Origin of the sequence: Pseudomonas taetrolens (assembly GCF_900475285.1) — a bacterium.
GTDB lineage: Bacteria > Pseudomonadota > Gammaproteobacteria > Pseudomonadales > Pseudomonadaceae > Aquipseudomonas > Aquipseudomonas taetrolens.
In genome coordinates this window covers 4,293,349-4,351,019 of the sequence record NZ_LS483370.1, presented here as the reverse complement: position 1 = coordinate 4,351,019, position 57,671 = coordinate 4,293,349, and the positions used below count along the sequence as shown (strand labels likewise).

General features: G+C 59.1%; 45 protein-coding genes and 2 pseudogenes (2 of these 47 only partly in view). 19 read left to right on the top strand and 28 right to left on the bottom strand.

Annotation, left to right across the window (positions count from 1 at the left end; translation table 11 throughout):
- Positions 1-3,898 carry the 5' portion of a dermonecrotic toxin domain-containing protein gene (locus DQN55_RS20050; protein ID WP_048382743.1) on the bottom strand. Its footprint begins 119 nt before the window's first position, so the window shows 3,898 of its 4,017 coding nt (coding positions 1-3,898); the start codon lies at positions 3,896-3,898; the stop codon falls past the left edge of the window.
- A 349-nt stretch (positions 3,899-4,247) separates the two neighbouring features.
- On the opposite strand from DQN55_RS20050, the gene DQN55_RS20045 reads away from it, so the two are divergent.
- Positions 4,248-6,554, top strand: coding sequence for a YgiQ family radical SAM protein (locus DQN55_RS20045; RefSeq protein ID WP_048382742.1), 2,307 nt, complete (start codon positions 4,248-4,250; stop codon positions 6,552-6,554).
- A 256-nt stretch (positions 6,555-6,810) separates the two neighbouring features.
- On the opposite strand, the gene DQN55_RS20040 is transcribed toward DQN55_RS20045, so the two are convergent.
- Positions 6,811-7,017 carry a hypothetical protein gene (locus DQN55_RS20040; RefSeq protein WP_048382741.1) on the bottom strand — a complete coding sequence of 69 codons (207 nt, stop codon included), beginning with the start codon at positions 7,015-7,017 and terminating at the stop codon, positions 6,811-6,813.
- 408 nt (positions 7,018-7,425) lie between these two features.
- On the opposite strand from DQN55_RS20040, the gene azu reads away from it, so the two are divergent.
- On the top strand, positions 7,426-7,872 hold the full coding sequence (gene azu / locus DQN55_RS20035; RefSeq protein ID WP_048382740.1) for an azurin: 447 nt from the start codon (positions 7,426-7,428) through the stop codon (positions 7,870-7,872).
- A 66-nt stretch (positions 7,873-7,938) separates the two neighbouring features.
- Here the strand turns inward: azu and DQN55_RS20030 are convergent, their stop codons facing one another.
- The 4 genes from DQN55_RS20030 to DQN55_RS20015 form a co-directional block, all read right to left on the bottom strand.
- Entirely contained in the window at positions 7,939-8,961 is a 1,023-nt protein-coding gene (locus DQN55_RS20030; RefSeq protein ID WP_048382739.1) for a DUF1338 domain-containing protein, read from the bottom strand.
- Between the two features lie 217 nt (positions 8,962-9,178).
- Positions 9,179-10,006, bottom strand: coding sequence for an ammonia-dependent NAD(+) synthetase (gene nadE / locus DQN55_RS20025; protein ID WP_048382738.1), 828 nt, complete (start codon positions 10,004-10,006; stop codon positions 9,179-9,181).
- A gap of 3 nt (positions 10,007-10,009) precedes the next feature.
- Positions 10,010-11,224 carry a nicotinate phosphoribosyltransferase gene (pncB, locus tag DQN55_RS20020; protein WP_048382737.1) on the bottom strand — a complete coding sequence of 405 codons (1,215 nt, stop codon included), beginning with the start codon at positions 11,222-11,224 and terminating at the stop codon, positions 10,010-10,012.
- Between the two features lie 129 nt (positions 11,225-11,353).
- Positions 11,354-12,259 (bottom strand): LysR family transcriptional regulator, encoded by a 906-nt coding sequence (locus DQN55_RS20015; protein WP_048382736.1) that lies wholly within the window; start codon positions 12,257-12,259, stop codon positions 11,354-11,356.
- 166 nt (positions 12,260-12,425) lie between these two features.
- Here DQN55_RS20015 and amaB point away from each other — a divergent pair, with 166 nt between their 5' ends.
- The 9 genes and pseudogenes from amaB to DQN55_RS19965 all read left to right on the top strand — a co-directional run bounded on the left by amaB (position 12,426) and on the right by DQN55_RS19965 (position 23,235).
- On the top strand, positions 12,426-13,916 hold the full coding sequence (gene amaB, locus DQN55_RS20010) for an L-piperidine-6-carboxylate dehydrogenase (RefSeq protein WP_048382735.1): 1,491 nt from the start codon (positions 12,426-12,428) through the stop codon (positions 13,914-13,916).
- A gap of 77 nt (positions 13,917-13,993) precedes the next feature.
- Positions 13,994-15,277, top strand: a pseudogene (gene amaA / locus DQN55_RS20005) (L-pipecolate oxidase).
- 363 nt (positions 15,278-15,640) lie between these two features.
- Positions 15,641-16,777: an ABC transporter substrate-binding protein gene (locus tag DQN55_RS20000; protein WP_048382733.1), complete on the top strand. Its 1,137-nt coding sequence runs from the start codon at positions 15,641-15,643 to the stop codon at positions 16,775-16,777.
- 167 nt (positions 16,778-16,944) lie between these two features.
- Entirely contained in the window at positions 16,945-17,859 is a 915-nt protein-coding gene (locus DQN55_RS19995; protein ID WP_048382731.1) for an ABC transporter permease subunit, read from the top strand.
- Positions 17,860-17,861: 2 nt separating this feature from the next.
- Complete coding sequence (gene livM, locus DQN55_RS19990; protein WP_048382730.1) at positions 17,862-19,145, top strand: high-affinity branched-chain amino acid ABC transporter permease LivM; 1,284 nt, start codon at positions 17,862-17,864, stop codon at positions 19,143-19,145.
- Complete coding sequence (locus DQN55_RS19985) at positions 19,142-20,032, top strand: ABC transporter ATP-binding protein (RefSeq protein WP_048382728.1); 891 nt, start codon at positions 19,142-19,144, stop codon at positions 20,030-20,032. The genes livM and DQN55_RS19985 overlap by 4 nt, the downstream gene beginning before the upstream one ends.
- On the top strand, positions 20,029-20,745 hold the full coding sequence (locus DQN55_RS19980) for an ABC transporter ATP-binding protein (protein WP_048382727.1): 717 nt from the start codon (positions 20,029-20,031) through the stop codon (positions 20,743-20,745). Before DQN55_RS19985 ends, DQN55_RS19980 begins: the two co-directional genes overlap by 4 nt.
- 746 nt (positions 20,746-21,491) lie before the next feature.
- The gene (locus tag DQN55_RS19970) at positions 21,492-22,259 is read left to right on the top strand and encodes an SDR family oxidoreductase (protein WP_074703050.1); all 768 of its coding nucleotides are present in this window, start codon (positions 21,492-21,494) and stop codon (positions 22,257-22,259) included.
- A gap of 70 nt (positions 22,260-22,329) precedes the next feature.
- Positions 22,330-23,235, top strand: a complete 906-nt coding sequence (locus tag DQN55_RS19965; protein ID WP_048382725.1) for a cation diffusion facilitator family transporter — start codon at positions 22,330-22,332, stop codon at positions 23,233-23,235.
- A gap of 42 nt (positions 23,236-23,277) precedes the next feature.
- Here DQN55_RS19965 and DQN55_RS19960 read toward each other — a convergent pair whose 3' ends face one another.
- From DQN55_RS19960 to DQN55_RS19935, 6 genes are all read right to left on the bottom strand, one after another.
- Positions 23,278-24,411, bottom strand: coding sequence for an AGE family epimerase/isomerase (locus DQN55_RS19960; protein ID WP_048382724.1), 1,134 nt, complete (start codon positions 24,409-24,411; stop codon positions 23,278-23,280).
- A gap of 309 nt (positions 24,412-24,720) precedes the next feature.
- Complete coding sequence (ureG, locus tag DQN55_RS19955; RefSeq protein ID WP_048382723.1) at positions 24,721-25,329, bottom strand: urease accessory protein UreG; 609 nt, start codon at positions 25,327-25,329, stop codon at positions 24,721-24,723.
- A 9-nt stretch (positions 25,330-25,338) separates the two neighbouring features.
- Complete coding sequence (locus DQN55_RS19950; RefSeq protein ID WP_048382722.1) at positions 25,339-26,013, bottom strand: urease accessory protein UreF; 675 nt, start codon at positions 26,011-26,013, stop codon at positions 25,339-25,341.
- Positions 26,010-26,510: an urease accessory protein UreE gene (gene ureE, locus DQN55_RS19945; RefSeq protein WP_048382721.1), complete on the bottom strand. Its 501-nt coding sequence runs from the start codon at positions 26,508-26,510 to the stop codon at positions 26,010-26,012. Before ureE ends, DQN55_RS19950 begins: the two co-directional genes overlap by 4 nt.
- 162 nt (positions 26,511-26,672) lie before the next feature.
- Positions 26,673-27,305 (bottom strand): TetR family transcriptional regulator, encoded by a 633-nt coding sequence (locus DQN55_RS19940; protein WP_048382720.1) that lies wholly within the window; start codon positions 27,303-27,305, stop codon positions 26,673-26,675.
- A 187-nt stretch (positions 27,306-27,492) separates the two neighbouring features.
- Positions 27,493-27,948: a hypothetical protein gene (locus tag DQN55_RS19935; protein ID WP_048382719.1), complete on the bottom strand. Its 456-nt coding sequence runs from the start codon at positions 27,946-27,948 to the stop codon at positions 27,493-27,495.
- Positions 27,949-28,272: 324 nt separating this feature from the next.
- Here DQN55_RS19935 and DQN55_RS19930 point away from each other — a divergent pair, with 324 nt between their 5' ends.
- On the top strand, positions 28,273-30,339 hold the full coding sequence (locus DQN55_RS19930; protein ID WP_048382718.1) for an AsmA family protein: 2,067 nt from the start codon (positions 28,273-28,275) through the stop codon (positions 30,337-30,339).
- 94 nt (positions 30,340-30,433) lie between these two features.
- Here the strand turns inward: DQN55_RS19930 and DQN55_RS19925 are convergent, their stop codons facing one another.
- Both DQN55_RS19925 and DQN55_RS19920 read right to left on the bottom strand, forming a co-directional pair.
- Positions 30,434-30,964, bottom strand: a complete 531-nt coding sequence (locus tag DQN55_RS19925) for a ferritin-like domain-containing protein (RefSeq protein ID WP_048382904.1) — start codon at positions 30,962-30,964, stop codon at positions 30,434-30,436.
- A gap of 120 nt (positions 30,965-31,084) precedes the next feature.
- Positions 31,085-31,969: a DMT family transporter gene (locus tag DQN55_RS19920; protein WP_048382716.1), complete on the bottom strand. Its 885-nt coding sequence runs from the start codon at positions 31,967-31,969 to the stop codon at positions 31,085-31,087.
- 97 nt (positions 31,970-32,066) lie between these two features.
- Between DQN55_RS19920 and DQN55_RS19915 the strand changes: the two are divergent.
- The 3 genes and pseudogenes from DQN55_RS19915 to DQN55_RS19905 all read left to right on the top strand — a co-directional run bounded on the left by DQN55_RS19915 (position 32,067) and on the right by DQN55_RS19905 (position 34,361).
- A pseudogene (locus DQN55_RS19915) lies at positions 32,067-32,851 on the top strand (AraC family transcriptional regulator).
- 90 nt (positions 32,852-32,941) lie between these two features.
- Positions 32,942-33,223: a PsiF family protein gene (locus DQN55_RS19910; protein WP_048382714.1), complete on the top strand. Its 282-nt coding sequence runs from the start codon at positions 32,942-32,944 to the stop codon at positions 33,221-33,223.
- A 127-nt stretch (positions 33,224-33,350) separates the two neighbouring features.
- On the top strand, positions 33,351-34,361 hold the full coding sequence (locus DQN55_RS19905; protein WP_048382713.1) for an AI-2E family transporter: 1,011 nt from the start codon (positions 33,351-33,353) through the stop codon (positions 34,359-34,361).
- A gap of 111 nt (positions 34,362-34,472) precedes the next feature.
- Here the strand turns inward: DQN55_RS19905 and DQN55_RS19900 are convergent, their stop codons facing one another.
- Entirely contained in the window at positions 34,473-35,738 is a 1,266-nt protein-coding gene (locus DQN55_RS19900; protein WP_048382712.1) for an Hsp70 family protein, read from the bottom strand.
- Positions 35,739-36,034: 296 nt separating this feature from the next.
- Between DQN55_RS19900 and cbpA the strand changes: the two genes are divergently transcribed.
- The 3 genes from cbpA to DQN55_RS19885 all read left to right on the top strand — a co-directional run bounded on the left by cbpA (position 36,035) and on the right by DQN55_RS19885 (position 42,648).
- Positions 36,035-36,946: a curved DNA-binding protein gene (gene cbpA / locus DQN55_RS19895; protein ID WP_048382711.1), complete on the top strand. Its 912-nt coding sequence runs from the start codon at positions 36,035-36,037 to the stop codon at positions 36,944-36,946.
- Between the two features lie 2 nt (positions 36,947-36,948).
- On the top strand, positions 36,949-37,251 hold the full coding sequence (locus DQN55_RS19890; RefSeq protein ID WP_048382710.1) for a chaperone modulator CbpM: 303 nt from the start codon (positions 36,949-36,951) through the stop codon (positions 37,249-37,251).
- A 189-nt stretch (positions 37,252-37,440) separates the two neighbouring features.
- Positions 37,441-42,648 carry an NEL-type E3 ubiquitin ligase domain-containing protein gene (locus tag DQN55_RS19885; protein ID WP_053070939.1) on the top strand — a complete coding sequence of 1,736 codons (5,208 nt, stop codon included), beginning with the start codon at positions 37,441-37,443 and terminating at the stop codon, positions 42,646-42,648.
- Here the strand turns inward: DQN55_RS19885 and ureC are convergent.
- The 11 genes from ureC to urtA all read right to left on the bottom strand — a co-directional run bounded on the left by ureC (position 42,633) and on the right by urtA (position 52,688).
- Positions 42,633-44,333 carry an urease subunit alpha gene (ureC, locus tag DQN55_RS19880; RefSeq protein WP_048382709.1) on the bottom strand — a complete coding sequence of 567 codons (1,701 nt, stop codon included), beginning with the start codon at positions 44,331-44,333 and terminating at the stop codon, positions 42,633-42,635. The genes DQN55_RS19885 and ureC overlap by 16 nt on opposite strands.
- Positions 44,334-44,408: 75 nt before the next feature.
- Positions 44,409-44,717 carry an urease subunit beta gene (locus tag DQN55_RS19875; RefSeq protein WP_048382708.1) on the bottom strand — a complete coding sequence of 103 codons (309 nt, stop codon included), beginning with the start codon at positions 44,715-44,717 and terminating at the stop codon, positions 44,409-44,411.
- A complete protein-coding gene (locus DQN55_RS19870; RefSeq protein ID WP_048382707.1) occupies positions 44,714-45,247 on the bottom strand; it encodes a GNAT family N-acetyltransferase in 534 nt (177 codons plus the stop codon). The genes DQN55_RS19875 and DQN55_RS19870 overlap by 4 nt, the downstream gene beginning before the upstream one ends.
- Positions 45,244-45,786 carry a GNAT family N-acetyltransferase gene (locus DQN55_RS19865; RefSeq protein ID WP_048382706.1) on the bottom strand — a complete coding sequence of 181 codons (543 nt, stop codon included), beginning with the start codon at positions 45,784-45,786 and terminating at the stop codon, positions 45,244-45,246. Before DQN55_RS19865 ends, DQN55_RS19870 begins: the two co-directional genes overlap by 4 nt.
- A 9-nt stretch (positions 45,787-45,795) precedes the next feature.
- Positions 45,796-46,098, bottom strand: a complete 303-nt coding sequence (ureA, locus tag DQN55_RS19860) for an urease subunit gamma (protein WP_048382705.1) — start codon at positions 46,096-46,098, stop codon at positions 45,796-45,798.
- 68 nt (positions 46,099-46,166) lie between these two features.
- A complete protein-coding gene (locus tag DQN55_RS19855) occupies positions 46,167-47,006 on the bottom strand; it encodes an urease accessory protein UreD (RefSeq protein WP_048382704.1) in 840 nt (279 codons plus the stop codon).
- Positions 47,007-47,038: 32 nt separating this feature from the next.
- The gene (gene urtE, locus DQN55_RS19850) at positions 47,039-47,737 is read right to left on the bottom strand and encodes an urea ABC transporter ATP-binding subunit UrtE (RefSeq protein WP_048382703.1); all 699 of its coding nucleotides are present in this window, start codon (positions 47,735-47,737) and stop codon (positions 47,039-47,041) included.
- Between the two features lie 141 nt (positions 47,738-47,878).
- A complete protein-coding gene (gene urtD, locus DQN55_RS19845) occupies positions 47,879-48,727 on the bottom strand; it encodes an urea ABC transporter ATP-binding protein UrtD (RefSeq protein ID WP_048382702.1) in 849 nt (282 codons plus the stop codon).
- On the bottom strand, positions 48,724-49,803 hold the full coding sequence (urtC, locus tag DQN55_RS19840) for an urea ABC transporter permease subunit UrtC (RefSeq protein WP_048382701.1): 1,080 nt from the start codon (positions 49,801-49,803) through the stop codon (positions 48,724-48,726). The genes urtD and urtC overlap by 4 nt, the downstream gene beginning before the upstream one ends.
- Complete coding sequence (gene urtB, locus DQN55_RS19835) at positions 49,803-51,305, bottom strand: urea ABC transporter permease subunit UrtB (RefSeq protein WP_048382700.1); 1,503 nt, start codon at positions 51,303-51,305, stop codon at positions 49,803-49,805. The genes urtC and urtB overlap by 1 nt, the downstream gene beginning before the upstream one ends.
- 117 nt (positions 51,306-51,422) lie before the next feature.
- A complete protein-coding gene (gene urtA / locus DQN55_RS19830) occupies positions 51,423-52,688 on the bottom strand; it encodes an urea ABC transporter substrate-binding protein (RefSeq protein WP_048382699.1) in 1,266 nt (421 codons plus the stop codon).
- A 291-nt stretch (positions 52,689-52,979) separates the two neighbouring features.
- Between urtA and DQN55_RS19825 the strand changes: the two genes are divergently transcribed.
- A complete protein-coding gene (locus tag DQN55_RS19825) occupies positions 52,980-56,417 on the top strand; it encodes a DUF4329 domain-containing protein (protein WP_053070938.1) in 3,438 nt (1,145 codons plus the stop codon).
- On the opposite strand, the gene DQN55_RS19820 is transcribed toward DQN55_RS19825, so the two are convergent.
- Positions 56,414-57,424: a FecCD family ABC transporter permease gene (locus tag DQN55_RS19820; RefSeq protein WP_048382698.1), complete on the bottom strand. Its 1,011-nt coding sequence runs from the start codon at positions 57,422-57,424 to the stop codon at positions 56,414-56,416. The genes DQN55_RS19825 and DQN55_RS19820 overlap by 4 nt on opposite strands.
- On the bottom strand, positions 57,421-57,671 hold the final stretch of the coding sequence (locus DQN55_RS19815; protein ID WP_048382697.1) for an ABC transporter substrate-binding protein. The gene runs 700 nt beyond the window's last position; only the last 251 of its 951 coding nucleotides appear in the window; its start codon lies off the right edge, out of view; its stop codon occupies positions 57,421-57,423. Before DQN55_RS19815 ends, DQN55_RS19820 begins: the two co-directional genes overlap by 4 nt.

Below are 57,671 nucleotides of genomic sequence, written 5' to 3'. Positions count from 1 at the left end.
CCTCGGTGTTAAGGGTTTCGACCACGAAAGGCGCGATCTCAACGTTATAGCCACTGGCAGCCTGCCTGACCGGCCTGCCATTGGCGTATTCAAACGTTGTGTTGATTCGCGACAGAATGTTGGTGCCGGACAAAACCACTGGCATGACCCTGGGGTGGGTTGTCGACGATTTCTTTAGCATCACATCGATGATGTACGGATCTCTGCGGCGATGGGCAATGTGATAAGGGATCAGTTCCCCTGAATAAACCCCCAGCACTTCCCCTTTGTTGAGCCGGATCTTGGCTGTGACCATCGATTGACCGACCAGCAGTTGTTCGCCCTCCACTTGAATGTCGGAGTGGGTAAATGTGCGCAGATGGAGTTTTTCTTCATAAAGACTGCCCACCGCTTCATAACCTTCCCACTGGATATAAGGCCTGATTAATTCGCTGTTATAGCGGGTACTGGATGTCGTTGAGCGGGCTCGGGTCTGGATGGAGCGAATACGCAAGGGGTTGCCCAGCAAGTCACGAAGTGGATAGCGTCCGTTCTCCGCGCGCTCATAGGTCCCGGGCTGATTGCGAGCGTGCTGGTAGTTGTCGGTGTTGCGCATGATCGAGCTTTCACGAGGAGTGTATTCGGTCCATGGCCGTTCACTTGCCGTAACGAATGGGTCTGTGGAGCTTTCCTCGACGTTTACCCGTGAGCTTCCAATGCCAGGAGACCCGCCTTTAAGCCCGCTGTCCCGATCCAGCTCCCAGCTGTCATCCGCTGTGCGGCGGATCAATGGCTTGTAACTGCGGAATGGGTTGCGGGCATCTATCAGGCGCCAGCCAAGGCGTGTGAGTTCCACTTGAAAGGTCCAGGCATGCACCTTGATGAAGTTGCGAACAAAACCACCGTCTTCTGGGATTTTTTGATAAATGCCCCGATAAATGCCATCCATCCGTGGCGGAATGCCTTCCAGGGGTTCCTGAATGGCGAAGTTAGGATCCAGTTGTTGGAATGAAGGAAAGAATAGCTCGGAAGTTTCAAGCCGTTCATTGGGTAAATGCCGTCGCGCGAGTGACTGCCCATCAACTTGCAGGCGGGTCTGTGCCATGCGCTGTTTAAGTTCATGGACCGGCGCGAATGTGGACAGGCCCAAAGACTGGTGCTCGGATTCCGACAGGCAGTTGTACAGTGCGTAATAAATGCTGCCAGGTGAGGCGAGGGGCTCTCCTTCCGGGCTGAGAGCTTGATACCTGTTTTCATTGGCAATCAGGATTCTTTTGGTTGAGGTGCTCTGTGTGTGAGTACTTGCCAGTAACGGACCGTCGGGGGCGTTTCGGTGAAGCTCGATATTCAGCGCCGCGGGCCAGTCCACCAGGTGTTCGAAGATCGAGAAGGCCAGAAGGTCGCTTTGTTCGCTGCTGACCGAGTCCAGGAATAAGCCTTCGTATACCCGGTTGACACTCAACCTGGCCATCAACGCATCGGCCTCGGTTTTGAACACCAGCGGCAGTGGCCTGGGGCCCAGCAACTGGAGTTGCTCTGACGGGTTGGTTGTCACGATCAGTTCGTCGGCCACGCTGGTTGGCATCGTCGGGTAGCTGCGCCTGATGGCCCGGGTCAATTCATCGTCGCTGACTTCACTGTACTGGTAGAGGATTTCGAACACCCTATGGCGGAAAATCTGCGCATAAGCACTCATGGCTTCGCCCAGTGCTGCCGTGTTGGTTTGTGACGAAACGCTGGGCGGATGCCCCAGCAGGGTTGTGAGTTCTTGATGGTCCAGGTAGGCCAGCAGGGTGTCGAGTGCAATCCCGGCTTGCAGTTGAGCGTCTGTCACCGGTAGGCGTGTGTGGTTGGGCGCAGTGTCGCCAAAGTCGCGAATGACCTGGCCCAGATCGTCAATCCAGCGCACGGATTTATTACCAGGCCATCCTGGCAGGGATGTCAGCAGTTGCAGCCAAAGCTCGGCGTTACTGGCGTCAGGGGTCTGGTTGAGCTGGATATCTTCGATGAATGACTTGATTTTACGGTCGATCGCCAGGCGCTTGAGCGCATCGATCAGCAGTCCGGGTGGCACCAGGCTGTCAGCGTGTACGCGTTGCAGCATCTCGGTGCTGACGTCGGTGGCAGACATGATGAAATCAACATCATCCGGCTCCAGAGCCTCGCCGTAACGTCCCAGTCGTTTGATGAGCTTGGCATTGTTCCAGGTGAGTGGCTGTTCTTGTTCAAGGCGCCAGGCCCCGTACTTGTTCGTGCTCAATGTGGGGGAGAAGGCGGTTTGGTCGGTTGGATGCTTCACTCGCCAAGGGGCTTGAGAGGATTCACGGGTGACCTCAAACACTTGCTGCTCCAGTTTTAAGTAGTCTTTGCTGTTGAGTTCATAAAGGCCCTGTTTGTTGGGAAGAGCAGTGGCCGGCAGCTCCAGGTCTTGCTGATAAGGGGCCAGGTCAACATTCCACAGCCTCTGGGAACCATCGGGCAGCCTGATGGGGGCCAGGCGGGTCACGAATTCGGGCATGTCGATGCTGCGCAAGCGCGAGGTGACCATGTGTGCGCCGGCTCCGATGACGGCCATTTCGGCCAGGCTGTCTGTGACGTCCAGCAGATATTCGGTTGCCAGACTCAGGTCATTGTCAGACCAGGCCTTGATGCCGTGATAAACCTGATCGAGCATATGTGCTGAGGTCAATGCGAGCATGGCTTCACCTATGCCGGGGATCAGCGAGAGGGCCAGGGTAGCGAGTGTCCACCCTGCGCTTTCAAGTGTCTGGATTCTTCGGTTGCGAACTTCCATGTTGACGTCTTCTACAGGCACGGCAATTTGCCGGGCATCGTCAAGCATGCGTTCGAGTCGCTGTTGGTGGAGGTGTTCAAACAGAGGCTCATTACAGGGTATTAACTCAAGGGATGTATCGTTGGGGTAATAAGAGGCCAATGACTCCTTGAATGTTTGTTGTTGGCGAAGCGGGACAAAGTGCAACAGGAATGCCGTTCTGTCGACGCGTAATAGTTCACTCAGGTGCGCTTCAAAGTGAGCGATGGAAACATACTCTTTAAGCGACGCTTCTCCAGGAACCGGAATATAACCAATGCAGGGTTGGCGCCGTGCTTTATCAGTAATATGGGCACATATCAGGACCGGTCCTGTTAATACCGTGCCCAGAAAATTGATGCTGGATAAAAATACCGATTCACCTTGAAGGAGCAGTGTTGATTCGCCTGCGACAAGCTTTGTCAGCAGCGTATGAGCCGACTGGCTGATATCACCTTTCAGGGCTGCGATACACGCCATGACTTCGAGCGTGCTTTTCCCGTGGGCGATAAAGTCAATTGGTGTCTGGCTCTCGTGGCGCCAGTCATCCTCAAGGGCCGGGGCGCTGAAGACTGACCGGATGTGCTGTTGGTACTGCGAGCCCAGATCCAGCGTACGGCACACTTGGGCAAACTGTTCCGGCCTGGGTCTTAGCGAGTGCCAGCCATCCTGGCCGAGCCGGGCGTAGAGCATCGAGCCTTCGATGAATCCGTCAGGTTCTGTTTCGGAGGCTTCGAAGTTCTGCAGGGCCGCCTGCAGCAGGGTTTGGTGAGTGGCGGCGGCGGTTGTCGTAAACAGCCCGAACAGGTGCGAATGAACATGGGTAATCTTGATGAAGTTATGGGTGACATCGAGCGGGGAATCGAAGCGGGCCAAGAGTGCCAGTTCAAGAATGGGCTGGGCAAATGCCGTGGGCGTCTTTAATAGCGCGAGCCGGTTTGCCACCGCATGTTGATGCTCGAGGTGGCGAATATACAGGCGTCGGAAGTTGGCTCGGGCAGAGGCGTCGGCATTGAGCAGCCAGTCGGGAATATGTTGTTTTATAAAGTCGATACGTGAATCTTTTAATGACGGTGCTGCGGGAGAGGCGGGCGGAGTTGTGGGCATGAGCATTTCCTTTGCTTGATGAATGGCTCAAGTTTAGGGCGTTCGTAGTGTTTAAAAAGAGTAAAAAACTGATGCGTAAAAGCGCCGTTTAATCTTATAAGTGCGGACAAGTCATAGTTATGTAGTGCCGGATTAATGCGTGGTTGTGCCGGGGTGTTTGGTTGTCCACCGAGCACATTCATTTGCCAGCGTGTGTTTGCTTCTGCGGGCTTTGAGTTCGCTGTGGGGTCAGTGGTCGGCAAAACCCACCGTCACGGTCGGATTTGATCAAATTTTGTGCTATATTCCGCGACCGCGAATTTCCTCGTAAATGACGCGTCCTTTTTCGCACTCAACACCGGTCATCGACATGCAAGCAGCCAAGCCTTTATTTGACTATCCGAAGTACTGGGCCGAATGTTTCGGCCCAGCACCATTCCTGCCCATGAGCAGGGAGGAGATGGATCAGCTTGGCTGGGATTCCTGCGACATCATCATCGTGACCGGTGATGCCTATGTCGATCACCCTTCGTTCGGCATGGCAATTATTGGTCGCTTGCTGGAGTCCCAGGGTTTTCGCGTGGGCATCATTGCCCAGCCTGACTGGCAGTCCAAAGACGACTTCATGAAGCTGGGGGAGCCGAACCTGTTCTTCGGCGTTGCCGCCGGCAACATGGACTCGATGATCAACCGTTACACCGCCGACAAAAAAATCCGCTCCGATGACGCCTACACCCCAGGCGGCATGGCGGGCAAACGTCCGGATCGCGCGAGCCTGGTCTACAGCCAGCGTTGCAAGGAAGCCTACAAGCATGTGCCGATCGTACTCGGCGGCATCGAGGCTTCGCTGCGCCGTATCGCGCATTACGATTACTGGCAGGACCGCGTACGCAACTCGATCCTGATCGATGCCTGCGCTGATATCCTGCTGTACGGCAACGCCGAACGCGCCATTGTCGAAGTGGCCCAGCGTCTGTCGTACGGCCACAAGGTCGAAGAAATCACCGATGTCCGCGGTACGGCGTTCATTCGTCGCGATACGCCAAAAGACTGGTATGAAGTCGACTCCACGCGTATCGACCGTCCGGGCAAGATCGACAAGATCATCAACCCGTACGTGAACACCCAGGACACCCAGGCCTGCGCCATCGAGCAGGAAAAGGGCCCGGCTGAAGACCCGAACGAAGCCAAGGTTGTACAGATCCTGGCCAGCCCGCGCATGACCCGTGACAAGACGGTTATCCGTCTGCCATCGGTCGAGAAGGTACGTGCTGACGCGGTTCTGTACGCTCACGCCAACCGCGTGCTTCACCTCGAAACCAACCCGGGTAATGCCCGTGCCCTGGTTCAGAAGCATGGTGAAGTGGATGTGTGGTTCAACCCGCCACCGATTCCGATGACCACCGAAGAAATGGATTACGTGTTCGGCATGCCTTACGCACGTGTCCCGCACCCTGCGTACGGCAAGGAGAAGATCCCGGCCTACGACATGATCCGTTTCTCGGTGAACATCATGCGTGGCTGTTTTGGCGGCTGCACTTTCTGCTCGATCACTGAGCACGAAGGCCGGATCATCCAGAACCGCTCCGAAGAGTCGATCATTCGCGAAATCGAAGAGATCCGCGACAAGGTCCCGGGCTTTACCGGTGTGATTTCCGACCTCGGCGGGCCGACCGCGAACATGTATCGCATTGCCTGCAAAACCCCGGAAATCGAATCGGCGTGCCGCAAGCCATCGTGCGTGTTCCCCGGCATTTGTCCGAACCTGAACACTGACCACTCGTCGCTGATCCAGCTGTATCGCAGCGCCCGTGCCTTGCCGGGTGTGAAGAAGATCCTGATCGCTTCCGGTCTGCGTTACGACCTGGCGGTCGAGTCGCCGGAATACGTGAAAGAGCTGGTGACCCACCACGTGGGTGGTTACCTGAAGATCGCCCCGGAACATACCGAGGAAGGTCCGCTCAACCAGATGATGAAGCCGGGCATCGGCAGCTATGACAAGTTCAAGCGCATGTTCGAGAAGTACACCAAGGAAGCGGGCAAGGAGCAGTACCTGATTCCGTACTTCATCGCGGCTCACCCGGGCACCAAAGACGAAGACATGATGAACCTTGCGCTGTGGCTCAAGAGCAATGGTTTCCGTGCTGACCAGGTGCAGGCGTTCTACCCGTCGCCAATGGCTACCGCCACGGCGATGTACCACTCGGGCAAGAACCCGCTGCGCAAGGTGACGTACAAGAGCGACTCGGTCACCATCGTCAAGAGCGAAGAGCAGCGTCGCCTGCACAAGGCGTTCTTGCGCTATCACGATCCGAAAGGCTGGCCGATGCTGCGTGAAGCCTTGACCCGCATGGGCCGTGCCGATCTGATCGGCTCGGGCAAGGATCAACTGATTCCGTTGCACCAGCCGGCGGTTGATGGCTACCAAAGCGCGCGTCGCAAAAACTCGACACCTGCCGGTAGCCATAAAGTGGCCAAGGACAAGACCACCAAGATCCTCACCCAGCACACGGGGCTGCCTCCACGTGCCAGTGATGGCGGTAACCCGTGGGACAAGCGTGAACAGGCCAAGGCCGCAGCGTTTGCCCGCAACAAGCAAGCTGCGAAGGAGCGTCAAGAGGCAGCCAAGGGCGGCAAGAGTCAGAAGCCGACCCGCAAGCCTGTTGTACCGCGCTAACGCCGGTACAGCAGCGGCTACCGATTGCGACACCCCGCAACGCCAGCTTTCGAGCTGGCGTTGTGCATTCTGCCGCCTGAGAAGCCTTTCAGGCATGCGCAGGCAGTCCGGTGTCTCTCGCTGTGTGTTTGCGTGACTTGAAGCGTCTGATGGCGTTACAGGAGCTGTCAGGGTAACTGCGAGGATCAACAGGCGGGGCTGCTGATCCTGATCACAGATCCTGTGGGCCAGGTTGTGGATAACCGGGCCGAGGGGGTTACGCGTCGGGAGCTTTTTCTGCTGGTGTCTCGGTGTTTTCAGCGACAACCTCACCCTCTGCATCGACGGCGGTGTCAGCATCGGGATTCAGCTCTACTGTGCCTTCTTCAGCGGCTGCTTTCTTGCGCTGAAGCTTTTCCTCTTTCTTCTGCTCTTTAGCCAAGTCTCTTTGACGCTTAGCGAAGTTGTAATTTGGTTTGGCCATGGGCGATCCTCTGGGCTCGAAGTTGAGGTTGAGCGGCGCGTATTCTGCCCTGTATTAGTGCTTAGCCGTTAGCTGGGTTTTTGCAAGGGTGAATTCCACGTTGCTGCCCCGACTCTACACCTGGTCAGAATAGTGCGTGTATTCAAGCGTAGCGCCTGAGGGTTCAGGGTGCCCGCTGGCACCGCAGGCATAGGCGGCGAGCAGGTGGGACAGCAATGCGGGAAATCTCATCAGGGGTGCTCCAGACCGGAATTGATGGCCTAAGGTTAAGGGCCTGATGTTCGTCTGGCTGGTTGATTGTTTCGATTAATGCGATAGAGCATGACGCAGGTCATTGGAACTTTCATCGCTTTCGTGCAATCTGTATACAAGTTTTGTATTTTTTGTACCCTGCCTCGGAGATAAACCATGTTTGCCAAAGTTGTTGCGGTATCCCTGTTGACTCTGGCCAGCGGCCAATTGCTGGCGGCTGAATGCAAAGTGACAGTCGATTCCACTGATCAGATGAGCTTTGACACCAAAGCCATTGAAATCGACAAGTCATGCAAAACGTTCACGGTTGAGCTGAAACATTCCGGCAAATTGCCGAAAAATGTCATGGGCCATAACTGGGTATTGAGCAAAACAGCAGACATGGCGGGTATCGCCACAGACGGAATCAGCGCCGGGCTGGATAAAAACTACCTGAAGGAAGGTGACACACGTGTCATTGCCCACACCAAGGTCATTGGCGCTGGCGAGACCGATTCGGTGACCTTCGACGTGTCGAAGCTGAATCCGGCTGAGTCGTATGAGTTCTTCTGCTCCTTCCCGGGCCACAACTCGATGATGAAAGGCACCGTGGTCCTCAAATAAGCCCCGGCACCTGCCTTTGAACAGCCCTGACGCGCCTCGTGCCGTCAGGGCTGTTTGCGTTCAGGTTCAAGCTTTGGAGTCGGTCATTTTGAAAATGCCCTGGGCGTTGCTGCTGTCGAAGTTCAGGTCGATTCGTCCGGTGTCGGGATCAACCTTGCGCTGAATGAACTCGACGAATGATCCCGGCACTGCGTGCTCGCGATAATGCCCGGCGGCATCGATCAGGCCTCGGCTGACCGTGCAGGCGCGGTACGCGGTCTGCAGGACCCGACCCGAGGCCGAGACTTCGATGCTGTCTTTCATGGGGCGCTGCAGGTCGTGCTGATGCGCGACGCAGGCGGTCAGGTCTTGTACGCGGTCGGTCAGGTGGTTGAAGCTGTTGCCTTCGGTGGCAATCCAGGCCATTTCGGCGCTTTCCTTGAGCAGACACTGGTAATCCGTTTCAAGCACCACCCCGTGCTGGCGCCCGAAGGCCCGGTACAGCGCCGGCAACACGGTTTGAGCTTCGTCGAGGCTGCAGTGGCGGGTGAGCTGCAGGCGTTTGAGGATGTTCAGGTGTTGCGCCTCCAGCGGGTCGAGGCTGGAGCTCACCACGCGGCTGACGGCCTGCTGGAAGGATTCGCTGAACCGGCCCGGGTGCAGTTCCGAGACAAAAAACTGGGCAATGTCTTCGGGCAAGTCCATCTGCCGATAACCCCAGCCCGTCATGTTGAGCCGTGTCAGCGGGTAGGTGCGTACATCGGTAAAGCCCAGTGGCTCCAGCAGACGAGCGAAGGCCTGGCGACCACGGGGTAGCTCGCCATTGTCGGGCCAATCCACCGTGCGCAGGGCGCCGTGATCGAATACCACCTTGCGTCCGTGACGTGCCTGTTCTTCAACATAGCGTCGGCCATCCGGCACGGCATCCACCAGCTTGTGCAGCAGGCACAGGTTCAGTGCTTCAGCGAGCCATACCCGGTGCAGTGCTTGTTCGCTCCAGCTGAAATCAAGCAATCCTTCAGGGACATCAACATGCTCGCGCAGCCAATGGGCGGCCGGCTGACCGAGTAGCGACTGGACTAGAGAGAACAGACCATCGAAAGAAGACATGGGGCAGGGCTCTGGCGACGAAATAGACGCTTATCAAAGCCTGATGGTGTGGACGCGACAAGCGAAAAAAAACGTGGGGTTCATTCCGTTTTTTCGTACGTCGATATTCTGTAGCCGCTGCCGATCAAGTCTGCAGGCCCTTCACGCTTTTTTAAACGCGCAGGGCCTGTGGCTCTTATCGCAGCCTGCGGCAGCGGCTACAGGGGGGCGTTACGGATCAAGGGGCGAGCGGCATCTCGCGTTTGTGCTGGGTTTTCTCGTAGGTCCTGCAGATGATGTCGAACGCGGCCTGACTGACTGGCTGGCCTTGCAGGAACGCATCGATTTCGGCGTAGGTGACGCCATGGGATGCTTCGTCCGGCTTGCCGGGTGCCAGGTCTTCCAGGTCGGCAGTCGGAATTTTCTCGACCAGCGACTCGGGCGCGCCGAAATACCGGGCAATGTCCCGCACCTGGTTTTTTACCAGGCCGCTCAACGGTGCCAGATCGCACGAGCCGTCGCCAAACTTGGTGAAGAAACCCATCACCGCTTCGGCCGCGTGGTCGGTGCCGATGACAAGGCCGCCGGTAGCCCCCGCGATGGTGTATTGCGCCACCATGCGCATCCGCGCCTTGGTGTTGCCCAATACAAAGTCGACGGTGGCGTGGGGCTTGCCTTCGAACGCCGTGACTTCGGCGGCCAGGGCTTTGACTGCCGGGCCGATGTTGACGGTTTGGCGCTCGTCGGGGCTAATGAAATCGACCGCAGCGGTCGCATCGACTTCATCGTGTTGCGCCATGTAGGGCAGGCGCACGGCGATAAAGCGATATGCAGGATCGCCGGTCTGCTCGCGCATTTGCTTGACTGCGCGCTGGGCCATCAAGCCCGCAACCAGCGAGTCGACGCCTCCACTGATGCCCAGTACCAGGGTTTTGAGCCTGGCATTGTGCAGGCAGCACTGAATGAAGGTGATGCGTCGGGCGACCTCGGCCTCCAGGGCGGCGGTGTCTTTAAACGGCGGCTGGACCTTGAGGTCTTCAGCAATCTGCTGCTGTACGGCCTGCATGATTCACTCCTTTGGAGACTGTTCAGGAACATGGAAAACGTGGCGCAAGTAGGCGGCGAAATTTGGATCGGAGCAATGGGTCTTGCCCGGTTCGTCTGAAATCTTCGCGACTGGCGAGCCATTGCAGGCGGTCATTTTAAGCACGATGCTCATCGGCTCGACACCCGGAATGTCGCACGTCAGGTTGGTGCCGATACCAAAGCTGACATTGATTCTGCCGCGCAGCGCCCGGAAAATTTCCAGTGCGCGAGGCAGCGTGAGGCTGTCCGAGAACACCAGAGTCTTGCTCATCGGGTCAATACCGAGACGGTGGTAATGGGCTATGCATTTTTCGGCCCACAGCACCGGATCCCCCGAGTCGTGGCGCAAACCGTCGAACAGCTTGGCAAAGTACAGATCGAAGTCGGTGAGGAAAGCGTCCGTGGTGATGCAGTCCGTCAGCGCAATCCCCAGCAGACCACGGTATTCGCGGACCCAGCAGTCGAGCGCGGCGCTTTGGCTGTCAATCAGGCGTGGCCCCAGCTGCTGGTGCGCCATGATCCATTCGTGGGCCATGGTGCCCAGCGGTTTCATGTCCAGTTCGCGGGACAGGTTGACGTTGCTGGTGCCGACAAAGCGCCCGGGGAAATCATGCTTGAGCACGTTGACCACTTCTTCTTGTACGCGGTACGAGAAGCGTCGACGCGTACCGAAATCGGCGACTTGCAGTTCGGCCAGTTCGTCTGCGCTGGCGTTGGCCTGCAGCCAGTCAAACTTGCGATACAACTGCTCGCGGGCCTGGGACAGCACCGTGCCTGCGTAGCGAGAACGGTTGCGCACTTCGCTGACAATCGCCAGCAAGGGCACTTCAAACAGAATGACATGCAGCCACGGGCCACGCAGACGGATAAACAGTTCGCCGTTTTCGATCCCGGTGTGTACGTAGCGCATATTGAAGCGGAACAGGCCCAGGAAACGGATGAAGTCAGGCTTCATGAACGTGATGCGCTCCAGAAACCCCAGTTGGTCCTGGCTCATGCTCAACTCGCCCAAGCGCTCGATCTGGTGGCGAATTTCGTTCAGGTACGGGCGCAAGTCTTCGCTGTTACGGCAGCGGAACTCCCATTCGACTTCCACGTTGGGATAGTTGTGCAGCACCGCCTGCATCATGGTCAATTTGTAGAAATCGGTGTCGAGCAGGTTCTGCACGATGTGATCGGCAAACACACTCTCGCTCATAGCGGCTATCTCCATGCTGGCCGTGCCTGATGACCACGACATTCAGCTCTTTCAATGAATGGTGCTAGTGGCGCATATCCGCAGGCGGTATTGCCAGTGGTTTTTGTCCGGCGAGGCATTTCCTCGCGGCTACAGGGTGTGCGGGTCTTCCAGTTGCTCGAGCATCCACGCGACAAAATCCCGGACTTTGGGTACGCCCGCTGAATGCTCGGGATAGGCGAGGTAGTAGGCGTCTCGGCTGGGCATCGGGTGCTGCCAGGCGATCACGAGCTTGCCGTCAGCCAATTCCTCTTCCACCAGAAACCGTGGGAGCAGCGCGACACCACAGCCCACCTGAGCTGCACGGATGCACATATAGAAAGTGTCAAAGCGGGGGCCGTGATAGCTGTGATCGGTGCGATACCCCTGACTTTCGAACCATTCATGCCAGGCCTGTGGGCGTGAGGCGTTCTGCAGCAGTACCAGATCGGTCAACTGTGTCGGGTCTGTGAACGGGGTGGCCGGCAAGCTGGCGGGTGCACACACGGCCACCAGCTCTTCACCAAACAGCTTCAGGCATTCGGTGCCGGGTCGTGAACCCTGGCCAAAATAGAACGCCAGATCGCTGCGACCCTGCAGCAAGTCATCAGCTTCCTGCTCGTTGCACAGGTCCAGATGAATCTGCGGATGGCGCAGCCGCCAGCCCTTGAGCCGGGGCACCAGCCAACGAGCACCGAAGGTCGAGGGGGTTGATACCCGTAACACCTCTGTTTCGCCGCCATAGGAGCGTAGGGTATGGGTCGACATCTCGACTTGGGTGAGGATCTTTCGGACTTCGACCAGGTACAAATCACCGGCAGGTGTCAGTTGTAAGCGACGGCGTACGCGGCGAAACAGCAAGTGCTGTAGCAACTCTTCCAGTTGCGCCACCTGTTTGCTGACGGCGCTCTGGGTCAGATTCAGTTCTTCTGCGGCGCGCGTGAAGCTCAAGTGACGGGTGACCGCCTCAAAACACTGCAAGGCAGTGATTGATGGCAGGTGGCGTTTATTGAGCATAAAAGGGCCCTCGTACGTGGTGTGCGGTGACGTTACCAGCGCAGCATGAATTTTTGGAATGATATCTGGCTTAAAGGTCGTTTGTTGCCGTCCGTCGACCCGGCTACAACTAATGGCCTGAGCCGTTATGCGCGGCGAACCCTTTTTCAGTTCAAGGAGTGCTCCCATGATTGCTGCATTACTGGATCGTCTTGGTGTGAACCCCGCCCTGTACCAGCAGGGCAACCAACCAGTTCATACGCCGATTGATGGCAGCCGGATCGGCGCCGTGCACTGGGAAGGTGCCGCCGAGGCCGAGCAACACGTCACCCGTGCCGAGCATGCATTCGAGGTCTGGCGCCAAGTGCCTGCGCCACGCCGTGGCGAACTGGTGCGCCAGTTCGGCGATTTGCTGCGCGAGTACAAGACGGACCTGGGGGAGCTGGTGTCCTGGGAGGCGGGCAAGATCACCCAGGAAGGCCTGGGTGAGGTCCAGGAAATGATCGACATCTGCGATTTCGCAGTGGGCCTGTCGCGCCAGCTTTATGGTTTGACCATTGCCTCCGAACGTCCGGGTCACCACATGCGCGAATCCTGGCACCCGCTGGGTGTGGTCGGGGTGATCAGCGCCTTCAACTTCCCGGTGGCGGTCTGGGCCTGGAACACTACGCTGGCACTGGTGTGTGGCAACGCGGTGATCTGGAAACCGTCCGAGAAAACACCGCTTACCGCGCTGGCCTGCCAGGCCTTGTTTGATCGGGTCCTGAGCGGATTCGACGATGCCCCCCCGTACCTCAGCCAAGTGATTATTGGCGGGCGTGACGCCGGCGAAGCCCTGGTCGATGACCCGCGTGTAGCGCTGATCAGCGCCACAGGCAGCACCCGTATGGGGCGTGAAGTGGCTCCGAAGATCGCCGCACGGTTCGCTCGCAGCATTCTGGAACTGGGTGGCAATAACGCCATGATCCTCGCCCCGAGCGCGGATCTGGACATGGCCGTCCGGGCGATTCTGTTCAGTGCCGTGGGCACCGCAGGCCAGCGTTGCACCAGCCTGCGCCGGCTGATCGCCCATGAGTCGGTCAAGGAAGAAATCGTCACCCGGCTCAAGGCGGCCTATTCCAGGGTGCGCATTGGCCACCCGCTGGAAGGCAACCTGGTTGGGCCGCTGATCGACAAACACAGCTTTGAAAACATGCAGGATGCACTGGAGCAGGCGTTGAGCGAAGGCGGGCGAGTGTTTGGCGGAGAGCGCCAATTGACCGGCCAATACCCGGATGCTTACTACGTGTCCCCGGCGATCGTCGAAATGCCGGAGCAGAGCGATGTGGTTTGCAATGAAACCTTCGCACCGATCCTGTACGTCGTGGGCTACACCGACTTTGCCGAAGCTGTACGCCTGAACAATGCGGTGCCACAAGGGCTGTCATCGTGCATCTTCACCACAGACGTGCGAGAGGCCGAACAATTCATGTCTGCCACCGGCAGTGACTGCGGCATTGCCAACGTCAATATCGGCCCGAGCGGCGCCGAGATCGGCGGTGCCTTCGGTGGCGAAAAAGAAACCGGTGGCGGTCGTGAATCCGGTTCTGATGCTTGGCGCGGCTACATGCGCCGCCAGACCAACACCATCAACTATTCGTTGGAGCTGCCGCTGGCGCAGGGGATTACGTTCGATTGAGGTGATGCAAACCCTCTCTTTCGGGAGAGGGTCAGGGGCTTTTGATTCTGGTTAGGTTTCATTTTTGGAGCTTGGCAATGCCTTTACGCGAACAATGTCTGTGGGAAAACCTCACACCTCAACGTCCTCAATCACCCACTTTCAAAGGGGAGTTAAGCGTTGATGTGTGTGTGATAGGCGCCGGTATCACGGGGCTGTCAGCTGCAATCCATCTGCTGGAACAGGGCAAAACTGTCTGCGTACTTGAAGCTCACCGTACCGGACACGGTGGTTCAGGGCGCAATGTGGGGCTGGTCAATGCCGGGATGTGGATCCCGCCCGATGAGATCGAGGCCGGTTTTGGCCCCGCGGTCGGCAGTCAGCTCAATCGCATGCTCGGGGCGGCACCGTCTCTGGTATTCAGCCTGATCGATAAATACCGCATTGACTGCCAACTGCGTCGCGAAGGCACGCTGCACATGGCCCATAACGCCAAGGGCTAGGCTGATTTGCGCAGCCGCGAACAGCAATGGAAGCGCCGGGGGGCCCCTGTTGAATTGTTAACGGGCGCAGCCTGCGAAGCGGCCACCGGCACCCCCAAAATCGCCGCGGCCTTGCTCGATCGGCGGGCCGGAACCTTGAACCCCATGGCTTATACCTCGGGCCTGGCCAAGACCGCCAGCGAGTTGGGCGGGCGCCTGTTCGACCAATCGCCCGTCACCCGGCTTGAGCGTCAGGGCCAGCGCTGGTCCGTGCAAACCGCCGAGGGTGCAGTCAGCGCCGAACAGGTGGTGCTGGCCTCCAACGCCTATACCGAGGGTGAATGGACCGACTTGCGCCGTAATTTTTTTCCGGGTTATTACTATCAGGTCGCCTCCAAACCTCTGACGGATGACACCGGCAAACGCATCTTGCCGGGTGGTCAGGGCTCGTGGGACACCCGCCAGGTACTGAGCAGCATTCGTCGGGACGCTGAGGGCCGCCTGCTATTGGGCAGCCTGGGAAATGGCAATCAAAAACCCGCGTGGTTTCTCAAAGCGTGGGCTGACCGTGTGCAACAGCATTACTTTCCGTATTTGAAGGGTGTGGAGTGGGAGTGCACCTGGACCGGCTGTATTGCCTTCACCCCCGATCACCTGATGCGGTTGTTCGAGCCGGCACCCGGTCTGGTGGCCGTGACCGGTTACAACGGGCGAGGCGTAACGACCGGTACGGTGGTGGGCAAGGCTTTTGCCGATTACTTGTGTAGCGGTGATGCCAGTGCGCTGCCCATTCCGTTTGCGCCCATGCAGCCGCTGGCTGGCGCGGCTCTGCGCAGTTGTTTGTATGAGGCCGGTTTTTCGCTTTATCACGCCGGGCAATGCTTGCGAATTGTGATCTGAGCAGAATTATCTGACTCCCCGCCCAACGTTTAGCCCGCCAGCGACTAGCCTTAAAAGGTGCCGCCTGTAGCAGTCGCGCACCGAGAGTGTGCAGATCGGTGACGCATCGGGTTACAGGGCGGTTGCGCAGTGCAGGACTACCCGGTTGCAACGCCTCATGTGGGCGGTGTAACCGATGAGTGATTGATGGTTTCACCTTCCTTGGTTTAGACGGTTGCACGCCCAATGAAAATGGGCTCGAAACAGTCGATATAACAACAATACAGCGGCTTTTTTAAGAATAAAAAACCACTGGCACGCGGCTTGCTCAGCAGTTTGTGTGAAGTCGCAGTGCCAACTAAAAAAACTCAGGAGCACCACCTCATGTCGCAGACGTTCTACAAGAAAGGTTTTCTGGCTCTCGCAGTGGCTACTGCGTTGGGTGTTTCTTCGTTTGTTCAGGCGGATGTGAAAATCGGTGTGGCGGGCCCGATGACCGGCGCCAACGCAGCATTTGGCGAGCAGTACATGAAGGGTGCACAGGCCGCGGCGGACGCAATCAATGCCAAGGGCGGCGTCAACGGCGAAAAGATCGTACTGATCAAGGCTGACGATGCCTGTGAGCCCAAACAGGCCGTTGCGGTGGCCAACCGCTTGGTGGATCAAGATGAGGTGATTGGGGTCGTAGGGCATTTCTGCTCGTCATCCACCATTCCTGCGTCTGAGGTGTACGACGAAGCGGGTGTGATTGCGATCACGCCGGGCTCGACCAACCCCGCCGTTACTGAGCGGGGGCTGGGCGCCATGTTCCGCATGTGCGGGCGTGACGACCAGCAAGGGATCGTCGCGGCGGACTACATTGTCGACGTCCTGAAAGGCAAAAAAGTCGTGGTGCTGCACGACAAGGACACTTACGGCCAGGGCCTGGCGGATGCGACCAAGGCTCAACTGGAAAAACGCGGCGTAAAACCTGTTCTGTATGAAGGCCTGACCCGTGGCGAGAAAGATTTCAGCGCCGTGGTGACCAAGATCCGTGCAGCCGGGGCTGATGTCGTGTACTTCGGCGGCCTGCACCCGGAAGCCGGCCCCCTGGTACGCCAGTTGCGTGAACAAGGCCTTAAAGACGTGAAGTTCATGTCCGATGACGGCGTGGTAACCGATGAACTGGTGACGACTGCAGGTGGCCCGCAATACGTAGAGGGTGTGTACATGACCTTCGGTGCTGACCCGCGCCTGCTGCCGGACAGCAAGGCCGTAGTGGACCAGTTCCGTAAAGCCGGAACCGAGCCGGAAGGCTACACCTTGTACGCCTATGCTTCGGTTCAGGCCCTGGCTGATGCCTTCAATGGCGCCAAGTCCAACAAAGGTGAGGATGCCGCCAAGTGGCTCAAGGCCAACCCGGTCAAAACCGTAATGGGCGAGAAAGCCTGGGACAGCAAGGGCGACCTCAAGGTCTCTGACTACGTGATGTACCAGTGGGACAAAGACGGCAAATATCACCAGCTGGAAAAACAGAAGTGAGATGAGTCCCTTGCCTGAACCGCGCTTCGGCTGCGGTTCGGGCAGGAACGAAAGTGCATCACCGGTCTTTTTTTCCAGGAGCTGCGTCAGCAGCGCCACCTGGGTCGTCGGCTGACGGCAAGGGTGGCGCGTGGCTGCGCCAATGCTCAAATGCGTGAGATTGCGTTATGGACGGTATCTTCCTACAGCAACTGCTGAACGGCCTGACCTTAGGGTCTGTTTACGGCCTGATTGCCATCGGCTACACAATGGTCTACGGCATCATCGGCATGATTAACTTCGCCCACGGCGAGGTGTACATGATCTCTGCTTACCTCGCGGCGATCAGTCTGGCTCTGTTGGCATACTTCGGCATTGAGTCTTTCCCGCTGCTGATGTTGGGTACCTTGATTTTCACCGTGGTGGTCACTGGCGTGTATGGCTGGGTGATCGAGCGCGTGGCTTACAAACCCCTGCGAAACTCCACACGGCTGGCGCCTTTGATCAGCGCCATCGGTATTTCCCTGATCCTGCAGAACTATGTGCAAATCGCCCAAGGCTCTCGCCAACAGGGCGTTCCAACGTTGCTCAGTGGTGCCTGGCGTGTCGATATAGGCACGGGCTTTGTGCAACTCACCTACACCAAGGTCTTCATCCTGATTGCCGCCTTTGTAGGGATGGGCGTGCTGACCTACATCATCAAGTACACCAAGCTTGGCCGTATGTGCCGTGCGACACAGCAAGACCGCAAGATGGCGTCGATCCTGGGGATCAATACCGATCGCGTGATCTCTTATGTGTTTGTCATCGGTGCCGCCATGGCTGCTCTGGCCGGTGTCTTGATCACCATGAACTACGGCACCTTCGACTTCTATGCCGGGTTCATCATCGGGATCAAGGCGTTTACCGCTGCGGTACTCGGCGGAATCGGATCACTGCCCGGGGCAATGTTGGGGGGGATCATCCTGGGGATTTCCGAGTCGCTTTTTGCCGGGTTGATTAACTCGGATTACAAGGACGTGTTCAGTTTCTCACTGCTGGTGCTGATCCTGATTTTCCGTCCTCAAGGCCTGCTGGGTCGTCCACTCGTGGCGAAGGTGTAAGTATGTCTGCAGCCATTAACAAGCCGCTTGATCTTAAAAGAAGCCTTGTCGATTCGATCCTCGCCGGGTTGATTTCATTGATTGTATTCGGGCCTATCGTGGGGGTAGTGCTCGACGGTTACAGCTTTAATTTGCAACCGGCACGCGTCGGTTGGCTGGTGGCCATCGTGATGGTCGGGCGTTTTGCCCTCAGCCTGTTTTTGCAAACGGCCAAAGGTTTGAAAATCCTTCAGGGGTTTGAATCCAGCGGCTCCGGTGTGCATGTATTGCCGCCTGACTATAAAACGCGTCTGCGCTGGATTGTCCCGCTGCTGATCGTGATTGCCATAGTGTTTCCGTTCTTTGCCAACAAATACCTGCTGACGGTGGTGATTCTCGGTCTGATCTATGTGCTGCTCGGCCTGGGGCTGAACATCGTGGTCGGGCTGGCAGGGCTGCTCGACCTGGGTTATGTCGCGTTCTACGCCATCGGCGCTTATGGTCTGGCGCTGGGTTACCAGTATTTGGGGTTGGGCTTTTGGACGGTGCTGCCGCTGGCGGCGATTGCGGCAGCGATGGCGGGGTGCATCCTGGGATTTCCGGTATTACGAATGCATGGGGATTACCTGGCAATCGTGACCCTGGGCTTCGGTGAAATCATCCGGCTGGTGCTCAATAACTGGCTGTCGTTTACCGGCGGCCCGAACGGGATGCCGGTGCCTTCGCCCACGTTTTTCGGGCTGGAGTTCGGGCGTCGAGCCAAAGATGGCGGGGTACCGTTCCATGAGTTCTTTGGTCTGGCCTACAACCCCAACATCAAGTTCCTGTTTATCTACATTGTGCTGTTCCTGGTGGTGCTGTTGGTGCTCTACATCAAGCAGCGCTTGACCCGCATGCCTGTCGGTCGCGCCTGGGAGGCGTTGCGCGAAGATGAGATCGCCTGCCGTGCCATGGGCCTGAATCACGTGCTGGTCAAACTCTCGGCATTCACCCTCGGCGCTTCCACTGCGGGTCTGGCCGGTGTGTTCTTTGCCAGCTACCAAGGGTTTGTAAACCCGTCGTCGTTTACCTTCTTTGAGTCGGCACTGATCCTCGCGATTGTGGTACTGGGCGGCATGGGCTCGACGGTCGGCGTGGTCATCGCTGCATTCGTACTGACCGTGGCCCCTGAGTTGCTGCGCAGTTTTGCCGAATACCGGGTGCTGTTGTTTGGCGTGCTCATGGTGTTGATGATGATTTGGCGTCCGCGTGGCTTGATCCGGATCAGCCGCGTCGGTGTGACGCCACGTAAGGGGGTCGCGCCATGAACGAACACCCGAACAATGACGAGATCGTGCTTTCGGTCGACAAGCTGATGATGCATTTCGGTGGCATCAAAGCTTTGAGCGATGTCAGCCTCCAGGTCAAACGCAACTCGATTTTTGCCCTGATCGGCCCGAATGGCGCGGGCAAAACCACGGTGTTCAACTGCCTGACCGGCTTTTACAAAGCATCTGGCGGCAAGATCGAACTCAATGCCCGTGGCACTCGTACCAATGTGATCAAACTGCTGGGTGAGCCGTTCCGCCTGACCGACTTTGTATCGCCCAAGGTGTTTGCCAGCCGGCTCTATTACAAGATGTTCGGTGGCACTCACCTGGTGAACCGCGCCGGCCTGGCTCGAACCTTCCAGAACATTCGGCTGTTCAAGGAAATGTCCGTGCTGGAAAACCTGCTGGTGGCGCAGCACATGTGGGTCAACCGCAACATGCTGGCCGGCATCCTCAACACCAAGGGCTATCGCAAGGCTGAAAGCGATGCACTGGACCACGCGTTTTACTGGCTGGAGGTGGTGGACCTGGTGGACTGCGCTAACCGTCTGGCGGGCGAGTTGTCCTACGGCCAGCAGCGACGCCTGGAAATCGCCCGGGCCATGTGCACGCGGCCGCAAATCATCTGTCTGGATGAACCGGCGGCGGGTCTCAACCCTCAGGAAACCGAAGCGTTGAGCGCGATGATTCGCCTGTTGCGTGACGAACACGACCTGACGGTGGTGCTGATCGAACACGACATGGGCATGGTCATGAGTATTTCCGACCACATTGTGGTACTCGACCACGGCAACGTGATTGCCCAAGGGGGGCCTGAAGCCATTCGCAACGACCCGAAAGTGATTGCTGCCTACCTTGGCGCAGACGAAGAGGAGCTGATATGACGAGCACGATCCTCGAACTCAAGGAGCTGGACGTGCATTACGGGCCGATCCAGGCGCTGAAAAAAGTGTCGATGCACATTGAGGAGGGCGAGACCGTCAGCCTGATTGGCTCCAACGGCGCGGGCAAATCGACGCTGTTGATGTCGATTTTTGGCCAGCCGCGGGCCAGTGGCGGGCAGATCCTGTACCAGGGCGTGGACATCACCCAGAAGTCCTCGCATTACATTGCCTCCAATGGCATTGCTCAGTCGCCGGAAGGGCGTCGCGTGTTCCCGGACATGACGGTTGAAGAAAACCTGTTGATGGGGACCATCCCGATTGGTGACAAATACGCTGACGAAGACATGCAGCGCATGTTCGAACTGTTCCCGCGGCTCAAGGAACGGCGTAATCAGCGGGCGATGACGATGTCTGGCGGGGAGCAGCAAATGCTCGCCATCGCCCGGGCGTTGATGAGTCGTCCCAAGTTGCTGTTGCTGGATGAGCCCAGCCTGGGGTTGGCACCTATCGTGGTGAAGCAGATTTTCTCCACGTTGCGGGAGTTGGCAAAGACCGGCATGACCATCTTTCTGGTCGAGCAAAACGCCAACCATGCCCTGAGGTTATCCGACCGCGCCTACGTGATGGTCAACGGTGAGATTCGTCTGACCGGCAGCGGCAAGGAGTTGCTGAGCAATGAGGAGGTTCGCAACGCTTATTTGGGCGGGCATTAACGGCCGTTACCAGCATACGCGAGCATTCCATCCATTCAGCCCCTTAAGTGGGGCTTTTTTATTGTTCTACAAAGCGCACTTGAAATTGTGGAAAACAATATTGCAACCCTACTAAAGCGCGACATAAAGACGCTGTAAATCGCTGTTTTGTCATCGTTTTGACTTGTCCCCGTTTGCTGTGGAGGTGGCTGTGGGTAACGTGGGAGTAGTTGGCTGCAGGCCTTTATTTCTATGGCCTCCATGGCTGTGATCGTTTTTTGATCAGTGGTTTTTGCTCGAGTGGTCGGGGGATTTGTCAACAGATTTGTTCAGTTATAAAGTCGAATCAAAAAAGCTGTCCGGCCTGTGGATAAGTCTGTGGTTAAACTCTGGAAAGAATGCCCTGAGCAGCGTAATGACTGGCTTCTGGCTATCTGTCCGGAGTCACCGGGTTGCACCTTTTCAGGGCGCCTGCATGTCAGCCATGTTCAGGTCAAGTTAAAAACACTTCAGTCCGGGCTCTACCCCTTGTGTACAAAGGCTTTGAGCATGTTCGACTTGCCCCCAAAGACTGTGGACGGGCCTGTGGATAAGGTGAGTGCACAGTGCTCTAGCCCTTATTCCGCGTGGCTTGGTGAATGTTGGTTGTTTTTTGTACAGTTCGTGGCGGAAAGTTCAGCCCCGGGTTGCCGCTCAATCGCAGGCCGGGCATTCTGCTTAGGGTCTTATTCAACGGCGGCCGATGCCCGCCAGCCAAGGAGAACATGATGACTTCCACCCTGTTTATTACGGGCGCGACATCCGGATTCGGTGAAGCGTGTGCACGCAAGTTTGCTCAAGCCGGCTGGAAACTGGTGCTGACGGGCCGCCGCGAAGAGCGCTTGAAAGCGCTGTGTGAGGAGTTGTCCAAGCAGACCGAGGTACACGGGCTGGTGCTGGACGTTCGCGATCGTGCGGGGATGGAAGCAGCGATTGCCAATCTTCCGCCTTCGTTCAGTAAATTACGCGGGTTGATCAACAACGCAGGGCTGGCGGTGGGCACCGATCCGGCCGGGCAGTGCAATCTTGACGATTGGGACACCATGGTCGATACCAATATCAAGGGCCTGCTCTACAGCACCCGCCTGCTGTTGCCACGACTGATCGCCTATGGTCGCGGCGCCGGCATCATCAACCTGGGATCTATCGCTGGCAGCTACCCGTACCCGGGTAGCCATGTGTATGGTGGCACCAAGGCGTTCGTTAAGCAGTTCTCGCTCAACCTGCGTTGCGACTTGCAAGGCACGGGTGTGCGGGTCAGTAACATTGAGCCGGGCCTGTGCGAGAGCGAGTTCTCGCTGGTGCGCTTCGGCGGCGACCAGGCGCGGTACGACGCGACCTATCAAGGGGCTGAACCGATCCAGCCAGAAGACATCGCCGAAACTGTTTTCTGGGTGCTCAATACCCCGGCCCACATCAATATCAACCGCCTTGAGCTGATGCCTGTCACGCAGTCCTGGAGCGGTTTTGCCATCGAACGCCACGCCAAAGAGTAAACTCACGCCTGGCAGCCCACCTGCGACCCCTGAGAGGGGTCGTATTCAACCGGGCTGAAAAGGAGTTTTTGTGAGTAACCGTGGTGAGCAGAAATTGCTCAAACAATCGACCGTCCTGATGTTCGCAGTGGCAATTGCGGGGATCGTGACGGGTTTTATATCGGGTTCCCAATCCATCATGTTCGATGGATTTTTCTCTTTGATCGCGACCTTCATCAAAGTATTGATGCTGATTACCGCGACGTTGATCGCCAAGGAAAGCAACCAGCGTTTCCAGTTCGGCTTCTGGCACCTTGAGCCCATGGTGCTGCTGATCGAAGGCAGCTTTCTGTTCCTGATTGCAATCTACGCCTTTCTCAATGGTGTGTTCGGTATCATCAACGGCGGGCGTGACATTGAACTGGGGCTGGTCATCGTCTATGCGGCGGTGTTTACCGTGATCGAATTTGCGTACTACTTCTGGGTACGCCGAAAAAACCGCAAGCTCAAATCGACCTTGATCCAGTTCGACAACATCAGCTGGCTGGTAGACGCCATGCTCTCAGTGGGCTTGTTGATCAGTTTCGTCATTGCGCTGGTCTTGAAGCAGCAAGGGCATGTGCAGTGGGCCGCGTATGTAGACCCGGCGATTTTGATCCTGCTGGCACTGAGCATGCTTCCTCCCGCGTTCAAAATCCTCAAGCCTGCCTTGCGCGACGTGCTGGGTATTGCTCCGGACAAGCTCGATGACAAGGTGCGGGAGGTGCTTGAAGAGCTGTCGGCACGCCATGGATTTGAAGGCTACAAGACCTATGTGCAAAAGCACGGACGGGCGCGCTTCATCGAGATCCACATTGTGCTGCCGGCAGGTTATCCACTGACCAGCGTGAAGACCCTGGATGCTATTCGCGAAGAACTGTCGAGCATGCTCGGTGCCCCTGACAGTGCTCGCTGGCTGACCATCAGCTTTACCGGTGATCGTAAATGGATTTCCTGATGAGTCATGGCAGGCGCAAGGCTGCGCCTGCCATGTTTGCAGTCAGTTCAGGAAGTGCGTCAGGCCGCTGTAACACGTCGCCAGGTGATATGGCGTGGTTGAGGGCATGTCTGCGCGGCTGACGTTGCCTTGTGCATCCAGGCATTCATACCAGCCACCGGCATGAAGAAAGTGCTGTTGCAGCGCCAGCAATTGGCGTTGCAGGCGTGGCTGGCTTTCAGGGCGTAAGGTCAGTGCCCGCAGGTATTCGGCCTGGGCCCAGATACGCTGGGTGCCATCGCGCAGGCAGCCAGCGCTGTCGAGCATGCCGCACACCGCGCCGGTCTTTGCATCCACCCCGACCTGTTCGGCGAAACTGAAGGCGCGCTCCAGCGATGCGTGCAACGGGGTTCCGCGCAGCAGTGGCGATGCGTGCAACAAAAAGAACCATTCGAACTGATGGCCCGGCTCAAACCAGTTATCCACAGCTCCGCGTGGCTTTTCGAGCATGACGTTATGCACAGGCTCGATAAAACGCTGCTGCATGCGTTCGGTCAGCGTGAGCAGAGCGGCCTGCACGGGCGCGTCGTCGCGTACGGAAAGGGTCGCCAGAAACGCTTCGGCCAAATGCATCAATGGGTTTTGCAGCGGACCGCTGCCCAGTGACGACCAGTCTTGATTCAGGCTGGCTTCGTACAGGCCGTTGCTATCACTGAAACGCTCGGCCACCACGCTCAGGGCCGCATTGAGCACCGACTCGACCAAGGGGTCGCGCACTTTGGCCCAGTAATGGGCGCTGGCAAAGATGATGAAGGCATGGGTGTAGAGGTCTTTGCGTTGATCCAGAGGCGCGCCGTGAGGGTCGATGCTGTAGAACCAGCCACCGTGCTCAGCGTCATGAAAGTGCTGCTGCAACGAGCGGAACAGGGCGCCGGCGCGCGCTGCTGCATCAGGGAAATCCTTGTCGCCGATCAGGCTGGCGAAGACATACAGCTGACGTGCGCAGGCCATGGCGCGATAACGCTGGGGCGGCAACGGCTGATGATCCGGGCTGAGGGCCTCATAAGGCAACGCCATATCGGCATTCCAGCCGGGACCTTGCCACAGGGGCACAATCACCTGGCGAAAATGCTGCTCGACGGCCGTAAATACGGCAGTCAGTTCAAGCGGGAAGGCGGAGCTGGCTACATCAGGCATGGGTGGGCGTCGTCACGGCTGTTTGCGCGACATGATACACCTCAAGGCTTTGCACGTCCCTGTAGCCGCTGCCGCAGGCTGCGATGGGTTGCGCAGTTGAAGGCCCTTCGGCCCTTATCGCAGCCTGCGGCAGCTGCTACAGAGACCGCCTGTAGCAGCGGTCGAGCGAAGCGAGGCCGCGTCCGGCGGCGCAGCCGTCGTAAAGCCCCGCGTACCTATCCGTTGAATGCACCACGGGCCTCGCCGTTAAGGCGGTTCATTGTTGTCAAACAGCCACAAAAGCAAGCCTAAAGGCTTACGGACATCGAGTCAGGTCAGTAATCCTTGACGCTCGATAAACGCCACGATGGCATCGAGCCCCTGGCCGGTTTTCTGGTTGCTGAACACAAAGGGTTTACCGGTGCGCATGCGTTGGGTGTCGCTGTCCATCAGTTCCAGGGAGGCGCCCACCAGCGGGGCGAGGTCGATTTTGTTGATTACCAGCAAATCCGATTTGCAGATCCCCGGGCCACCTTTGCGGGGCAGCTTGTCGCCCGCCGATACATCGATCACATAGATCGTCAGGTCGGAGAGTTCGGGGCTGAAGGTGGCCGACAAGTTGTCCCCGCCCGACTCCACCAGAATCAGGTCGAGCCCGGGGAAGCGGCGGTTCAGTTGATCGACGGCTTCCAGGTTGATCGACGCGTCTTCGCGGATGGCCGTGTGCGGGCAGCCACCGGTTTCAACACCGATGATCCGCTCCGGGGCCAGCGCTTCGTTGCGCACCAGAAAGTCGGCATCTTCGCGGGTATAAATATCGTTGGTGACCACGGCCAGGTTGTAGCGATCGCGCAGGGCCAGGCACAGCGCCAGGGTCAATGCGGTTTTGCCGGAGCCCACAGGGCCACCAATGCCGACACGCAACGGTTGTGTGTTCATCAAATTCTCCTAGGAACGAAACAGACGGCTGTACTGGCGCTCGTGGGCCATGCTCGCCAATGACAGGCCGAACGCGGCGCTGCCCAAGCGGGATAAGTCGAGGTTGCTGGCGTGTTGCTGTGCCTGTTGCAACGCGGGGGATAACTCACTGGTCATGCGTTGGGCCGCTTGCTGGCCCAGCGGCAGGGTCTTCATCAGCACCGCCAATTGGTTTTCCAGCCAGCTCCAGAGCCAGGCGGCCAGCGCATCCTGTGGGCTGATGCCCCAGGCGCGGGCAGCCAATGCCCAGCCGAGTGCCAGATGCGGCTCGGTTTGCCGGGCGAGAAACTCACGACCAGGCTCATCCAGTTCGGGCAAACCCTTCAACAGCTGTTGCAGGGAATAGCCCATTTGCCGGCTTTCCTGATGCAACTCGCGGGTTTCACGGCTGGCGCGATGTTCGTCGCAAAACTGCTGCAAGGTGTGCCAGTCCTGCTCTGCTGCCGCCCGACAATGGGCCAGCAGCAACGGTGCCTCAAACCGCGCCAGGTTGAGCAGCAACTGATCGCTGATCCAGCGCGAGGCACTCGGCGGGTCGCTGACCAAACCTTGTTCGACCGCCATCTCCAGGCCTTGGGAATAGCTGTAGCCACCGATGGGCAATTGCGGACTGGCCAGGCGCAACAGCGCCCAGGCCGGGTTCACGCGCGCACGCCGAATTGATGCAGACGTGGTGCATAGTTGAAGGCTTCTTCACCTGCACGTGAATGATGATGGCCGCCACCGTAGGCGCCGTGTTCAGGTTGAAACGGCGCCTCAATGGTTTCGGCGTGAGCCCCCAACTGCTCAAGCATGGCCTTGAGCACGTAGTCATCGAGCAACCGCAGCCAACCGTCCCCAACCTGCAGGGCGACATGGCGGTTGCCCAGATGATAAGCAGCACGGGTCAACTCAAAGGCATTGCTGCAGGTGACATGCAGCAGCTTTTCGGGGCTGGCACAAACGCGCACGATGCGCCCGTCCTGGGCCTGAAGGTATTCGCCGTCATGCAAGGGTGCTTGTCCGCGATCAAGAAACAAGCCCACATCTTCGCCATCACGGCTAAAGCAGCGCAGACGGCTTTTGCTCCGGGCTTCAAAGTTGAGGTGTAACTCGGCGCTCCACACGGGGTGGGCTTCGACTCTGCGGTGAATCACCAGCATCGGAAGGCTTCCTGCAATGAACAATGCCAAGGTCAGAGCAAGGGGCTTGCCAACCTTGGGGAACACCGTAAATGCGAGGGCGACATGCGATCTGGACAGAGCAGAGGGGGCGAAAACAGTGCGTAGTGCGAGATTGAGCGCACCATCGCAGTGCGTCCTGACCTATTCGGTGCTGCCCAGGCCTTTCCAGTGCTTGAGCCCGATAAAGATAAAGCGCAGTTGCTGACTGATTTTGGCCTGGGCTTGCAGGTACTCGGGTAAGGCTTCGGCAGGCGGGTCAATGACGTCGGGCAAGGCGGCGAATACGCTTTTCACCACCAGATCGGCAATTACGGTGAGGGCCGCGTGGTTCAAGTGGCGCAACTTGGGCTTTGACCCGAGGTCTGCCGCCAGATCCGAAGTAATGTCTTCGCGCAGTGCGCCAATGGCCTGGCGAACAGGTTGTGAACCGCCGTATTGCTCGCGTGCAAGAAACAGGAATTGCGATCGGTTGGCCTGGACGACGTCGAGAAAGATTTGTACCGAGGCGTCGATCACGCCACCCATAAACAGTTCGTTGTGACGGACCAGGCGAATGGTCTCGCGGAATGTCTGGCCGACTTCACTGACCAGCGCCAGGCCCAGTTGGTCCATGTCGCTGAAGTGACGATAAAACCCGGTAGGCACGATGCCTGCCGTTTTTGCGACTTCACGCAGGCTCAAGCTGCCAAAGCCGCGACCCGATTCCATCAAGTGGCGGGCAGCATCCATCAGCGCAAGGCGGGTTTGTTGTTTCTGTTCGGCGCGGGGCAGCATCGGGCTGGTCTTCCTGACTAGTGCAGCAGCGCACTCTAGCAAATCAGCTTTGATGACGTCGAACGGTGTGGTTGGCAATCCTGGTGAACCGATGCCGATAGCTGCGATGGGAGGTGTAGCAGTCCTGATGTTTTGAGGAGCCTGCTGCTCTTATCGCAACCTGACGGCAGCGGTTACCAGGAGAATGTCAGCTTGCACGTTGATTCCTTTCTGCCAGGCGTTCCGCGCCACCTTCGGCCACACGGTTCAACTGCTTCTGGGTGCGATCATAGCCGTCTTCAGCGACGCGATTTTGTTGATCCAGTGTGCGTTGTGCGCCGTCTTCAGCGACGCGGTTTTGTTGATTCAGCGTGCGTTGTGCGCCGTCTTCAGCGACACGGTTTTGTTGATCCAGCGTGCGTTGTGCGCCGTCTTCAGCGACACGGTTTTGTTGATCCAGCGTGCGTTGTGCGCCGTCTTCAGCGACACGGTTTTGTTGATCCAGCGTGCGTTGTGCGCCATCTTCGGCCACCGGGTTGAGAGGCTGGGTCAGGGTGCTTGAGGCCGGTTGTGCCATCGGGGTCGGTTCTTCGTCAGCAGGCTGGGCGAAGGCGTTAATCGCAAACAGCGAAAGGGTCAGGCCAAGCAATAAGGGGCGTTTCATGGTGTCGGTGCTCCGTAGCAGTGCAAACAGTGGGTGTGGAGGCAATGCTACGCTTGGAAATCCGATATCAAAGTTCATCAGGACAATGGTAATAATCAACAGAATTGATTGTGCAGGCTTAAGCTCTCTAGCCCGAGGCTTTGGTGGAGGTCTTGGCGACAGTGACAGGCCTGTCAGCGGGCTTCACGACCGATGCCGGGAACCCCGCAGGTTGGTTTTTTTCTGCGAGTGCGGCACCTGGGTTAAACCTTGAGTCGTGTTTGTCAGTCGTACTTTTATCAGCGTCGCTAATAGGACGTTCAGCAGTCATGAAGGAGCCGTAAGATGACGCGCACCCGTAAAACCCTTGCCTGGATTGGCGGTATTTTGGTGCTGCTGGTGGCGGTGCTGGTAGTGCTCCTCGCTACCTTCGACTGGAACCGCATCAAGCCGACCATCAACAGCAAAGTCTCCGAGATACTCCATCGTCCGTTTGCCATCAACGGCAACCTGGCCGTGCGCTGGCAACGAGAGGAGGACGAGGGTGGCTGGCGGGCATGGGTGCCGTGGCCGCACGTCATTGCTGAAGACTTGAGCCTGGGCAATCCCGAGTGGTCGAAAGCACCGCAGATGGCCAGCCTGGAAAAGGTCGAACTGCGCTTGTCGCCGCTGGCCCTGCTGACCGAAACCGTGGCCATTCCGCGTATTGACCTGACTCGGCCCAGCGCCAGTCTGGAGCGTCTGGCGGATGGTCGCGCCAACTGGACGTTCACCTTTGACCCCAAAGACCCGGATGCACAACCCTCCAGCTGGAAGGTGGATATAGGTGCGATTGGTTTCGACAAGGGGCACGTGACGTTAAATGACCAAACGCTTAAAACCCGGCTGGATGTGTTGATAGACCCGCTGGGCAAACCTATCCCCTTCAATGAAATCGTCGGTGAGGCTGCAGCAAAAAAGGCTCAGGAAAAAGGCGCCCGGGCGCAGGACTATGCGTTCGCCTTGAAGGTGAAGGGCCAGTACCACGGCCAGAAACTCAATGGCACCGGCAAAATTGGCGGCCTGCTGGCCTTGCAAGACGCGGACAAACCGTTCCCGTTGCAGGCCGAGGTGAGCATTGCCGACACCCGGGTCGCGCTGGCCGGGACCTTGACCGATCCGCTCAACCTGGGGGCGCTGGATCTGCGCCTGAAATTGTCCGGCAACAGCCTGAGCAATCTGTATCCGTTGACCGGCGTGACACTGCCGGATTCGCCGCCTTATGCCACCGATGGTCACTTGATTGCCAAGCTGCATGAGCCCGGCGGTGCGGCGTTCACCTATGAAAACTTCAACGGCAAGATTGGCGACAGCGACATTCATGGCAGCCTCAACTATGTCGCCACTCAGCCGCGTCCCAAGTTGAGCGGGGCGCTGGTGTCCAATCAGTTGCTGATGACTGACCTGGGGCCCTTGATCGGAGCAGACTCCAACACCGAGCAAAAGGCCCGGGGTGGTGCAAGTAAACAACCGGCGGGTAAAGTGTTGCCGGTCGAAGAGTTCCGCACCGAGCGTTGGCGCGAAATGGATGCCGATGTCGAATTCACCGGCAAACGCATTGTGCACAGCGCAGATCTTCCTTTCACCGACCTCTACACGCACTTGGTGCTCGAGGATGGTGTGCTCAGCCTTGAGCCGCTGCGTTTCGGGGTGGCAGGTGGCAAGCTGGATGCGCAAATTCGCCTGAACGGTCGGGGTACGCCATTAACGGGGCGGGCCAAGCTGACGGCGCGCAAGTTCAAACTCAAGCAGTTGTTCCCGGCATTTGAGCCGATGAAGACCAGCTTCGGTGAGCTGAATGGCGATGCTGCCCTCACGGGCACCGGTAACTCGGTAGCCAGGCTGCTGGCCACCGCCAATGGTGACCTGAAGATGATCATCAATGACGGGGCTATCAGCCGCAGTCTGATGGAAATTGCCGGACTGAACGTCGGCAACTACGTGGTGAGCAAGATCTTTGGCGATGAAGAAGTGAAGATCAACTGCGCGGCCGCAGACTTCGGGATCAAAAACGGGTTGGCCAGTCCCCGGCTGTTCGTGTTTGATACCGAAAACGCGATTATCTATATCGACGGTACGGTTAACCTCGCCACCGAACAGCTCGACTTGCAAATCACGCCTGAATCCAAGGGGCTGCGCCTGTTTTCATTGCGCTCGCCATTGTACGTGCGTGGCACCTTTGCCAACCCGTCGGCAGGTGTTCAAGCGGTGCCGCTGCTGTTGCGTGGCGCAGGGATGGTCGCGCTGGGTGTGATCGCCGGCCCGGCTGCCGGCTTGCTTGCTCTGATCGCCCCCAGCGGGGGGGAGCCCAACGAGTGCGCTCCGCTGCTGCAGCAAATGCAGCAGGGTAAAGTACCGAAAACCGTGAAGTAAGGGCCTGAACTTGCGCGGTCGGGCCTGACGATCGCAGGCCCAAAAAAGCCCGCCCTCATTCTCATGTGGGCGGGCTTTTTAATGGCCGGGGCGATTACAGGTCTTGCAGAATATCCGCCATGTCGTCGGCGTGTTCTTCCTCTTGGGCGAGGATGTCTTCCAGAATCCGGCGGGTAGTCGGATCCTTGTCGCCGATGTACTGGATCATTTCACGGTAGCTGTCGATGGCAATGCGCTCGGCAACCAGGTCTTCATAGACCATTTCTTTTAGCGTATTGCCGGCCACGTATTGCGCATGGGCATTTTTGGACAGCAGGTCGGGGTTGAATTCCGGCTCGCCTCCCAGTTGCACGATGCGTTCGGCCAGTTTGTCAGCGTGTTCCATTTCCTGAGTCGCATGCTCCAGAAACTCCGCTGCCGCCACGCTGGCTTTCAGGCCGGTGGCCATGAAATGGTGGCGCTTGTAGCGCAAGACACAGACCCATTCCGTTGCCAGTGACTCATTGAGCAAACGCAGGATTTCTTCGCGGTCGGCGCTGTAGCCTTCAGTCACGGCACCGTCTTCAACGTTCTTGCGAGCGCGTTCGCGAAGGGTCTGTTTATCCGATAAATGCATCTGGGTCATTTCATTCTCCTCACTCATCCGGTTGCCGCCTGGCTCTGTTGGCAAGGTCGGTTCGTTAGTTGTGAGTCTTGAGCGCAGAGAAAGTTTTATCGGATTTCGCCCGGCGCTGCGCCTGGCTGTTTACGCCGTCTTGGGCTTGCCCAGCGGTGTGGTCCAGCGCTCCGAAAGGATGACCCCGGCCAGGGTCAGTGCGCCGCCGATCAGGTGATAAGCGTGCAGCTGCTCGTTCAGTACCACGGTCGCAATCAGCGCGGTGAGTAGCGGCAACAGATTGAAAAACAGCGTGGTCCGGCTCGGCCCCAGCAGGGCAATGGCTTTCATCCACGCCAGCGGGGCGAGCATCGACGCCAGCACGCAGGCATACAGCACCAGCCCGATGTTGTGTACCGAGGGGCCGATCTTGGGTGAAAGCAGGTACAGCGGAAACAGCACCACAATCGCTACCAGCACTTGCAGGTACAGCATCTGCAAGGGAGGGAGCCGCAGCTGCCATTTCTTCAGCAGCGTGCTGTAAATCGCATAGGCCAGGGTGGCGATCAGCATCATCGCGTCGCCCTGGTTCAGGCCTTGCTCGAACAAAAGGCCGAGGCTGCCACTGGAAACCACTACCAGCACACCGACAAACGACAGCATGGCGCCGAACAAGGCGCCGGCGGTCAGGCGCTGGCCCAGGCTGATGATGGACATGGCCAGCACCATCAACGGCATCAGTGACAGGATGATGCCCATGTTAGTGGCTGAGGTACGGGCGGCAGCGTAGTAGGCCAGGCTTTGATAAACCGCCATGCCGAGTACGCCAAGGATGAAAATCTTGCCCAGGTTGGGGCGGATGATTGACCAGTTGGCAATGATCGGCTTGAGCATGAACGGCGTTAACAGCAGGCCGGCCAGCAGCCAGCGATAAAAGCCGATCTCGGACGGGAAGATCGCCCCCACGGCCATTTTGGTGATCACGTTGTTGCCGGCCCAGATAAAAATGGCCAGCAGCGGGAAAGCGTATTGCATCAGTCACAACCACACGATGAATGAGCGGGGATTATCCGCTTGTCTGTCTGCAGGCCTATACTTCAATCCAGCCAATCTTTGTTTAGATCCAGACAGCATGCGCAAGAACCTGATCAGCGTTCCTGAATTCGATGGCTTACCGGCCCCGGTCTATTTCCGTTACGCCGAAATTGCGGCCGACAGCCATGCCGCGCCACACGTGCATGCCTGGGGTTCGCTGGACTACGTGGCCCACGGGGTCATGCGGTTCGAGATCCAGGGCCAGCGCTTCATGTCGCCCCCGCAATATGCGGTCTGGGTTCCCCCCATACCGTGCACAGTGCCTATAACGCGCAGGCGATTGTGTACCGCTCGGTGTATCTGGACACCCAGCACTGTCAGCACCTGCCGACCCGGCCGGTCACTTTGGCCATCAGTGACATCCTCAAGGCCATACTCAGTGACTTCGCCCGGCGCGATATCAATATCCCCCAAAGCGAGGCGGATATTCGTCTGGCGCAAGTGCTCGTCGATCAATTGCGTCAGGCCCCCGAGCATCAGTGCTACCTACCGTATGCGCATCATCCCGGGCTGCTGCTGGTGCTGGAGGCGTTGCAACACCATCCAGGCGATAACCGGCCGCTGGGGCAGTGGGCTGATCAGGTGCATGTCAGCGAGCGAACACTGGCGCGTTTGTTTGTGCGTGAGCTGGGCATGAGCTTCGGCGAGTGGCGTCAGCGCCTGCGCTTTCTGGTCGCGATAGAGGCTCTGGAGTCCGGGCGCAGCGTGCAGGATGTCGGCTTCGACATGGGATACAGCTCGTCATCGGCATTCATCGCGATGTTTCAGCGTCAGGCTGGGTGTACACCCGAGCAATACCGACGTCAGGTTCAGCATCTTTAAAACGCGCGGACGGGCTGTAGGTGTAACAGAGTTTGTCTACAATGCCGATAAGTCCGCTGCCACTCGGTGCGGCAATAAGGAGAAAACTCCATGAAGATGCTGCGCGTTCCTCTGTTGATGATGGGTTTGCTGTTGTGTTCCCAAGGATTTGCGGCCACTGCCCAACAAAACAAAATGACCACCTGCAACGCCGAGGCCGGCGCCAAAACCCTCAAGGGTGATGAGCGCAAAGCCTTCATGAGTACCTGCCTCAAAGCCAAACCGGCCACGCAACAAGAAAAAATGAAAACCTGCAACGCCACCGCGGGCACCCAGGCCCTCAAAGGCGATGAGCGCAAAGCATTCATGAGCGAGTGCCTGAAGAAGAAATAACCTCCCTGAGCCTGTAGCCGCGGGCAGCAGGCTTCGGCTACAGGCCAGATGCCGTTACAAATTCTAGTGATCCCCGGCGAAGGCTGGCAGACTGCCGGTCCATTCGCGCTGCCTGGTCTGAGGCTGTATGCCATCGTTTTCTCAACGTCACATCATTCTGGCCAGTTACATCATCATTGCTGGCGGCCTGTTACTGGTTTTTCCGTTACGTTTGTTGCCGAGCCTTCTGGCCGGTTTACTGGTTTTCGAACTGGTCAACATGCTCACCCCGCAATTGCAGCGGCTGATTGCCGGGCGGCGTGCGCGCTGGCTGGCCGTGGCGCTGCTCGGCACGCTAGTGGTCAGCGTATTGGCGCTGCTCTTTGCCGGTGCAATCAGCTTTTTACTGCATGAAGCAGAAAATCCCGGCGCCTCACTGAACAAATTCATGGTCGTGGTCGACAGGGCGCGCGGGCAATTGCCGCCGTTTATCGATGCGTATCTACCCGCCAGTGCGGCCGAGTTTCGCGTGGCCATCGGCGCATGGATGAACAAACACCTGAGCGACTTGCAACTGGTGGGCAAAGACGCAGCGCACATGTTTGTGACCTTGCTGATCGGCATGGTGCTGGGCGCCATCATTGCCTTGCAACGCATTCCGGATGTGAGCCGACGCAAGCCGTTGTCCGCGGCGCTGTTCGAGCGCTTGCACCTGTTGGTGCAGGCGTTTCGCAATATTGTGTTTGCGCAGATCAAGATCGCGTTGTTGAACACCGTATTTACCGGGGTGTTCCTGGCGCTGATTCTGCCGATGTTCGGCGTGCACCTGCCACTGACCAAAACCTTGATCGTGCTGACATTCCTGCTGGGCCTGCTGCCGGTGATCGGCAACCTGATCTCCAACACCCTGATCACCATTGTCGGGTTGTCGCTGTCGATCTGGGTCGCAGTGGGAGCATTGGGCTACCTGATCGTTATCCACAAGCTGGAATACTTCCTCAACGCCAAAATCGTCGGCGGGCAGATCAGCGCAAAATCGTGGGAATTACTGTTGGCGATGCTGGTATTCGAGGCAGCCTTCGGCCTCCCGGGGGTGGTGGCGGGTCCGATTTACTATGCGTATTTGAAAAGTGAGCTGAAGCAGGCGGGGTTGGTCTGAACCCGTAGCCGCTGCCGCAGGCTGCGATAGGGGCGGCAGGACCGTCGCCTTTTAAAGGCAGGGTCACTGCACAACCCATCGCAGCCTGCGGCAGCGGCTACGAGAGCGCTGTTAGCCGTAACGCTTTTTGGCTTCGATTGCCAGACCGCTGCCGATGCTGCCAAAGATGTTGCCTTCAACGTGGCGAGCGTTGGGCAGCATGGCCGAGACGCTCTGGCGCAAGGCCGGGATGCCGCTCGAACCGCCGGTGAAGAACACCGTGTCGACCTGCTCGACACCTACGCCGGCACCGACCAGCAAATTCGTCACGCTGTTGCGGATGCGCTCCAGCTGGTTGTCGATCGACGCTTCGAACAGTGCCCGGCTCAACTCTACGCTCAGACCGGCTTCAACCCGATCCAGCGGTACATGGCGGCTGTCGCTTTGGGTCAGTTCGATTTTGGTTTCTTCGATTTCCATGGCCAGCCAGTGACCGGCACGTTGCTCGATCAGCTTGAACAGGCGGTCGATGCCTCCGGTGTCTTCGATGTCGTAACGCATGCTGCCCAGGGCCAGCTGGGACTTTTGCGAGTACACCGAGTTGATGGTGTGCCAGGTCGCCAGGTTCATGTGGTGGCTGGTGGGCATATAGGCACCGCTTTTCATGCGGCTGCCGTAACCGAACAGGGGCATGACGCCTTGCAGGCTCAACTGCTTGTCGAAGTCGGTCCCGCCCACGTGCACGCCGCCAGTGGCCAGGATGTCGTCCTGGCGGTGGTCCATGCCACGGCGCTCCGGGGACAGGCGCACCAGCGAGAAGTCGGATGTACCACCGCCGATGTCGACAATCAGTACCAGCTCTTCACGTTCGATGGTCGACTCATAATCGAAGGCCGCGGCGATCGGTTCATACTGGAACGACACTTCCTTGAAGCCGATTTTGCGCGCCACGTCGATCAAGGTGTTTTCGGCTTCCTGGTCGGCGAGGGGATCGTCATCCACGAAATACACCGGGCGACCCAGAACCACTTCTTCAAAGTCACGACCGGCGGTAGCTTCGGCACGCTGTTTGAGCTGACCGATAAACAGGCCTAGCAGGTCCTTGAACGGCATTGCGGTGCCGAGCACGCTGGTGTCGTGCTTGATCAGCTTGGAGCCCAGCAGGCTTTTCAGCGAGCGCATCAGCCGGCCTTCGTAGCCTTCCAGATACTCATGCAGCGCCAGACGGCCATACACCGGACGGCGTTCTTCGATATTGAAGAACACCACTGAGGGCAGGGTGATTTTGTCGTCCTCCAGTGCAATGAGCGTTTCCACGCCTGGGCGTAGCCAGCCGACAGTGGAGTTGGACGTGCCAAAGTCGATACCGCAGGCACGTGCTGGAGAGGCGCTTTTCATGTCGTTTGTGTTCCGGTTAAAAAACGGCCGCGCAGTGTATGCCAGACCGCCGCAGAATCGAAGGGCGACTATTCGTTAAATCGCAGGTTTTAATCCCCTTGAAAGACTATCCTTCACCCCCAACCTTCCAGACATTGGCTTGGTAGTTGGCTGGCGAAAAGCCTGTAGGCTGCCGATAAACTTTTGCAGCACAGTTCAGTCAGACGATTGAGAGCGATCAATCGACAGACCGGGCACCCCGAGCATCCTGGGTGAGCAAGAACTGCGCGATATTGATAACGGATGGTGATCCTTACATGGACTTCAAAGACTATTACAAGATCCTGGGTGTCGAGCCCACGGCCGACGATAAGGCGATCAAGGCCGCCTATCGCAAGCTCGCGCGCAAGTATCACCCGGATGTCAGCAAGGAAAAGGACGCCGAGAGCAAGTTCAAGGATGTCAACGAGGCCTATGAGGCCCTTAAAAGTGTCGAAAAACGCGCGGAATACGATGAACTGCGTAAGTACGGCCAGCATGGCCAGCCGTTCCAGGGGCCACCAGGCTGGCAGGGTCACGCCGGTGCGGGCTTTGAAGACTCGGGCGATTTTTCAGACTTTTTCAGCTCGATCTTCGGTTCGCGCAGCAGCGGTTTTGGTGGCCAGTCAGGTCGCAGTGCGGGTCGTCGTGGACAGGACGTAGAAATGGAATTGCCGATTTTTCTTGAAGAAACCCTGTCCGGCGAGTCGAAACAGATCAGCTTCCAGATCGCAGGTGTCAACAAGACACTGAACGTGAAGATCCCGGCCGGTGTGGAAGACGGCGAGCGCATCCGTCTCAAAGGCCAGGGCGGTCCGGGCGTGGGCGGCGGGGGGAATGGTGATTTGTACCTGATCATTCGCTTTGCCCCGCACCCGATGTTCGATGTTGAAGGTCACGACCTGATCATCACGGTTCCGCTGGCGCCGTGGGAAGCGGCGCTGGGCACCAAAGTGGCAGTGCCGACCCTGACCAGCAAGATCAACCTGACCATTCGTCCGGACAGCCAGAGCGGTCAGCGTTTGCGGATCAAAGGCCATGGCCTGACAGACAAGCAAGGCCAGCGCGGTGATTTGTACGCCCAATTGAAAGTGGTGATGCCCAAGCACACCGACGAGGCTACCAAAGTCCTGTGGCAAGACCTCGCCGAAAAAGCGGCATTCGACCCGAGAGCCCAATGGAGTAACTGATCATGAGCAGCACCCTGATCGTTCAGCTGGACATGGAAAGGTTCTGCGAGGAGGCCAATATCCCGGCCACCTACGTGATAGAGATTGTCGAACACGGAATTATCGAGCCTCAGGGCCGCACGCCGGACGTGTGGCGTTTTGAAGATTACGAGCTGATGATTGCAAGGCGTGCAGCCAAGCTGCGTGATGATTTGAAGATGGAGTGGGAAGGTGTCGCCCTGGCACTGGAACTGCTCGAAGAGTTGCAGCAACTGCGGGCCGAAAATCAGCGGCTCAAACAGCAGTTGGGGCGCTTCGTCGAATAGCTTGACCCCGGCCCCCGCGAGTTTGCGATGACCATGCGTTGATTCGTCCGAATCAACGCATGGCGACCCTCGTGAGCCCGCTGCATGCGGCATGATTGCACTGGCCTGACCAGGCACTATCTATATACCCCTTTAGCCCAAGGCCTCCTCGATAAGCTGATGACCCCATCATTTATCAAGGACTGAACGATGCCCGAGGCTACGACTTACCCCGCTTTAATCCCCATTGAACACGGACGCCACTACGACCTCATCCAGAGCGCCATCCCCCCGTATATGGTCGAGGCTGCGCCAGAGCGACGTGCCGCGCTGACGGCAATCCGCCCGCAGATTCCCGACTGGTATGCACGCGCATCAACGGCACAAAAAGACACGCTCAAGACGCTGAACCAGACCTGCGGCCAGGCACTGAACAAGCTGGACAGTTACCTGAGCAAAATCCCGGAGCTGAACGCCTTTGCGCAACCCTTGCTCGAGCAGGCGCTGGAAAGTGCCGGGTACAGGCTCCCGGTCAACGAGGTCTTTGTCCGGCTCTACGCACCGACGGTCGACGCGTTTGGTGTCGGTTCAGGCGGGTTCAGTGTCAAAAGCATGTCATTGCTTCAGGCAGCGTTGCACAACTTCGAACAACCCGAAACCGAGGCCGGCTACTTTGGCGAGAATTCGGGATTCATTACCCGACCGGACGAATTCGGGCGCTTCGAGCCGTACCAGACCTCACTCACACTCGATGTGTTCACCTCGTTGTGCCGAACGCTGGATATCGGTCACCAGTACCAGCAGGAACTCGGCACCTGGCTCGACCCTGAAAGTGTGCTGTCCCGGGAAGTCCTGCGCCACCGCTACATCAGCCACCGGCAAGCGTTGCTCAAGGTCGATGCGCAAACAGCTTTGCTCAAGGGCGATATCGACATCGCCACTCATGCCCTGATGATGCGGGTGGTGGACGGTGAGCGTCAGATCAAGCTGGGCGAGCAACAACTCTGGTATCGCTATCCTTGTGTGATGGGGCTATCGCTCAAGGGCTGTGTGGTCTTCGAACTCAGTGTCGAGGGTCACTACGCGGGGGCAATGGTGGTCTGGATCCCGGGCGATCCCGAGCACCCGCTCAAGCGCTACGCGAGCTTTTCCGATTTCCGCGACGAAATGCTGCGCAAGCTGATGACCCGTTCCACGTCATTGAGGCAAGTCGGCCTTACGCCTTATCAGTTGTTTCTGAGCCGGTTCATTCAACAAAAGGACCGTCCCTATTACTACAGGCGCCTGACCATGCTGGTGACGGATGCGCCGGAGCACCCCTGGTGGCTGGGCTGGGCCCTGTCACTAAGACCGGTGCTGTTATTGCCCCAGCCCGAATACCACACGCGGCGGGTCCAGGCAGACGACCCCGGGATCAACCTTGAAATTTGTACCATGAGCGAGGATCGGGTGTGGTTCGACGTCGAAATATGGGGCAAGTTGTTCGATGACATGCGCAGCACTCTGTTCAACAATGCCCGTCACATGGCCCTGTCCACGGCGGACACCGATGCCGCCAACCGCTCTGCACGGCTTTCGCACTACCTGAATATCGGCTTGTTTGCAGTCAACCTGGTGGCAATGGCGGTGCCGCCACTGGGTGATGTGATGTTGACGGTGATGGCCGGGCAACTGCTGTACGAAACCATTGAAGGCTGTATCGAATGGAGCGACGGCGACCGGGAGGCGGCCTGGGGGCACATCGGCGATGTCCTGGAAAACCTGGCGATGCTGGCGGCGGGCGCTGCGGTGGTGCGCGGTGTGTCGCCAGTGATCGAGCAGCTCAAGCGAGTGGCATTGCCGGGTGGTGAGCAACGGTTATGGAAGCCGGACCTTGAAAGCTATGAACACCCGATCACCCTGGCGCCTCAATCAGTGCCCAATGAGATCGGTCTGCACACGCACAACAATCGTGAAGTGCTGGTGCATGAAGGCAAGCACTACGTACTCAGGCAAGATCCGGCCTCCGGGCAATATCGTGCGTTGCATCCCCGCCGCGTGGAGGCTTATGAGCCCGAGTTCCGGCACAACGGCCACGGCGTGTGGGTGCATGAAGGGGAGCAGCCCAAGTTGTGGCCGCGTCGTACCCTGATGCGCCGGCTGGGTGCATCGGTCGTGGGGATGAGCGACAGCGAACTCGAGCAGGTGCTGCAGGTCAGCGGCGTTCATGAAGACGATTTGCGTCGCATGTATGTCGAGAACGAGCCGACCCCCGTACTTCTGGCCGACAGCATTTGGCAATTCAAGGCGTATGCCAAAGCCAAAACCGTGGTCGCCGAGGTCAGGGCAGGGCGTCTCTCCAGTGAACTGTGCGGCTATTCCGCAGCCTTTACCCCGGAGCTGGCGGGCTGGCCTGCGAGCAAGGCCATCGAGGTTTTCGACTTGCCGGCACCTTCACTACCGGGTGCTCGATTCGGCAATGCACAAGCGTCCGGCAACGACATTATCCACATCAACCGGGCACAACTGATGAACGGCGAGTTACCGGGACGTGTTGTGGACGCACTGACTCAGCAACAACTCGAAGACCTGCTGGGTGAGCGTGTGCCTTTTCAGCGTGATGAACGCCTTGAACTGTTCAAAGAGCACCTGAGCGCGCTGATGGAAAAAAATATCCAGCGTGTGTTTGACAGCCTTTCTGAAGGCGTCATGCCGGCCAACGACCCGTTGCGTACCTCGATGGAGTGGCTGAAGCGCGTGTTTCCGAAACTGCCCACATCGATTGCACGCCGGCTGGCGACGGATGCCAGCGCCAGCGAACTTGAACTGCTTGACAGCGGCAAAGGCCCCGAACGGCTGATGCAATCAGCCCGTATTCTGCAGCGTGAGGCGCAGCTGTTTTCTGCTTATCGGGGGCTGTACATGGACAGCCTGGTCACAGTAGACACCGAAGCCCTGGCTCTGAACTCCCTCGAAACCTTGCCGGGTTGGGAGGACGATCTGCGTATTGAAGTGCGCAACGATCACTTTAGTGGTGAGCTGAGGGCCAGTTTTGGCCCCCTGAATGCGGGGGATCGCAAGGTGCTGGTGCGTATCGGGGATGGTCAATACCTGGCGCAGGATGCACAGGGTCAGGCGTTGCATGGCGCTGATGACCTGTATCGCAGCCTGCAGCATGCTTTGCCGGACCGGTATAGGGCATTGGTAAAGTTACCCCACGTGGGTCAGGGGTCGGCGTTGCAACGGAGCATTCAACAACACGCGTTACCCCGGGAGCGCCTGCGGCCCCTACTGAACATCCGGGCCGAGAGCCGGCCGTTTTTCCTGCCCCCCGAGCGGTTACCCGATGGCCGGCTGGGGTACCCGCTCAGTGGCCGGCGGGCCACCGGTACCTACGGTCCGCAAGAGATGCTCAGGTCCCGGTATGAGCGGCTTTATCCTTACGCCAGCGCGGATGAGATATCTGATGCATTAAGCTCATTCGGGATCACTGCATCGGCCAGGATCAAGGCACTTGAAGATGATTTCACCCAGTTGGGCATGACCCTCAACCGATGGATTTCATCCCCTGTCGATGGTGTGCCTTTGCGGGGCGGTCCGACGGACACCCAGATTCCGGTATTGCGGGCCAGGCATTACATCAGCGATCGGCTCAAGCAGGTGTGGCGTCGGGCCGGTCCGATGAATCTGGATCGTGCCGGGCGGTATATTGGCCAGACGCTGCAAATCGAAGGCGAAGGCATGGGCCCCGTGCTGGAAAGCCTGCCACCGTTGACGGCAGATTTCTCTCATGTCACCCGGGTCGAGTTGTCGCAAACGGGGGCCACGGATGCCATTGACCGCTTTCTTTCCAGTTTCCCGAAATTGCAATCGCTGGATCTCAGTGCCAATCGACTGACTCGCTTTCCGGCGGCCATCACACGGATGCCGCAACTGGAAGTGCTTGATCTGATGGTGAACAACATCACGCTAACCCCTGAGTCCGTCGAGCAGCTAAAGGGCATGACCCGCATGGTGATGCTGGGGCTGGATGATTCACCACTCGGGATGTCGCCCGATTTGAGCCGCATGCCCCGGCTCAGGGCTATTTCGCTCAACAATTGCGGGCTTGACGCTTGGCCAACCGGGCTTTTTGCTCATCCCCGACCCCGCGACTTTTTACTGTTGCTCGAAGATAACCCACTGACCCGGATCCCCGATGTGGCACCGGGTTCTGACAAGGCTCGCTTGCTGGGGCGAACCAGCATCAGCGCGCAACGGGTTTCGGATGAGGTGAACGAAAAAATAAACCTGTATCGCGAATCAGTAGGGGTCGACCCTGCCCGCCAAAGAGCACGGGGCCTGGCTAACGACAGCCGGCACTGGGTCGAAGGACTGTCCGCCGAAGAGGCTGCTTCCAGGCAAGCGTTGTGGAACCGTGTTGAGTTCGCGGCAGGTTCGGAACCGTTTTTCGAGGTCCTCAGCGACCAGGCGGAACACATGAGGTATCGCTCCGGTTCCGTGAGCTTCAATGCCGACATGAAAGCCAAGGTCTGGCGCATGCTGACAGCCATGGACGAAAGCCCGGACCTTCGAGACAAACTCTTCGAGATGGCTCAGGCGCCTTTTACCTGCATTGATGCCGGCGCACAGCTCTTCAATGCGATGGGGGTCGAGGTGATGTGGTACGAGGCTTACCAGGCGCCGAAGGCGTGGCTGGTCAAGCTCGAAGTACTCGACCTCGCCAAAGGCAAGGCCCGGCTCGATCAGTTGGGGCGCATTGCCCGGGCACGGGTGCATGAGCTGGAAGCCTTGGGCCGCAAGCACCCCGAGTACAAATACAACTCGGGCGATACTCCCCGGCGTGTCGATCACTACGATGCCAATGGTGTGCTGTTGCAAGACATCGATGAAGTGGAAATCTACCTGACCTACACCACTCATCTGGCCCAGCGGCTGGATTTGCCGTGGCAGTCTCCCAGCATGATGTTTGCTGAACCCGAAGTGACACCGGCGATGCTGGAGAGCGCCTATGAGCAAGTGCTGGCGCTGGAGCAAGGTGAGGGCCTGCGCAATCAATTGCTCGATCAGCCGCGCTGGGTCGAATTCCTTGAAGGCGCCCACCGTTCGGATTTCGACAGGCTAAAAGCCAAGCTGGAGGCGTTGACCGATCTGCAGACCGCGCAACAGGCCTGGGTTGAAGGCGTGGCGTTGTCCGAGGTGCAGAAAGTCGGGTTGCGTCGGCAGATTGAACAGGCAGGTGCAGTACTGGGCGAGCCCCTCAGTGCACTGCCCCTCGGTCGGGTCATGACCGATGCCGAGTATGCGGCCGGTGTCCGTCAGATTGATGACGAGCACAAGCAGCTACTGACGACATTGACGGATGCAACGCTGAGCGGGGACTGGTCTCAGTTCCCCGACCACTCACTGTCCGGCGAGCGCTATCAAAACAGGAAGTAACGTTGCGCCATCGGCAGTACATCGGCCGGCTCGCACCACAGCAAAATGCCATCGGCCTTGACCTGGTAGGTCTGCGGGTCGACGTCGATCACCGGCAAGTAGCTGTTGTGGATCAGGTCGGTTTTTTGCACGTCACGACAGCCTTTGACCACCGCGATTTGCTTTTTCAAACCGAGGGTATCAGGCACTCCGGCATCCGCGGCGGCCTGGCTGATGAACGTCAGGCAGGTGGCGTGGCGCGATCCGCCATAGCTGGCGAACATGGGGCGATAGTGAACCGGCTGGGGGGTCGGAATGGACGCATTGGCGTCCCCCATCAGGCTGGCGGCAATCGCCCCGCCCTTGAGAATCAGCGTCGGCTTGACCCCGAAAAACGCCGGGCGCCACAGCACCAGATCGGCCCATTTACCCACCTCGATCGAGCCCACTTCGTGGCTTACACCGTGGGTAATGGCCGGGTTGATGGTGTATTTGGCAATGTAGCGCCTGGCGCGGAAGTTGTCGTTGCCCGGGCTGTCTTCGGGCAGCGGGCCACGCTGTTTCTTCATTTTGTCGGCGGTTTGCCACGTACGGGTAATGACTTCACCCACGCGGCCCATTGCCTGGCTGTCGGAGCTGATCATCGAAAAAGCGCCCAGATCGTGCAGGATGTCTTCGGCGGCAATGGTTTCGCGGCGAATGCGGCTCTCAGCGAAGGCCACGTCTTCGGCAATGCTGGGGTCAAGGTGGTGACAGACCATCAACATGTCGAGGTGTTCGTCGATGGTATTGCGGGTAAAGGGCCGGGTCGGGTTGGTCGAACTCGGCAGTACGTTGGCCAGGCCGCAGGCCTTGATGATGTCCGGCGCATGCCCGCCACCGGCACCTTCGGTGTGATAGGTGTGGATGGTGCGGCCTTTGAAGGCGGCTAGGGTGGTTTCGACAAAACCCGACTCGTTCAGGGTGTCGCTGTGAATCGCCACTTGTACGTCATACCGGTCGGCAACGCTCAGGCAGTTGTCGATGGAGGCCGGGGTGGTGCCCCAGTCTTCATGCAGCTTGAGGCCGATGGCCCCGGCCTCGACCTGTTCGATCAGCGGTTGAGGCAGGCTGGCGTTGCCTTTACCGGTGAATCCCATGTTCATCGGGAACGCATCGGCGGCCTGCAGCATGCGCGCTATATGCCACGGGCCGGAGGTGCAGGTGGTGGCATTGGTGCCTGTTGCCGGGCCGGTACCACCACCAATCATGGTGGTTACGCCGCTCATCAGTGCTTCTTCGATCTGCTGCGGGCAGATGAAATGAATATGGGTGTCGATCCCGCCTGCGGTCAGGATCATGCCTTCGCCGGCAATAACCTCGGTGCTGGCGCCGATGGCGATGGTCACGTTGGGCTGGATATCCGGGTTGCCGGCTTTGCCGATGGCATGAATCCGCCCGTTTTTAAGCCCCACATCCGCTTTGACAATCCCCCAGTGATCGACGATCAGTGCGTTGGTAATCAACGTGTCGACGACTTCGCTGGCGAGCAACTGGCTTTGGCCCATGCCATCGCGAATCACCTTGCCGCCACCAAATTTCACTTCTTCACCATAGGTGGTGAAGTCCTGTTCGACTTCGATCCACAGTTCGGTATCGGCCAGCCGCACCTTGTCACCCACAGTGGGGCCGAACATATCGGCGTAAGCCTGGCGAGAAATCTTCATCGTTTATTCCCAAAAATTAATTCGATCCAGCCCGCAGTGATCTCATCGTGAGCACGCTCGCGATTCGTGTCGGGGTCAGTCCAGGTTGCCCATTATTCGCCCGGCAAAACCAAACACACGACGCAGTCCGGCCAGTTCCACCAGCTCCACTTCGCGTGTCTGCCCCGGCTCGAAGCGCACGGCTGTCCCTGCCGGGATATTCAGGCGCATGCCGCGGCTGGCGGCCCGCTCAAAACTCAGCGCATCGTTGGTCTCGAAAAAGTGATAGTGCGAGCCGACCTGGATCGGCCGGTCGCCCCGGTTGGACACGCTGAGGCTGAGGGTGCGGCGGCCGACATTGAGCTCGATGTCACCGGACTCGATCCGGTATTCGCCAGGAATCATTGCGGCTCACCCAGGGTTTTGTAGTAGATGGCCGTGGGGCTGTAATGGCCGTTCGGGCTACGGCAATAGTTGGGCAGTTCACCAACGCGGGTATAACCCAGCGCACTGTAGAAGTTCTCGGCCGGTGAGCCGGCCTCGGTATCCAGGTGCAATAACCCGCGCTTTTGCTGGCGGGCTCCCTGTTCAAGGGCGTGGATCAGCACCTGCCCCAGGCCGCGACGTCGCACCTCGTTGAGCACCAGCAGTTTTTGCACCTCAGCACGGTTCAGGCCGTTGCGCTTCTGGCACAGGGCCAACTGCACACTGGCCAGCACGCGCTGATCTTCGACCAAGACCCACAACAGCAAGCTGCCTTGTTCCAGCTGGGCGTGAACCTCATTGAAGTAGCTGCTGGCCTGAGGGAAATCCAGATCGTCCATGAAACCGACCGAAGCACCGTGACGAACCGCATCGATCAGCAACGTAATCAAGTCGTCGCGATACTGCGCAAACGTCTGGGCCGTGACTTGCAGCACGTGTTCGGTATTCATTGCACGTCATCCAGGTGAGCGGCGCGAGGCAAGGCGCCGGGGTTGAGCATCAATTGCATGAAGGTGAGGTCGAGCCAGCGGCCAAACTTGATCCCGACTTGCGGCATGCGCCCGCTGGTGACGAAGCCGAGCTGGCGATGGACATGGATCGACGCGGCGTTACCGCTTTCAATGGCGGCCACCATCACATGCTTGTCGCAGGCTCTGGCACGTTTGATCAGTTCCACCAGCAACAGTGGGCCGAGGCGCTTGCCGCGCTGTTCGGGATGAATGTAGACCGAGTGCTCCACGGTGTGGCGGAAGCCTTCAAACGGTCGCCAGTCACCAAACGATGCGTAACCCAGCGGGGTGTCGGCGGTATCGACGATCACCAGAATCGGGTAGCCCTGGGCCTGGCGGGCATCAAACCACTGCTGGCGGTTCTCCAGGTCGACGGTCTGCTCGTTCCAGATGGCCAGGGTATTGAGTACCGCATCGTTGTAGATGTCGCGAATCGCCGGCAGGTCGCTCGGGACAGCATCACGAATGATGTAAGACATGGTGCAGCCTCAGGCGATGGGTTGATGGACAGTGACCAGCTTGGTGCCATCCGGGAAGGTGGCTTCGATCTGGATGTCGGGGATCATTTCCGGGATACCTTCCATGACCTGCTCGCGGGTGAGCAGGGTGGTGCCGTAATGCATCAGGTCGGCGACGGTGCGGCCATCACGGGCACCTTCGAGCAAGGCGGCCGAAATATAGGCGATGGTTTCCGGATAGTTGAGAATCACGCCGCGTGCCAATCGCCGTTCGGCCAGCAGGCCGGCAGTGAAGATCAGCATCTTGTCTTTTTCGCGTGGTGTCAGGTCCATGATGGGTCCGTATTCAAATCAGAAAAAATAGAGTGCGAAGGGCGGGCGGCTGATGCCTGCGCCGTGCTTCAGGTGCTCCAGATTCTTGGCGCCAACGCCGCTCGGCCCAGTAGCGCCGGTCGCAGCAAATGCCACAGGTCAATCAGCCAGCCCCGTGCCTGCAAGGCCTCGGCGGCCAGGCAACGCGCCACCAGCAGGCCCGGCAATTGGGTCAGATCACCTCGTACCGGGTTGGGCAACGAGCGGCAGGTCTCAAGCAATTCGGGGTTGATGTCACCGGTCACCAGCAACGTGGCAAATACCGGGTGGCCATCCAGGCCTATAGGCGAGTGCAACAGGCCATCGCCGCCCACAATGCGCTGGCGCTCATGCCAGAGCAACCGGCCGTCGCGACGAATATCCAGCTGTGATTGAAAGTGCCCGAGGTCGAAGTGTTCATCGCTGGCTTGTCGGCCCAGCGCCACCATGTCCCAGTAAAACAGCCGCGCATCGCCTTCCAGTTCAATGCGGGTACTGAGTTCGGCCCGGGCTGCGCTGAAGACGATGGTTTCTTGTGGCAGCCATTCGAGCGTCGCGCCGGCAGCCACCTTGAGCTCGACTGTTTGATAGGCTGGCCCGGCGGCGCGGTACCACTTTGCGGCGCCGGGGCTGGTCAGTTGCGCCCAGGCCCCGGGGCCGACGCTGGCGCGAATATTCAGCCGGTCACCGCCGGCGATCCCTCCCGGGGGGTGGACGATGATGTGCTGGCACACCTGCGGGCCTTCGGCGTACAGGTGCTTTTGCACCCGCAGCGGACCGGCATGGCGGCGAAGCGTCGGGCGCGTGCTCTCACCAAAGCGGCCATAGCCCAGTTCCAGCTCGGCATCCCAGCTGGGGGTGAACAACGCGGTGTTGGCCGGCAGGTTCATAGGTAGGACTTTTCACTTATCAGGGCCACAGATTAAATCGTCACCAGCCCGCGTACACCCTCTGTTTGCATATTTTCTCCACGGCCTTGCTGCACGATCTCCCCCCGGGACATCACCAGGTACTGATCGGCCAGCTCTTCGGCAAAATCGTAGAACTGCTCCACCAGCAAGATCGCCATGTCGCCCCGGGCGGCGAGCATTTTGATCACGGCGCCAATCTCCTTGATCACCGAGGGTTGAATACCTTCGGTGGGCTCGTCGAGGATCAGCAAGCGAGGCCGGCTGGCCAGTGCGCGGCCAATCGCCAGTTGTTGTTGCTGGCCACCGGACAAGTCGCCACCGCGTCGGTGTTTCATTTGCAGCAACACCGGGAACAGCTCATAGATGAACGCGGGCACCTCCCGAGCTTCGGCCCCCGGGAAGCGCGACAGGCCCATGAGCAGGTTTTCTTCAACCGTCAGGCGTCCGAAAATCTCCCGGCCCTGGGGCACATAAGCGATCCCGGCGTGCACGCGCTGATGAGGTTTAAGCGAGGTGATGACCTGACCCGCCCATTGCACTTCGCCTTCTTTGACCGGCAGCAAACCCATCAGGCACTTGAGCAGCGTGGTTTTGCCCACGCCATTGCGCCCGAGCAGGCACGTGACTTCACCCACGCTGACCTCAAATGACAGGCCGCGAAGAATGTGGCTACCGCCATAGAACTGATGCAGATTTTTGACGTGAAGCATGGTTGGTTTCCTTATGGCCTATGGGCTTCTCGAAGGTGTCCGGACGTAGCCTCGTTGCACTCGTCAACTGCTACGGACGGCCTGCAGCAGCGGTCGAGCGGAGCGAGGCCGCGTTCGGCTGCGGAGCAGTCGTAGAGATCATCAGCGGCCCAGATAAACCTCGATCACCCGCTCATCTGCCTGCACCTGTTCCAGCGACCCTTCGGCCAGTACGCTGCCTTGATGCAGCACGGTGACGTGGTCGGCGATGGCGCCGACGAAGCCCATGTCATGCTCCACCACCATCAGCGAGTGCTTGCCCGCCAGGCGTTTGAACAGTTCGGCGGTGAACTCGGTTTCAGCGTCGGTCATGCCCGCGACCGGTTCGTCCAGCAGCAACAGCTGCGGGTCTTGCACCAGCAGCATGCCGATTTCCAAAAACTGTTTTTGCCCGTGGGACAACAACCCGGCCGGTCGCTGTGCCGACGGGGTCAGGCGGAGGGTGTCGAGCACCTCGCCGATGCGGTCGGTCTGTTCGCCGGTCAGCCTTGCGCGCAGGCTGGCCCACACCGACTTATCGGTCTTTTGGGCCAGCTCCAGGTTTTCAAACACGCTCAGGGCCTCGAACACTGTGGGCTTTTGAAACTTGCGGCCGATCCCGGCCTGGGCGATCTGCACTTCGCTCATCTGCCTCAGGTCGAAGGTTTCGCCAAACCACGCTTGACCTTCAGTGGGGCGGGTCTTGCCGGTGATCACGTCCATCATCGTGGTCTTGCCGGCCCCGTTGGGGCCAATGATGCAGCGCAACTCACCCACGCCGATGTACAGGTTGAGGTTGTTCAACGCCTTGAAGCCGTCAAAGCTGACGCTGATGTCTTCCAGGGTCAGGATCGTGCCATGGCGGGTATTGAGGCCTAGCCCGGCGCTTTGGTCCAGGCCGATGGCGTCGCGGCTGCTGCCTGCATCCATGACCGGTTCGAGCATGAATTCAGCGGTCGGTGTGATTCTCATTGGTCGCCCCTTTTTTTCAGCAGGCCGATCACGCCCTTGGGCAGGTACAGGGTCACGATGATGAACAGCGCCCCAAGGAAGAACAGCCAGTATTCGGGGAAGGCCACGGTAAACCAGCTCTTCATGCCATTGACCAGGCCTGCGCCGAGCAAGGGCCCGATCAAGGTGCCGCGTCCGCCCAGGGCCACCCATACGGCGGCTTCAATGGAGTTGGTGGGCGACATTTCACCCGGGTTGATGATTCCCACTTGCGGCACGTACAACGCTCCGGCCAAGCCACACAGCACGGCACTCAACACCCACACAAACAGCTTGAAGCCCCGCGGGTCGTAACCGCAGAACATCAGGCGGTTTTCGGCATCACGCAGCGCGGTGAGCACCCGGCCGAATTTGCTGCGCGCCAGTCGCCAGCCCAGAAACAGACTGCTTACCAGCAACAGCACGGTGGCTAAAAACAACACGGCGCGGGTCCCGGGTTCAGTGATGCCGAACCCCAAAATGCTGCGGAAGTGGGTGAAGCCGTTGTTGCCGCCGAAGCCGGTTTCGTTACGAAAAAACAGCAACATCCCGGCGAAGGTCAGGGCCTGAGTCATGATCGAGAAGTACACGCCCTTGATCCGCGAACGAAAGGCGAAAAAGCCGAACACCAGCGCCAGCATGCCCGGCGCCAGCACCACCAGACACATTGCCCACCAGAAGTGCTCGGTCCCGATCCAATACCAGGGCAGTTCAGTCCACGACAAAAAGGTCATGAAGGCGGGCAACTCATCACCTGCGGCCTGACGCATCAGGTACATGCCCATCGCATAGCCACCCAAGGCAAAGAACAGGCCGTGCCCCAGCGACAACAGCCCGGCATAACCCCAGACCAGGTCCAGGGCCAGAGCGACAATGGCGTAGCACAGGATTTTGCCCACCAGCGTCAACGTGTAGGCCGAGACCTGAAACGGGCTGTCGGCGGGCAGCAGCGACAGCAGCGGCATGGCCAGCAGTACCAGCAGTATCAGGCCGCCCGCCAGCGCGGTGAGTCTGGGCCCGGCCTTTTGTGTCGCTGTCATCATCAAGGGTTGGTTCATCAGTCGATCACCCGTCCTTTCAGCGCGAAGAGACCTTGCGGGCGTTTCTGAATGAACAGAATGATCAGCCCCAGGATAAGGATTTTGCCGAGCACGGCGCCCATCTGCGGCTCCAGGATCTTGTTTGCAATCCCTAGGCCGAAGGCTGCATAGACCGTGCCCGCGAGCTGACCGACGCCGCCGAGCACGACCACCAGGAAGGAATCAATGATGTAACCCTGGCCCAGGTCCGGGCCGACGTTGCCGATCTGACTCAACGCCACGCCGCCCAGCCCGGCAATGCCCGAACCGAGACCAAAGGCGAGCATGTCCACCCGCCCGGTAGGCACACCACAGCACGCGGCCATGTTGCGGTTTTGGGTCACGGCCCGCACGTTAAGGCCCAACCGGGTTTTATTCAGCAGCAACCAGGTCAGCACTACGACGGCCAGGGCGAAGACGACGATGACCAGGCGGTTGTAGGGCAGGACCAGATTTGGCAGTACGTGCAGGCCCCCCGAGAGCCAGGCCGGGTTGGCAACTTCGACGTTCTGCGCCCCAAACAGCAAGCGCACCAACTGGATCAACATCAGGCTGATGCCCCATGTAGCGAGCAAGGTTTCCAGTGGTCGGCCATAGAGGTGACGAATGATCGTGCGCTCCAGCAGCATGCCGACGCCGGCGGTGACGAAGAACGCCACGGGCAGGGCGAGCAAGGGATAGAACTCGATGGCCCCGGGCGTATAGCGCTGAAACAGCAACTGCACGCCGTAAGTGGCGTAGGCACCGAGCATCAGCATCTCGCCATGGGCCATGTTGATCACGCCGAGCAGGCCGAAGGTGATGGCCAGCCCGAGGGCCGCCAGCAATAGAATCGACCCCAGGGATACGCCGCTGAAGGCTTGACCCAGCACATCGCCGATCAGCAGTTTGCGCTCGACTTGCGCCAGGCTGGTTTCGGCAGCGGTACGCACGGCGGCATCGGTTTCGATACCCGGCTGCAACAGGTTTTCAAGGCGGGTCCGGGCCAGCGGCTCGCCGGTTTCCCCGAGCAGGCGCACGGCGGCCAGGCGTACTGCGGGGTTGCTGTCCACCAGCTGCAGATTGGCCAGTGCCAGGCTCAGGGCGCTCTGAACATCGCTGTCGGTTTCGCTGGCCAGTTGTTGTTCGAGAAAGCTGAGTTGCGCCGGTCGGGCAGACTTTTGCAGTTGCTGCGCCGCAGTCAGGCGCAGTGCCGGGTCGGCGGCGAGCAGTTGATGGCTGGCCAGCGCGGTCTCGATCAAACCGCGCAAGCGGTTGTTCAGACGCACCATCCGGGTTTCACCGTTGAGGGCAATCCGGCCTTGTTGCAGGCTGTTGATCAGCTCGACACGGGCCGGTTCGGGCCGGGCAGCCCAACCCTCCAGTAATTTGGCCTGTTGGGTACTGTTCGCGGCGGTGAAGTCGCTGGCGTCATCGGCCGTGGCCGCCAAGGGCAGGAACAGTAGCAACGCGAAGATAAAGCGGTAAAGGGCAGTGGGCATCGTCATGGCCTTACAGAGTCTGCAGGAGCGCGCTTGCTCGCGATGCAGGCGCCGCGGTTTATCAGAAACCGTCGAGATGCGAGCAAGCGCGCCTGCAGAGGGGGCGATCTATCGGTCTTAGTTACCCTTCACCGCGTAGTCCGGCTTTTTGTCGTTGCCAGGAATGTACGGGCTCCACGGTTGAGCCCGGACCGGGCCTTCGGTTTGCCAGACCACACTGAACTGACCGTCAGGCTGGATCTCGCCGATCATCACCGGCTTGTGCAAGTGATGGTTGGTCTTGTCCATGGTCAGGGTGTAGCCCGATGGCGCGGCGAAGCTCTGTCCGGCCAGGGCTTCACGGACTTTATCCACATCGGTGGACTTGGCCTTTTCAGCCGCCTGCGCCCACATGTGGATGCCCACGTAGGTGGCTTCCATCGGGTCGTTGGTCACGGCCTTGTCCGCCCCCGGCAGATTTTTGGCCTTGGCATAGGCTTTCCAGTTAGCCACGAACGCTTGGTTGACCGGGTTCTCGACCGACTGGAAGTAGTTCCAGGCCGCCAGGTTGCCCACCAGCGGCTTGGTGTCGATGCCACGCAGTTCTTCTTCACCCACCGAGAAGGCAATGACCGGCACGTCGGTCGCCTTGAGTCCCTGATTGGCCAGTTCCTTATAGAACGGCACATTGGAGTCGCCGTTGACGGTGGAGATCACGGCTGTTTTGCCACCGGCCGAGAACTTTTTGATGTTGGACACGATGGTCTGGTAATCGCTGTGACCAAACGGGGTGTAGACCTCTTCGATGTCTTTGTCGGCGACACCTTTGGCATGCAGGAAGGCGCGCAGGATTTTGTTGGTGGTGCGCGGGTACACATAGTCGGTGCCCAGCAAGACGAAGCGTGTGGCACTGCCGCCGTCTTCGCTCATCAAGTATTCAACGGCCGGGATCGCTTGCTGGTTAGGCGCAGCACCGGTGTAGAACACGTTGGGCGACATTTCTTCGCCTTCGTATTGCACCGGGTAGAACAGCAATCCGTTGAGTTCTTCAAACACCGGCAGCACCGACTTGCGCGACACCGAAGTCCAGCAACCGAACACCACCGCGACCTTGTCCTGGGTCAGCAACTGACGTCCCTTTTCGGCGAAGAGCGGCCAGTTGGACGCGGGGTCGACCACGACGGCTTCCAGCATTTTGCCGTTGACCCCGCCTTTGGCATTGATCTCGTCGATGGTCATCAATGCCATGTCTTTCAGCGAGGTTTCGGAGATCGCCATGGTCCCCGACAGCGAATGCAAGATACCGACCTTGATGGTCTCTGCAGCCTGAAGGGTCCAGGACATGCCCATCGCGGCGATGAAAGCGGAGAGGGTGAAAGCCTTGATCAAGCTACGACGCTTCATGGTGCGAGCTCCAGGTGTCTGATTTTTTTAGTCGGCAGATACGAACGCTGAAGGTCTTTAGCAAAGGCTGTGCCGTTTCGGTGCGGCGGCTCTGGATTGGGGCTTTACGAGGATTTGTAACGCGGGCGCGCACCAGCCCGGTGCCGTCCGGCGCACGCCGTGGGCGCAGATGTTCTGCTTTGGTGCTTGAGCCCCCGCGCCTTAACTATGTAGCACCCGAAGGCGAGTGGCAGAACGCAGGATGGGCACTGGCCGCGATGGAACCGGCCAACACCCTCAAGGAGATGAGTGATGATGGAATCTGATAACCCGCGAACATCCGCCCGGGAGCGGAACGGTGCACCGGTAACGCTGCCGACACTGAGCCCTGCGTTCCTTAACCCCGATGATGCCGCCCGCTTTGCCCATGAGCTGATCGGCGACCGGCGCAACGTTGAGTATGGCGGGGCGATCCTGAAGGACCGCCAGGGCCGTTATTTTGCGACGCGCCCGGTGAGGGGCAAGGCCACGTCCTTCAACCCCGAACTGATCATGGCGCGCGATGCCGGCGGTGCCTTTATCCAGCCGGCGGGCTATACGTGCTACGCCTTTTACCATTCACACCCGGACAACTACGATGCGCTGCAGGCGCATTTCGGCCATTGGGGCGCACCGGATATTCACCTGCAGGTCAGCTTCTTTTCGGTCAATGACCTGCTGGCCACGATCATCAACGCCGAGTTTGCTCCTGCGCATTACCTGTCCGGCGTAAACGGATCGCTGATCAAGTATGTGACCAGCGGCTCTGCCCTCGAACGTGCCCTGTTGCTCAAGCTGTACAAGGACATTCGGGCCCGCGTCCAGAGTTTTGACTCGATGACCGAGAGCGTCAGGGCGGTCGCCGAAGCCGGGACATTGACCGTCATCCAGTCCATGGAGGTCTGGGGCGCCAGAGTGGGGCGGCTGAGCGGGGCATTCAAGGCGTTACCGGTGCCGCATGCGTTGGCGCTGGCGCCGGTGATTGTGCAATTCCCGGCCTTCGGTCCTGTGTGTTCCAGCATCGAGCTGGCCCTCAAATATGCCCGGCGCCGAATGTATCGAACCGCCGATCCGCACTATGGCGTGATCCTCAAACACAGGGAACGCCAGGCGTTTGTTGTCAGCGAACCCATCACCCAGGCGATGGACTTCTCTCTGGACCGGGCGCTGGGCCGGGACCCGGAGGGGCGTAGCTTGATGCCTGCCGGTTACTCCGCTTTCGGTTTTTATGGTTGCGATGGTCTTTACCGCGACCCGTCGCAGATACCCGCGCAACAGGCCGCCGTGTTCAAGAACTTCATGCACCCCGATGCCCTGCAAAAGGGCATTGCAGCGGCGCAGGCCCATGCCGGCCCGGGGGCGACTCACGCCTTGCCACTGTATATCGCGACCCGCGACGGGGCTTTGCTGGAGTATGTGTCGCACTTCCTCGCTGTCGAGCACGCCCTGTTTGCCCGGCTGTCGGCAGCCGAAGGCGGCGGGCTGTCTATCCTGCGCGACCTGCTGGCCGGTGTCGAAACCGTTCAGGGGCTGATTCGTTCGCTGGCCAGTGCAGGCCAGCTGAGCGTGCTGCAAACCAGCGATGTGTGGAGTACCGAAGGCCGTGTCGATGCGCACTGGCAGCCTTTCAGCGGGTTTGAGCGGCGGGCGCTGAGTCCTTTCTTTATCAGCGCCGACGATGCGGCGCGTTATGTCCATGCCCGGATGGCCGGACGCCAGGATAAAGTCTACGGCGGGCTTGTTTACCAGACCCCGGATCAGCGTTTTATCGCCACAGAGCCGTTGGCGTCCCACAACGAAACCTTTGATCCGTCGAGCGTGGTGCCGCAAGACGTCGAGCCCTTCATTCCCACCGAATACCGGGTGGTCGCGGCTTATCAGTCGCACAGGATCGAGCCCTTGCAGCTGTGGCGCTCCGATCAGGAGGAACAACTGGCCCGCGCAATGTTTGCCCCCCATGAGTTGTGCGCCGCGATCAAGGGTCGCCATTGGGCGCCCGTGCGCTATTTCTGCGCCCCCGACGGGGCATTGCTCAAGTATTCGGCGAGTGGTTCGGCGGCTGAGAAAAAGCTTCTGGTCAGCCTTTCGCCCCCTGTAGAACACCCCGAGCAGGCCCGAAACAACCCGCTGCAATCCAGGTTGCGAGCCAACTCAATCAAGCCCGGCGAATACATTGCCCAGGTCGCTGGTGCGGGTCAGTTGCAGGTTGTCACCGGCAGCCCCCACTGGGGTGTGCCGGGCACCCTCAGGGCCACTTCGGTGCTGCCGTTATCCAGGGACGAAGGGCTTGAGGCCCGTCAGCCTCCAGCCTGTGGTCCGGTGTTCAGTCAGGTACTCGATGCCGTCCGTGATGCTCACCGTCAAATGGGGGAGCGTCGGGGGGTGCAATATGGCTTCATTTTGAAAAGCAACGTCGGCGCGCACTATGTTGCAACCGTACCGGTACAGAGCGATGCGCTGAGCCTGGACAAGGTGTTTGTGCATCGCCCGTCGGCCTCAGGTGACCACTGGCCCGAAGGCTTTACAGTCTTTGCCATGTACCTGGCCGGGCCTGCCCGGTCGGCATTCCTTGCCCCGGATGAACTGTACCAGGCGTTTGTCTCGCCCCGTGATCTGGCGGTGGCGATGGTGACGCTCTCGATCATCAAGGATCAGCGTTATCCGTTGGCAGACCCGGTGAAGTTGTACCTTTCAACGGCGGACGGTGCTGTGCTGGGCTTCTTGCCGGGCAATATCCCCAGGCTTATCGGTGCGGGGAGCTTGCGCAACACTGGCAAGGAGATGATCGAGCAACTGGCCAGCCAGGCCGAGACAGCGCTGGGGTACGTGCGCAAGGTTGCGGCGAGCGGTGTCCTTGAGGTTCTGCTGCCCAGCCCGCTTTGGGGGCCAGCGGGGCGTATCTCGCAGGGTTGGCGGCCGTGGGGACAAACACCCACCGTGGACGGGCCGGGCAACACATTCGCGCTGGGCCCTGAGTTCAGTCACGAAAACGATGCGGCGCGATACGCCCATGACCAACTCCCTTGCCCACATGTACACGGAGTGACCGGCGCGATCCTGCACAACCCGACCTCCAGCCGGTATGTGGCGGTGGAGCCTTTCAGGAATGGCGCTCCCGTGGTCGGTGCCGAAGCGCTGTTCCTGAGCGCAACGTTCGAGCGTTCAACAGGCCAGCTGCGCCCCTTGCCGGACTTCCCCGACGGTTATGCGCCGATAGCCGCCCACTTTTCGCACCCACCCGTCGACAGTGCTCGAGGGACGGAGGCGCAGCGGCAGTTGCTGGATAACTCATTCGCGCCGCGTGATATTTGCTATGTGACCACGGGGCTGGAACGCCTGGGGTTTTCGTTGGCATACGCTTTCCACTCGGGCAACGATGGCTCGTTGCTCAAGTACCGAAGGCGGGAAGGGGAGGCGCAAAAGGCGTTGTGCGAGATCGTCCCGGGCTCCGATTTTTGGGACGACCTGTATGCCAGCCAGCAACGGGTCGATGCGAGCCCGAAAAAACAACGTGATTACCTGGCGCAACTGGCCAGCGCGGGCGGCCTGAGCGTGCTGGCGAGCAGCCGCGAGTGGCCACGTGCGGGGCGTGTAGAGGTCGGTGACAATCACGCACTGCAGGCGGCACCACAGACCGTGGACTGGGACACCCCTTCGCCGCTGGACGCCATACCCACGCCGAAACCCGGGCTGTTGCGCGACGAAATCTAGCGTTTGCGCATCAGACCAAGAAAGAACAACCCGCCGATCGCCGCCGTGGCCACGCCAATGGGCAGGTCTTCGGGGGCAATCAGGGTACGCGCGGCGACATCGACCCAGACCAGAAATACGCTGCCGAGCAGGGCCGACACCGGCAACAACCGCCGGTGCTCGGCACCGACCAGGCGGCGTGCGATGTGCGGGATCATCAGCCCGACAAAGCCAATCGAACCGCTGATGGCGACCAGTACCCCGGTCATCATCGAGGCAATCAGGAACACCCGCAGGCGCACCGTGCGGGCATTCAGACCGAGGGTTACGGCGGTCTGCTCGCCGGCCATCAAAGCATTCAACGGGCGGGCCATGCCCAGCAGCAACACCAGCCCCAGCAACACGCTGGCGCTGGGGATTGCCAGCAGCTCCCAGCGCGCCAGGCCAAGCCCACCCAACATCCAGAACAGCACGGCGGAACTGGCGCGATGGTCACCCAGAAACAGCAGGGTGTTGGCGATGGCCATCATCACGAATGACACCGCCACCCCGCACAACAGCAAGCGGTCGCTGTCGAGCCGGCCCTGACGGCTGGCGATGACCAGCACCAGCAACATGCTCAGCAAGGCGCCGATAAATGCGGCAATCGGCAAGGTCAGCAGGCCGACGATTTGACCGACATGCAGCACCACGATCACTGCGCCCAGCGTCGCGCCACTGGTCACACCCAGCAGGTGCGGGTCGGCCAGCGGGTTGCGGGTCACGGCTTGCAGGACGGCACCGATCAACGCCAGCCCGGCGCCCACCAGCGCCCCGAGCAGCATGCGCGGCACACGGATCAGCCACACGATATGGGCTTGCCCGGGACTCCAGTTCACCTCTCCGATACCGAACAGCTTGTTCAGCAAGATGTGCCACACCACCTCCACCGGCACCCGCGCCGGACCAAAGCCCAGCGACACTACGCACGACACCAGCAACAGGACGCCAAGGCCGCTCAGCATGAGAGAGTAGCGACGGTCGGTCATTGCGGATGAAAGCCTTTGGCCAGGGTTTTGATCGCCACCACGTTGTCGATGCCCGGTGTGGCCTGAACATAGGGGATGACGATAAAGCGTTTGTTGCGGATGGCTGCCACGGACTGCAACGCCGGGTTGTGCTCAAGGAAGTGTTGTTTTTGCTCGGCACTGACTTCGCTGTAATCGACGATGACGATCACCTCGGGGTTGCGCTCGACCACGGTTTCCCAATTGATGCGGGTCCAGCTGGCGTCAA

Coding starts and splice junctions, on each gene's coding strand:
- DQN55_RS20045 (WP_048382742.1), top strand. CDS start 4,248: ATGCAAGCAGCCAAGCCTTTATTTGACTATCCGAAGTACTGGGCCGAA.
- DQN55_RS20040 (WP_048382741.1), bottom strand. CDS start 7,017: ATGGCCAAACCAAATTACAACTTCGCTAAGCGTCAAAGAGACTTGGCT.
- azu (WP_048382740.1), top strand. CDS start 7,426: ATGTTTGCCAAAGTTGTTGCGGTATCCCTGTTGACTCTGGCCAGCGGC.
- DQN55_RS20030 (WP_048382739.1), bottom strand. CDS start 8,961: ATGTCTTCTTTCGATGGTCTGTTCTCTCTAGTCCAGTCGCTACTCGGT.
- nadE (WP_048382738.1), bottom strand. CDS start 10,006: ATGCAGGCCGTACAGCAGCAGATTGCTGAAGACCTCAAGGTCCAGCCG.
- pncB (WP_048382737.1), bottom strand. CDS start 11,224: ATGAGCGAGAGTGTGTTTGCCGATCACATCGTGCAGAACCTGCTCGAC.
- DQN55_RS20015 (WP_048382736.1), bottom strand. CDS start 12,259: ATGCTCAATAAACGCCACCTGCCATCAATCACTGCCTTGCAGTGTTTT.
- amaB (WP_048382735.1), top strand. CDS start 12,426: ATGATTGCTGCATTACTGGATCGTCTTGGTGTGAACCCCGCCCTGTAC.
- DQN55_RS20000 (WP_048382733.1), top strand. CDS start 15,641: ATGTCGCAGACGTTCTACAAGAAAGGTTTTCTGGCTCTCGCAGTGGCT.
- DQN55_RS19995 (WP_048382731.1), top strand. CDS start 16,945: ATGGACGGTATCTTCCTACAGCAACTGCTGAACGGCCTGACCTTAGGG.
- livM (WP_048382730.1), top strand. CDS start 17,862: ATGTCTGCAGCCATTAACAAGCCGCTTGATCTTAAAAGAAGCCTTGTC.
- DQN55_RS19985 (WP_048382728.1), top strand. CDS start 19,142: ATGAACGAACACCCGAACAATGACGAGATCGTGCTTTCGGTCGACAAG.
- DQN55_RS19980 (WP_048382727.1), top strand. CDS start 20,029: ATGACGAGCACGATCCTCGAACTCAAGGAGCTGGACGTGCATTACGGG.
- DQN55_RS19970 (WP_074703050.1), top strand. CDS start 21,492: ATGACTTCCACCCTGTTTATTACGGGCGCGACATCCGGATTCGGTGAA.
- DQN55_RS19960 (WP_048382724.1), bottom strand. CDS start 24,411: ATGCCTGATGTAGCCAGCTCCGCCTTCCCGCTTGAACTGACTGCCGTA.
- ureG (WP_048382723.1), bottom strand. CDS start 25,329: ATGAACACACAACCGTTGCGTGTCGGCATTGGTGGCCCTGTGGGCTCC.
- ureE (WP_048382721.1), bottom strand. CDS start 26,510: ATGCTGGTGATTCACCGCAGAGTCGAAGCCCACCCCGTGTGGAGCGCC.
- DQN55_RS19940 (WP_048382720.1), bottom strand. CDS start 27,305: ATGCTGCCCCGCGCCGAACAGAAACAACAAACCCGCCTTGCGCTGATG.
- DQN55_RS19935 (WP_048382719.1), bottom strand. CDS start 27,948: ATGAAACGCCCCTTATTGCTTGGCCTGACCCTTTCGCTGTTTGCGATT.
- DQN55_RS19930 (WP_048382718.1), top strand. CDS start 28,273: ATGACGCGCACCCGTAAAACCCTTGCCTGGATTGGCGGTATTTTGGTG.
- DQN55_RS19925 (WP_048382904.1), bottom strand. CDS start 30,964: ATGACCCAGATGCATTTATCGGATAAACAGACCCTTCGCGAACGCGCT.
- DQN55_RS19920 (WP_048382716.1), bottom strand. CDS start 31,969: ATGCAATACGCTTTCCCGCTGCTGGCCATTTTTATCTGGGCCGGCAAC.
- DQN55_RS19910 (WP_048382714.1), top strand. CDS start 32,942: ATGAAGATGCTGCGCGTTCCTCTGTTGATGATGGGTTTGCTGTTGTGT.
- DQN55_RS19905 (WP_048382713.1), top strand. CDS start 33,351: ATGCCATCGTTTTCTCAACGTCACATCATTCTGGCCAGTTACATCATC.
- DQN55_RS19900 (WP_048382712.1), bottom strand. CDS start 35,738: ATGAAAAGCGCCTCTCCAGCACGTGCCTGCGGTATCGACTTTGGCACG.
- cbpA (WP_048382711.1), top strand. CDS start 36,035: ATGGACTTCAAAGACTATTACAAGATCCTGGGTGTCGAGCCCACGGCC.
- DQN55_RS19890 (WP_048382710.1), top strand. CDS start 36,949: ATGAGCAGCACCCTGATCGTTCAGCTGGACATGGAAAGGTTCTGCGAG.
- DQN55_RS19885 (WP_053070939.1), top strand. CDS start 37,441: ATGCCCGAGGCTACGACTTACCCCGCTTTAATCCCCATTGAACACGGA.
- ureC (WP_048382709.1), bottom strand. CDS start 44,333: ATGAAGATTTCTCGCCAGGCTTACGCCGATATGTTCGGCCCCACTGTG.
- DQN55_RS19875 (WP_048382708.1), bottom strand. CDS start 44,717: ATGATTCCTGGCGAATACCGGATCGAGTCCGGTGACATCGAGCTCAAT.
- DQN55_RS19870 (WP_048382707.1), bottom strand. CDS start 45,247: ATGAATACCGAACACGTGCTGCAAGTCACGGCCCAGACGTTTGCGCAG.
- DQN55_RS19865 (WP_048382706.1), bottom strand. CDS start 45,786: ATGTCTTACATCATTCGTGATGCTGTCCCGAGCGACCTGCCGGCGATT.
- ureA (WP_048382705.1), bottom strand. CDS start 46,098: ATGGACCTGACACCACGCGAAAAAGACAAGATGCTGATCTTCACTGCC.
- DQN55_RS19855 (WP_048382704.1), bottom strand. CDS start 47,006: ATGAACCTGCCGGCCAACACCGCGTTGTTCACCCCCAGCTGGGATGCC.
- urtE (WP_048382703.1), bottom strand. CDS start 47,737: ATGCTTCACGTCAAAAATCTGCATCAGTTCTATGGCGGTAGCCACATT.
- urtD (WP_048382702.1), bottom strand. CDS start 48,727: ATGAGAATCACACCGACCGCTGAATTCATGCTCGAACCGGTCATGGAT.
- urtC (WP_048382701.1), bottom strand. CDS start 49,803: ATGAACCAACCCTTGATGATGACAGCGACACAAAAGGCCGGGCCCAGA.
- urtB (WP_048382700.1), bottom strand. CDS start 51,305: ATGCCCACTGCCCTTTACCGCTTTATCTTCGCGTTGCTACTGTTCCTG.
- urtA (WP_048382699.1), bottom strand. CDS start 52,688: ATGAAGCGTCGTAGCTTGATCAAGGCTTTCACCCTCTCCGCTTTCATC.
- DQN55_RS19825 (WP_053070938.1), top strand. CDS start 52,980: ATGATGGAATCTGATAACCCGCGAACATCCGCCCGGGAGCGGAACGGT.
- DQN55_RS19820 (WP_048382698.1), bottom strand. CDS start 57,424: ATGACCGACCGTCGCTACTCTCTCATGCTGAGCGGCCTTGGCGTCCTG.